The sequence below is a fragment of the Acinetobacter sp. PW68 genome, from assembly GCF_020982655.1.
GTDB lineage: Bacteria > Pseudomonadota > Gammaproteobacteria > Pseudomonadales > Moraxellaceae > Acinetobacter > Acinetobacter towneri_A.
Genome location: NZ_JAHZSX010000001.1, coordinates 1 through 57,671, shown reverse-complemented (window position 1 = coordinate 57,671; position 57,671 = coordinate 1). Strand labels below are relative to the sequence as shown.

General features: G+C 42.7%; 39 protein-coding genes, 2 tRNA genes and 3 rRNA genes (1 of these 44 running past the window's edge). 12 read left to right on the top strand and 32 right to left on the bottom strand.

What is annotated here, in order from left to right:
* The 3 genes from K1T76_RS00220 to K1T76_RS00210 form a co-directional block, all read left to right on the top strand.
* A protein-coding gene (locus tag K1T76_RS00220) for a polysaccharide biosynthesis tyrosine autokinase (protein ID WP_230243686.1) crosses the window boundary here: on the top strand, positions 1-1,983 show its 3' portion. It extends 204 nt beyond the left edge of the window; 1,983 of the gene's 2,187 nt are visible here — the last part of the coding sequence; its start codon lies beyond the left edge, outside the window; it ends in the stop codon at positions 1,981-1,983.
* Positions 1,984-2,169: 186 nt separating this feature from the next.
* On the top strand, positions 2,170-2,544 hold the full coding sequence (locus K1T76_RS00215; protein ID WP_230243685.1) for an endonuclease domain-containing protein: 375 nt from the start codon (positions 2,170-2,172) through the stop codon (positions 2,542-2,544).
* 174 nt (positions 2,545-2,718) lie between these two features.
* A complete protein-coding gene (locus tag K1T76_RS00210) occupies positions 2,719-4,161 on the top strand; it encodes a capsule assembly Wzi family protein (protein ID WP_230243684.1) in 1,443 nt (480 codons plus the stop codon).
* 91 nt (positions 4,162-4,252) lie between these two features.
* On the opposite strand, the gene K1T76_RS00205 is transcribed toward K1T76_RS00210, so the two are convergent.
* Both K1T76_RS00205 and dapB read right to left on the bottom strand, forming a co-directional pair.
* On the bottom strand, positions 4,253-4,897 hold the full coding sequence (locus K1T76_RS00205) for an START domain-containing protein (RefSeq protein ID WP_442780661.1): 645 nt from the start codon (positions 4,895-4,897) through the stop codon (positions 4,253-4,255).
* Between the two features lie 398 nt (positions 4,898-5,295).
* Positions 5,296-6,117, bottom strand: a complete 822-nt coding sequence (gene dapB / locus K1T76_RS00200) for a 4-hydroxy-tetrahydrodipicolinate reductase (RefSeq protein ID WP_180160957.1) — start codon at positions 6,115-6,117, stop codon at positions 5,296-5,298.
* Positions 6,118-6,400: 283 nt separating this feature from the next.
* Here dapB and K1T76_RS00195 point away from each other — a divergent pair, with 283 nt between their 5' ends.
* Positions 6,401-6,685, top strand: coding sequence for a hypothetical protein (locus K1T76_RS00195; RefSeq protein ID WP_019837348.1), 285 nt, complete (start codon positions 6,401-6,403; stop codon positions 6,683-6,685).
* A gap of 95 nt (positions 6,686-6,780) precedes the next feature.
* On the opposite strand, the gene dnaJ is transcribed toward K1T76_RS00195, so the two are convergent.
* The 4 genes from dnaJ to K1T76_RS00175 form a co-directional block, all read right to left on the bottom strand.
* Positions 6,781-7,893: a molecular chaperone DnaJ gene (gene dnaJ / locus K1T76_RS00190; protein WP_230243683.1), complete on the bottom strand. Its 1,113-nt coding sequence runs from the start codon at positions 7,891-7,893 to the stop codon at positions 6,781-6,783.
* A 128-nt stretch (positions 7,894-8,021) separates the two neighbouring features.
* Complete coding sequence (locus tag K1T76_RS00185; protein WP_230245595.1) at positions 8,022-8,399, bottom strand: hypothetical protein; 378 nt, start codon at positions 8,397-8,399, stop codon at positions 8,022-8,024.
* Between the two features lie 135 nt (positions 8,400-8,534).
* The gene (locus K1T76_RS00180) at positions 8,535-11,669 is read right to left on the bottom strand and encodes an efflux RND transporter permease subunit (protein ID WP_230243682.1); all 3,135 of its coding nucleotides are present in this window, start codon (positions 11,667-11,669) and stop codon (positions 8,535-8,537) included.
* Positions 11,670-11,672: 3 nt separating this feature from the next.
* Entirely contained in the window at positions 11,673-12,812 is a 1,140-nt protein-coding gene (locus tag K1T76_RS00175) for an efflux RND transporter periplasmic adaptor subunit (RefSeq protein ID WP_230243681.1), read from the bottom strand.
* Positions 12,813-12,959: 147 nt separating this feature from the next.
* Between K1T76_RS00175 and K1T76_RS00170 the strand changes: the two genes are divergently transcribed.
* The 3 genes from K1T76_RS00170 (at position 12,960) to K1T76_RS00160 (ending at position 18,418) form a co-directional block, all read left to right on the top strand.
* Complete coding sequence (locus K1T76_RS00170) at positions 12,960-13,574, top strand: TetR/AcrR family transcriptional regulator (protein ID WP_096902366.1); 615 nt, start codon at positions 12,960-12,962, stop codon at positions 13,572-13,574.
* Between the two features lie 210 nt (positions 13,575-13,784).
* A complete protein-coding gene (gene ppc / locus K1T76_RS00165) occupies positions 13,785-16,469 on the top strand; it encodes a phosphoenolpyruvate carboxylase (RefSeq protein WP_230243680.1) in 2,685 nt (894 codons plus the stop codon).
* A gap of 650 nt (positions 16,470-17,119) precedes the next feature.
* Positions 17,120-18,418, top strand: a complete 1,299-nt coding sequence (locus tag K1T76_RS00160; RefSeq protein ID WP_096902368.1) for a solute carrier family 23 protein — start codon at positions 17,120-17,122, stop codon at positions 18,416-18,418.
* A gap of 281 nt (positions 18,419-18,699) precedes the next feature.
* On the opposite strand, the gene K1T76_RS00155 is transcribed toward K1T76_RS00160, so the two are convergent.
* The 6 genes from K1T76_RS00155 to K1T76_RS00130 all read right to left on the bottom strand — a co-directional run bounded on the left by K1T76_RS00155 (position 18,700) and on the right by K1T76_RS00130 (position 26,272).
* Positions 18,700-18,879 carry a hypothetical protein gene (locus K1T76_RS00155; RefSeq protein WP_004970356.1) on the bottom strand — a complete coding sequence of 60 codons (180 nt, stop codon included), beginning with the start codon at positions 18,877-18,879 and terminating at the stop codon, positions 18,700-18,702.
* Between the two features lie 333 nt (positions 18,880-19,212).
* A complete protein-coding gene (locus K1T76_RS00150; protein ID WP_230243679.1) occupies positions 19,213-19,500 on the bottom strand; it encodes a chorismate mutase in 288 nt (95 codons plus the stop codon).
* Entirely contained in the window at positions 19,490-20,803 is a 1,314-nt protein-coding gene (locus tag K1T76_RS00145) for a hypothetical protein (protein WP_096902370.1), read from the bottom strand. Before K1T76_RS00145 ends, K1T76_RS00150 begins: the two co-directional genes overlap by 11 nt.
* 117 nt (positions 20,804-20,920) lie before the next feature.
* Positions 20,921-22,606, bottom strand: a complete 1,686-nt coding sequence (ilvD, locus tag K1T76_RS00140) for a dihydroxy-acid dehydratase (RefSeq protein WP_230243678.1) — start codon at positions 22,604-22,606, stop codon at positions 20,921-20,923.
* Positions 22,607-22,825: 219 nt separating this feature from the next.
* Positions 22,826-24,655: a dihydroxy-acid dehydratase gene (ilvD, locus tag K1T76_RS00135; protein ID WP_230243677.1), complete on the bottom strand. Its 1,830-nt coding sequence runs from the start codon at positions 24,653-24,655 to the stop codon at positions 22,826-22,828.
* 249 nt (positions 24,656-24,904) lie between these two features.
* Entirely contained in the window at positions 24,905-26,272 is a 1,368-nt protein-coding gene (locus K1T76_RS00130) for an RNA-guided endonuclease InsQ/TnpB family protein (RefSeq protein ID WP_230243676.1), read from the bottom strand.
* Between the two features lie 462 nt (positions 26,273-26,734).
* On the opposite strand from K1T76_RS00130, the gene fmt reads away from it, so the two are divergent.
* Positions 26,735-27,697, top strand: a complete 963-nt coding sequence (gene fmt / locus K1T76_RS00125) for a methionyl-tRNA formyltransferase (RefSeq protein WP_230243675.1) — start codon at positions 26,735-26,737, stop codon at positions 27,695-27,697.
* The gene (rsmB, locus tag K1T76_RS00120; RefSeq protein ID WP_230243674.1) at positions 27,694-29,001 is read left to right on the top strand and encodes a 16S rRNA (cytosine(967)-C(5))-methyltransferase RsmB; all 1,308 of its coding nucleotides are present in this window, start codon (positions 27,694-27,696) and stop codon (positions 28,999-29,001) included. Before fmt ends, rsmB begins: the two co-directional genes overlap by 4 nt.
* A gap of 128 nt (positions 29,002-29,129) precedes the next feature.
* On the opposite strand, the gene K1T76_RS00115 is transcribed toward rsmB, so the two are convergent.
* The 4 genes from K1T76_RS00115 to K1T76_RS00100 all read right to left on the bottom strand — a co-directional run bounded on the left by K1T76_RS00115 (position 29,130) and on the right by K1T76_RS00100 (position 33,933).
* The gene (locus K1T76_RS00115) at positions 29,130-29,240 is read right to left on the bottom strand and encodes a methionine/alanine import family NSS transporter small subunit (protein ID WP_004970370.1); all 111 of its coding nucleotides are present in this window, start codon (positions 29,238-29,240) and stop codon (positions 29,130-29,132) included.
* A 1-nt stretch (position 29,241) separates the two neighbouring features.
* On the bottom strand, positions 29,242-30,726 hold the full coding sequence (locus tag K1T76_RS00110; RefSeq protein ID WP_230243673.1) for a sodium-dependent transporter: 1,485 nt from the start codon (positions 30,724-30,726) through the stop codon (positions 29,242-29,244).
* Positions 30,727-31,274: 548 nt separating this feature from the next.
* A protein-coding gene (locus K1T76_RS00105; protein WP_230243672.1) for an IS4 family transposase occupies positions 31,275-32,383 on the bottom strand; the annotation gives its coding sequence in 2 pieces (ribosomal slippage) (positions 31,275-31,825 and positions 31,825-32,383; 1,110 coding nt in all).
* Between the two features lie 107 nt (positions 32,384-32,490).
* Positions 32,491-33,933, bottom strand: coding sequence for an aldehyde dehydrogenase family protein (locus K1T76_RS00100; protein ID WP_230243671.1), 1,443 nt, complete (start codon positions 33,931-33,933; stop codon positions 32,491-32,493).
* Positions 33,934-34,101: 168 nt separating this feature from the next.
* On the opposite strand from K1T76_RS00100, the gene K1T76_RS00095 reads away from it, so the two are divergent.
* Complete coding sequence (locus K1T76_RS00095) at positions 34,102-34,785, top strand: TIGR04219 family outer membrane beta-barrel protein (RefSeq protein WP_230243670.1); 684 nt, start codon at positions 34,102-34,104, stop codon at positions 34,783-34,785.
* 123 nt (positions 34,786-34,908) lie between these two features.
* On the opposite strand, the gene rrf is transcribed toward K1T76_RS00095, so the two are convergent.
* The 6 genes from rrf to tyrS form a co-directional block, all read right to left on the bottom strand.
* Positions 34,909-35,023: ribosomal RNA gene (rrf, locus tag K1T76_RS00090) — 5S ribosomal RNA — on the bottom strand.
* 228 nt (positions 35,024-35,251) lie between these two features.
* Positions 35,252-38,145: ribosomal RNA gene (locus K1T76_RS00085) — 23S ribosomal RNA — on the bottom strand.
* A 456-nt stretch (positions 38,146-38,601) separates the two neighbouring features.
* Positions 38,602-38,677 (bottom strand) — tRNA-Ala (locus K1T76_RS00080).
* A 70-nt stretch (positions 38,678-38,747) separates the two neighbouring features.
* A tRNA-Ile gene (locus K1T76_RS00075) sits at positions 38,748-38,824 on the bottom strand.
* 59 nt (positions 38,825-38,883) lie between these two features.
* Positions 38,884-40,422: ribosomal RNA gene (locus K1T76_RS00070) — 16S ribosomal RNA — on the bottom strand.
* Together the 16S, 23S and 5S rRNA genes with 2 tRNA genes alongside form the textbook arrangement of a ribosomal RNA operon.
* A 1,264-nt stretch (positions 40,423-41,686) precedes the next feature.
* Positions 41,687-42,919 (bottom strand): tyrosine--tRNA ligase, encoded by a 1,233-nt coding sequence (gene tyrS, locus K1T76_RS00065; protein ID WP_230243669.1) that lies wholly within the window; start codon positions 42,917-42,919, stop codon positions 41,687-41,689.
* A 63-nt stretch (positions 42,920-42,982) separates the two neighbouring features.
* On the opposite strand from tyrS, the gene K1T76_RS00060 reads away from it, so the two are divergent.
* A complete protein-coding gene (locus K1T76_RS00060; RefSeq protein ID WP_230243668.1) occupies positions 42,983-44,110 on the top strand; it encodes an anhydro-N-acetylmuramic acid kinase in 1,128 nt (375 codons plus the stop codon).
* Positions 44,111-44,244: 134 nt separating this feature from the next.
* Here the strand turns inward: K1T76_RS00060 and erpA are convergent, their stop codons facing one another.
* From erpA to K1T76_RS00045, 3 genes are all read right to left on the bottom strand, one after another.
* The gene (erpA, locus tag K1T76_RS00055) at positions 44,245-44,580 is read right to left on the bottom strand and encodes an iron-sulfur cluster insertion protein ErpA (RefSeq protein ID WP_004969742.1); all 336 of its coding nucleotides are present in this window, start codon (positions 44,578-44,580) and stop codon (positions 44,245-44,247) included.
* A gap of 133 nt (positions 44,581-44,713) precedes the next feature.
* Positions 44,714-45,721: a putative solute-binding protein gene (locus tag K1T76_RS00050; protein WP_230243667.1), complete on the bottom strand. Its 1,008-nt coding sequence runs from the start codon at positions 45,719-45,721 to the stop codon at positions 44,714-44,716.
* A 183-nt stretch (positions 45,722-45,904) separates the two neighbouring features.
* Positions 45,905-46,921 (bottom strand): putative solute-binding protein, encoded by a 1,017-nt coding sequence (locus tag K1T76_RS00045; RefSeq protein WP_230243666.1) that lies wholly within the window; start codon positions 46,919-46,921, stop codon positions 45,905-45,907.
* Positions 46,922-47,306: 385 nt separating this feature from the next.
* Here K1T76_RS00045 and K1T76_RS00040 point away from each other — a divergent pair, with 385 nt between their 5' ends.
* Positions 47,307-49,247: an ATP-binding cassette domain-containing protein gene (locus K1T76_RS00040; protein ID WP_230243665.1), complete on the top strand. Its 1,941-nt coding sequence runs from the start codon at positions 47,307-47,309 to the stop codon at positions 49,245-49,247.
* Positions 49,248-49,479: 232 nt separating this feature from the next.
* Here the strand turns inward: K1T76_RS00040 and K1T76_RS00035 are convergent, their stop codons facing one another.
* From K1T76_RS00035 to dnaA, 7 genes are all read right to left on the bottom strand, one after another.
* Positions 49,480-50,349 (bottom strand): hypothetical protein, encoded by an 870-nt coding sequence (locus K1T76_RS00035; RefSeq protein ID WP_230243664.1) that lies wholly within the window; start codon positions 50,347-50,349, stop codon positions 49,480-49,482.
* Between the two features lie 79 nt (positions 50,350-50,428).
* Complete coding sequence (locus tag K1T76_RS00030; protein ID WP_230243663.1) at positions 50,429-50,605, bottom strand: hypothetical protein; 177 nt, start codon at positions 50,603-50,605, stop codon at positions 50,429-50,431.
* 274 nt (positions 50,606-50,879) lie between these two features.
* On the bottom strand, positions 50,880-51,242 hold the full coding sequence (locus K1T76_RS00025; protein WP_230243662.1) for a hypothetical protein: 363 nt from the start codon (positions 51,240-51,242) through the stop codon (positions 50,880-50,882).
* Between the two features lie 161 nt (positions 51,243-51,403).
* Positions 51,404-53,872 carry a DNA topoisomerase (ATP-hydrolyzing) subunit B gene (gyrB, locus tag K1T76_RS00020; protein WP_019836215.1) on the bottom strand — a complete coding sequence of 823 codons (2,469 nt, stop codon included), beginning with the start codon at positions 53,870-53,872 and terminating at the stop codon, positions 51,404-51,406.
* Between the two features lie 45 nt (positions 53,873-53,917).
* Positions 53,918-55,000: a DNA replication/repair protein RecF gene (recF, locus tag K1T76_RS00015; RefSeq protein WP_019836214.1), complete on the bottom strand. Its 1,083-nt coding sequence runs from the start codon at positions 54,998-55,000 to the stop codon at positions 53,918-53,920.
* Between the two features lie 37 nt (positions 55,001-55,037).
* Positions 55,038-56,186, bottom strand: a complete 1,149-nt coding sequence (gene dnaN, locus K1T76_RS00010) for a DNA polymerase III subunit beta (protein ID WP_019836213.1) — start codon at positions 56,184-56,186, stop codon at positions 55,038-55,040.
* Between the two features lie 108 nt (positions 56,187-56,294).
* The coding region (gene dnaA, locus K1T76_RS00005; RefSeq protein WP_026438000.1) for a chromosomal replication initiator protein DnaA at positions 56,295-57,671 on the bottom strand (1,377 nt) is incomplete at its 5' end.

Below are 57,671 nucleotides of genomic sequence, written 5' to 3'. Positions count from 1 at the left end.
GGTGATCTGTCCAATATGATTGAGCAGAAATCACCTGCACAAGCTGAAATTGAAATTTTAAAATCACGTTTGGTGTTGGGTAACGTGATTGATCATCTAAATTTAAATATTCGCGTTTCGGGTACAGAAGACAGTTTCTGGAATCGTTTAATTGCCAAGCATGAATATGACAGTGAATATTCATCTCAGTCAGTGCTATTTAAAGACAATCAAAAAAGTTTTGATATTCGCCAGTTCGATATCCCGCAATATTTTCAAGATAAAAACTTAATTTTAAAATTTGCACAAGGCAAGTACAGTCTAACCGATGAAGAAACCGAACAGGTGGTTTTTTCTGCACCTTTAAACCAAGTCAGTCAATTACAGTCTGAATTTGGGGTGTGGAAAGTCGCTATTTTTAGTCAAGACAGCTTTAACGCTGCCTATAACATCCAAAAACAAAGCTTACCTGCTGCCATGAAAAGCTTAACCGCAGACTATTCTGTGGCAGAAAGAGGTAAATTGACAGGTGTATTGGGACTAAATTACCAAGGGTCAGACAAACAACACATTACCCAAGTACTAAATGCCATATTAGCGGCGTATAGCCAACAAAATATTGAGCGTCGTACTGCAGAAACGGCACAGACCTTAAAGTTTTTGGAAGACCAACTCCCAGAACTGAAACAACAATTAGATGTGGCAGAACGTGAATTTAACCGTTTCCGCCAGCAATTTAATACAGTCGATGTGACCAAAGAATCTGAGTTATATTTAACCCAGAGTATTACTTTGGAAACCCAAAAAGCGCAGTTAGAGCAACAAGTGGCTGAAGCTGCGGCCAAGTACACCAACGAACACCCTGTCATGCAGCAAATGAATGCGCAACTGGGGGCAATTAACAAACGCATTGCAGAGTTAGACGGCACGCTCAAACGCTTGCCAGAATTACAACGCCAATATTTACAACTGTTCCGTGAAGTAGAAGTCAAACAACAGCTGTATACAGGCTTGCTTAACTCTTACCAACAACTACGTATTGCTAAAGCAGGTGAAATTGGTAATGTGCGTATTGTCGATACTGCGGTAGAGCCGATTGAGCCAATTAAACCAAAGAAATTACAAATTTTAATTTTGTCCGTTTTCTTGGGTGGCTTCTTGGGTACTTTGCTGGCATTACTGCGTAACATGTTGCGTTCAGGTATTAAAGACTCGAATCAGATTGAAAATGAACTGGATTTACCTGTTTATGCCACTGTGCCACGTTCGCCTGTACAAGAAAGTCGTATTAAGATTCTAAAAAAGAAAAAGAATATTCCTATTCTTGCAGTTAAAAACAGTGATGATATTGCCATTGAAAGCCTGCGTAGCATGCGTACTGCTATTCACTTTGCTTTAAGCAGTGCCAAAAACAATATCATTATGATTTCTGGCCCTGCACCAGAGTTGGGTAAATCATTTATTTCAACCAACTTAGCTACCATTTTGGCGCAAAGTGATAAGCGCGTATTATTGATTGATGCCGATTTACGTCGTGGTTATATGCACAAATACTTTAATTACGACCCTAAGCCTGGCTTAACCGAATACCTGAATGGTCAACAAGAGTTAGGCAGTGTTGTGCGCAATACTGAAGTTGAAAATTTAAGCTTCATCAGCCGTGGTAAAAGTCCTGCCAATCCGTCAGAGTTGTTAAGTACGCAAAAATTTGCAGACATGCTCACGCACTTGTCGAGCCAGTTTGACCATATTCTGATTGATACCCCGCCAGTTCTTGCCGTCACCGATGGGATTATTATTTCACAATATGCGGGTGTGAATTTGGTAGTGGCACGTTATGCCAAGACGCAAATGAAAGAGCTGGAACTGACTGTCAACCGCTTTGAACAGGCTGGTGTCAAAGTGAATGGCTTTATTTTGAATGATATTCAACGTGAAGCAGGCGGTTATGGCTATGGTTATAACTATGCTTATGCCTATAAAGCCAATAAGAATGAGGATTGATTTATTCAATCTACCCTTTTTGCTAGGCTTCCCTCTTTGTCAAAGGTGAGCTATATGCTCGTGCTAGCCTCCCCCTTTGAAAAAGGGGGATAGAGGGGGATTAAAAAAATCTAAAAAGATGAGCTATGTATGTCACAAGAAAGCTAATTAAAAATAAACCACTTTTAAAAACAAAGAATAAAAACCATGCAACCCTATAACAAAAATTTAAAATATAACGCACGACAGTTAAGAAACAATATGACTGAAGCAGAACAAAAACTCTGGTTACGACTGCGTCAAAAACAAATCTTGGGCTTACAGTTTTATCGGCAAAAGCCTATTCTGAATTTTATTGTAGATTTTTACTGTCCTGCGGCAAGTTTAATTATTGAATGCGATGGCAGCCAACATTTGAACGAAAAAGGCTTACAGTATGATTTAGTACGTGATCAGGCTTTAACACAGTTAAATTTAACGGTGTTAAGATTTAACAATTTACAAATTTTGCATGAACTCGATGCAGTCATCCAAACCATTGAAAATGTGATTTTAAGTCAACACGCTGATAATCCCTCCTAACCTCCCTTTAAAAAGGGAGGAACATTCATTACAAAGTTCCACTTGTGCATCTCCCCCCCTTTTACAGAAGAATTTTCTGTTGAAATTTACAACAATACTCAACAATTCACATTGCAAAAATCCACTCAAAAACCTATCTTGTTTACAGTTTATAAACGCTGAGAATATATAAGCATGTTTGCACCCAAAGCGCTGCTGGCGACACTGGCATTAAGCTCATCCTTAACCTTTGCCCAAGGCATTGTCTTAAATGACCAAAACTTACGTACCGATTTAAATTGGCTAAATCAGCAAGGCGTCATTCAAATTAGTACGTCAACTTGGCCTATGAGTGGTGATGAAATTCAACGTGCACTTTCTCAAGCCAAAGTCAGCAACAACAATCAACAAAAAGTCATCGATGCAGTGGTGGCACATTTAAATGCCAATAACCAACTGTTCAAAGCCTCGCTTTTTGCAGAAACAGATCAAAAAAATATTCCACAAGCCTTTGGCGACCAACAAAAAACGCAATATCAAGCAGGCTTGGAACTCAATGCAGGCAGTCAACACTGGGATGCTAAAATTCGGGTCAATACAGAAAAAGACCCACAAATTGATAACGATCAAGATGTCAATGTTGAAGGTTCCTATATTGCAGCCAAGCTTTGGAATCAATGGCTCATTGCAGGGCAAATTCCAACCTACTGGGGGCCTGCACATGACGGCAGTTTAATTCGTGGCGATGCTAGCCGCCCTGTTTATGGCGTGACCATGCAACGTGCCGAACAACAGGCGTTTAACAATAAATGGCTGTCTTGGATTGGCCCATGGCAATACCAAGCTTTTGCAGGTCAATTGCATGATTATGATGCTGTACCCGATGCCAAATTGATAGGTTTACGTGTTACAGCACAACCACTACCTTATTTAGAACTTGGGGCATCACGCGCATTTCAATGGGGTGGTGAAAATCGTCCAGAAAGTTTGAACTCACTTTGGGATGCTTTTGTCGGTAATAAAGACAACGGCGGCACAGGCGAACCCGACCCATCTAACCAAATTGCAGGCTTTGATGCGCGTTTGAACCTACAAACCTTAGTACAAGTTCCAATGGATGTCTATGCACAATACGCAGGTGAAGACGAAGCAGGTGGCTTACCTGCTAAAAAAATGTATCTGGCTGGCTTAGACTATTCATCAAGCTACAAAAATATGCCGTTCCAATTCTATACCGAATGGGCAGATACCCGTACTAACGGTAAAGCACAAGGTATTACTTACAACCACGCCAATTATACTGATGGTTTCTATCAACATGGCTATCCTTTAGCACATGCTATTGGCGGTGATGGACAAATGATTTCAATCGGTGGTGATATCCGTTTTGATCGTATGAACCGCGTGAATGCACGTATGCTGTTTGCCAAATTGAATGAATCAAACCGCGCAACCAACCAAGCTTTCCCAGAAAAAGATCAGTTAAAAGCTTTGGATTTGACTTGGACACACTATTTACGCCCAGATATTCCACTTAAACTGAATGGCTGGATTAGCGATTCAGATGTCCATGGCAATGATGCTGGTGCATCGATTGGCATTGAATTTCCTTTAGAAAAAGGGCTGTTTTCGTATTAAGTCTACCCGCTAGACCGAAATACTTCGTGGATGAGGTCGACACCGATTTCATCCATTTTTTGAGATTAAAAATTCAGCGCAACTCAATCATTTAACGCAAAATTTCAGGCAACGCCTTATAACTACCGCTTTTGCTTAATTCAATTTTCATTTTTTGCAGCATTTGATACGGTTGCTGTTGCACAAACATATTCACAAAACTTAAAGGAATCGAGCCTTCAGGGTTAGCATAGCCATAGGTACTCACTTTGACTTTTTGATTGCCCAGTTTTTGAAAGGTCCAGTCGCCTTCGTAATCTTGAATACGCACATAATCAGGGTTCAAGGGATAGCCCCCCTCAATGGCTTTATTTTGAATACTAATCATACCTTGCGCATCTTTACTCATTTTACCTTTGACCACCAAATCACGATCTTTTAGTGGAAAAGGAAAATCCAGCACCATATACAGCAAGAACTCACCTTTTTGGTCATCGCGTGACAAGACTTTGACACTGCCCACATAAGGCACCCATTTCACAGCATGATCAACATCTAAAATTAAGGCGGCGGCTTTTTCTAAAGGTACATTAAAGGTGGTTTCTGCCTTGTATAAAAATACAGGACTAGACTGCTGTTGAAAGGTCCAGACTTTAATATTGTTTTTATGTATGCTCAGTTTGGCATGTTCAATATTTTGTGCAGAGGTCGCACAAATACAGGTGCTTAATCCAAACATCAGCAGAGATTTTTTCATTTTATTTTGCATCTTATTTGGGTCTGTTGACAATTCGTCTATGTTTGCGACAACGCATATTTTTTAGCTGATATAAGGCATGAGGCAGGAAATTTAGTTATTCTAAATGACTGACTCATAACGCAATAGCAGTAAAAAATATGCTTGTCCTGAAAGGCTGTGGCTAAAACTTTCTCAGTTTGCGTTATGAAACTTGGCAATAGTCTCGCTATTCCCTGCGTTTCATGCCTGATCTGCTCAGTTTTAGCCTACAGCGCAAGCCATTTATGAAATGTCAACAGACCCTAGTTTTAGATCGGGTCTGATGCGTCATCATCCATGACATCAGACCCTAGTTTTAGCGGCAGATTGAAAATTGTTCAAGTCATTTTTATCTATTTCGGATTCCTGCGCAGTTTTTAAGCCTGAATATCGTTAAATCCAAGAACATCTTTCATATCGTATTTACGCGCTTCGCGTCCCACCACCCACGCTGCAGCACGCACGGCACCTGCAGCAAAGTTCATACGGTTGGTGGCTTTGTGTGTAATTTCCACACGCTCGCCATCGGCAATAAACATCGCAGTATGTTCACCCACAATGTCACCACCACGAATGGTTTGGAAACCAATACTTTTACGTTCACGTGGCCCTGTGTGTCCTTCGCGGCAGTAAACAGCATCGTGTTTTAAATCACGACCTAAGGTTACTGCAATGGCCTCGCCCATCATCAATGCCGTGCCTGATGGTGCATCGACTTTATGACGATGATGCGCTTCAATCACTTCAATATCTACGCTATCACCAAAGACTTTGGCTGCCAATTCCAGCAGTTTAATTGAAACGTTTACCCCAACTGAATAGTTGGCAGCATACACTACTGGGGTCTGTTGAGCCGATTCTTCTAAGAGTGCTTTTTGTTCATCGTTCATGCCTGTGGTGCCAATCACAATCGCCACGCCTGCTTCACGACAAAGCTTTAAGTGCTGTGCTGTGGCGGCTGGTGCGGTAAAGTCGATTACGACATCACAGTCAGCTAATACTTGTTCTAGGCTGCCCACGACTTTCACACCGAGTGTACCCACACCTGCCAGCTCTCCTGCATCTGCCCCCAAGAGACTGCTTTCTGGGCGTTCGACTGCGGCTGCCAATTGGTAGCCTGCTTCTTGAACGGCTTGAATTAAGATGCGCCCCATACGGCCGCCTGCGCCTAATACACCAATGCGTGGAGTTGCTGACATAGCATATTCCTAAAATAGATTCTAAATTGTGCTTACTATAGCAAAACTCGCTGCCTAGACTAAGTTTGTCTGCCAAGTTTCTGGGTTTATTTTTATCCGAAAGTAACCCTTGCTGTACTGCTGATGGTCACTTTACACCCCTCAGGTAAACTTTTAACGAAGCGATGCTAAAAATTTATCTGAAAATGCTCATTTTTTATTTTTATTTCACAAATTTGCAAACTTGTATGCGCAGACTAGCCTGCACGAATGATAACAACTGCACAAATTAAAGGGGATTTACATGCATTCGAAGAACATGGTATTGGCATTATTGTTAGGCATGAGCACAGCATCCGTATTTGCAGAGCCTGTACTTCAAGAAGGGGATACGCTAGAAAGCCTGTCCAAAGTCCGTATTAGCGTGACACTACAAGAACCGCTTGCTGTTGAAGTTGATACACCTGAACTAGAAGAAGCTGCAACAGAACATGGGGTTGTTACAAGCGCTCAACCACAAACTGTCGTTAAAACAGCAACGGCTGAAATGGTGGATGTTTTAGAGATTGATGTGCCTGAAATCGAATAAGCGTGCAGCAGATACAACAAAGGCGATCCATAAGATCGCCTTTATTTTTTGAGTTTAGATCAGGTTGTGCTTCGACATACCTAATCTAAGTTTCCTTAATCAAACAAACGATCAAAGAAAGACTTCTTCTTTGGTGATGACTGACTGCCCTCACCTTCCATCGTCGTCTGTAACTCTTTTAACAGTTCACGCTGACGTGCCGTTAAATTCACAGGTGTTTCCACCACAATACGGCAGAGCAAATCGCCCTGCATACTGCTACGCACAGGTTTTACCCCTTTACCACGCAAACGGAATAATTTACCAGTCTGTGTTCCCTCAGGCACTTTCAGGCTCACGCGGCCATCTAGAGTCGGAATTTCAATTTCCTTACCTAAAGCAGCATCGGCAATGCTGACAGGTACATCCATATATAGGTCGGCACCATCACGCTGGAAGATTTCATGCTCGCGCACCACTACTTCTACGTATAAATCTCCTGATTGACCATCACGAATTGCTTCACCTTTACCCGTTAAACGAACGCGGTCGCCATTGTCCACCCCTGCAGGAATGGTCACTTCAAGAGTTTGTTGACGGTCTGACACCCCCGAACCATGACATTTTTTACATGGATTCTTGATGATTTTGCCCTGACCACGACAGGTACTACAGGTTTGCTGTACCGAGAAGAACCCTTGTTGCATGCGTAATTGACCCGCACCATGACAGGTTGGACAAGTTTCAACATCATTGGGATTTTCTGAGCCTTTACCGTCACAAGCATCACAAGGCGCAGGTGCTGTAAAGGTGATGGTTTTCTTGACGCCTTTTACAGCTTCTTCAAGCGTGAGTTCCATCACATAGCGTAAGTCTGAACCACGACGCGCACGTTGCTGACCACGCCCACCGCCACCGAATGCACCACCGAAAATATCACCGAACTGACTAAAGATGTCTTCGGCACTAAAACCACCGAAGCCACCGCCGCCGCCCATACCACCTTCAAAGGCATTGTGCCCCATACGATCATACATGCTGCGTTTTTCGGCATCCGATAAAACTTCATAAGCTTCCGCAGCTTCTTTAAATTTCTCTTCGGCTTCGGTGTTGTCTGGGTTGCGGTCAGGATGATATTTCATCGCCAACTTACGGTAGGCTTTTTTTATTTCATCATCACTAGCGGTTTTAGCGACACCCAAAACCTCATAATAATCACGTTTAGCCATGTCTGGCGATGCTCCTCACGGAATTCTAATTAAAACTGAACTGATGTGTGAAATTGGGGTAAAACTGAGTTTTACAAGGGGAGACTGCTAAAAATTTTAGCTGCCTGCTGAATACAGGCGAAAAGTCCTTAGAATACGGCTTTATTTTTCAAAAATTTGGATAGTCCTTTAATCCAAGCATTGATTAAAAACAAGAAGGCAATCACGGCAAAGACGACACCTGCCACGGTGCAAGCTTTGACCCATAAAAAGGCATCCCAGGGAAAGAAAGCCAATGGAATAAACCACAATGCAGCAAACATTGCCAATACTGTATAAATCACCACATTACGCATGACCCATAAAGCCTGCGCCTGTAACCAGACTTCAGTGCTATCGACCAGAATCACTTTACGGGCATACCAATATGCCAACGCGCCACTCACCACAGTAAATAAAGCAAAAAACATAAACACGTAAGAGATCGCAACCGAACGGCGAAACTTTAACAAGTTATCTTGCTTCATAATGTGATTAAACCCCATCTGTGCCATGCTTTATTTTTTAATCTGGCGCATGCTGTAACGTATGCAAAGGCTGAAAAATATAAGGTGCTACTATATTGAAATTTTCCAAGTTTCGCACCCGTTATTATGTCACTTTTACAGATTATGTGGATTTTTTTTCACTTTAAACCACTGGGCGTATAACGCAGGTAAAAAGAACAAAGTTAATAAGGTTGCGACAATTAATCCACCCATAATCGCCACAGCCATCGGGCCAAAGAAAATACTGCGAGAAAGTGGAATCATAGCCAAAACAGCCGCTAATGCTGTGAGGACAATTGGACGACAACGGCGTACCGTGGCGTTAATAATCGCATCCCACTGCGATTCTCCTGCCCGAATATCCTGCTCAATCTGATCAATTAAAATCAGGGAATTGCGCATGATCATGCCCGATAAGGCAATCGTGCCAAGCATCGCCACAAAACCAAAGGGTTTGTTAAACAGCAACAGGAACAATACCACACCAATAATGCCAAGCGGCGCAGTCAAAAATACAATGAACGCACGAGACATGCTACGCAACTGAATCATCAACAAAGTCATCACCACTGCAAGGAAAAATGGCATGCCTGCATTGACTGACTTTTGCCCACGTGCCGACTCTTCAACTGTACCGCCAACTTCAATTAAATAGCCATTTGGCAATTTTTCACGCAAGGCTGCCATCGGTTCAGATAATTCGGCCACCACCGTTGCAGGTTGCAGATTGCTTCGAATATCGCCACGTACGGTAATGGTCGGCAAGCGGTTACGATGCCAAATTAAACCTTCTTCAAAACGGTATTCAATTTGTGCGATTTGCGCCAACGGCACCGATGTTCCACGTGAAGTCGGTATGGCCAAGCTGCTTAAAGATGCGACATCTAGTCGCTCAGTTTGATCGCCACGTAAACGAATTTCAATCAGTTCACGTTTTTCACGATACTGGTTGATTGCGGCGCCACTGATAGAGCTATTGAGGAAGTTAGCCAAATCTAGACTCGACACTCCCATTTGACGGGCACGGTCTTGATCAATCTGCAATTGAATGACTTTGCTCGGCTCACCCCAATCTAAATGCACATTGGTGGTATTCGGGTTGGCACTGACTGTGGCAGCCACTTGCTGCGCCCACTGTCGTACTTGAGCAAGGTCTTCTCCTGAAACACGGAATTGCAATGGATAACCTACAGGTGGGCCATTTTCCAGCAAAGAAACGCGGGTACGCACTTCAGGCAACAATAAACGGATCTGCTCCGATAAATTACGGCGAATTTCATCTCGATCATCTAAAGATGAAGCCAGCACCACAAATTGGGCAAAACTGGCTTGCGGCAATTGCTGATCTAAGGGCAAATAGAAACGCGGTGAACCTGTGCCGACATAGGCCACATAATTGTCGATACCTTGTTGTTGTGCTAAAAACTTTTCAACTTTTTTAACGGCTGCTTCTGTGGCTGTTAAGGATGCACCCTCTTCAAGTTTTAAATCGACTAAAATTTCTGCCCGATTGGAAGGCGGAAAGAATTGCTGCGGTACCAATTTAAACATGGCAATGGATAGGACAAAAATGGCTACGGTCGCTGCAATGACGGTTTTACGATAGCGCACACAGGTATTGACCCAACCTCGAAACACTTGATAAAAGCGGGTTTGATACGGGTCATGCGCCTCACCAGCCTGATGTGCCACAGGCTGTGGCTCAGGTTGTTTACGCAAACGTGCCCAAAGACGTTGATACCACGGTGCGCGCTGCACATGTCGCTGAAAATCTGGCAATAATTTATCGCCCAAATACGGCACAAACAGCACTGCGGCAAACCATGACACCACCAAGGCAATGGTCACTACCTGAAAAATTGAACGGGTATATTCCCCTGTACTTGATGCTGCTGTGGCAATCGGTAAAAAGCCTGCTGCGGTAATCAATGTCCCAGTCAACATTGGGAAAGCAGTGGTTCGCCACGCATGCCCTGCGGCTTGCAAACGGCTGAAACCCTGTTCCATTTTAATTGCCATCATTTCAATGGCGATGATTGCATCATCCACCAATAAACCTAGGGCTAGAATTAAGGCACCCAGTGAAATTTTGTGCAGCCCGACATCAAACAAGTGCATGCCAGCAAAGGTCATGGCCAAGACCAGTGGAATAGAAAATGCCACCACCAAGCCTGTACGAAAACCCAGTGAAAAGAAGCTGACCAGCAATACAATAATCACTGCTTCGGCCAAGACTTTCATAAACTCATTCACACTGTGTTTGACCGCAACAGGTTGATCAGACACTTTTTGCAGCTGCATGCCTAAAGGCAAAGTTTTTTGCAAACGAGCAAATTCTGTTTCCAGATTTTTCCCCAAAGCCAAAATATCTCCGCCTTTACGCATCGACACCGCAATGCCAATGCCGTTTTCGCCCATAAAGCGCATACGTGGTTGGGCAGGTTCGCTAAACCCACGATAGACCTCGGCAACATCGCCCAGTTGAATGGTGGTGCCATTTACCAACAGTGGCATTTGTTTCAGCTCATCAACACTGTTCAATGCACCGCTGACACGTACCTGAATACGGTCTGAATTGGTTTCAAAAAAACCTGCGCTTGCCATGCTGTTTTGTTGTTGTAAGGCTTGCTGAATGGCGGTAACAGGAATGCCGAGTTGTGCGGCTTTGGTATTAGACAACTCAATCCAGATTTTTTGGTCTTGCAAACCGACCAAATTGACTTTGGCCACATCTTTGACCCGCTGCAATTGTAGTTGCAAACGGTCGGCATATTCTTTGAGGGTGGCGTAATCATAGTCTGCGCCTGTCAGCACATAAATATTACCAAAAGTGTCGCCAAATTCATCATTAAAAAATGGGCCTTGTACCCCTTGTGGCAATTCATGGCGAATGTCATTGACCTTTTTACGCACCTTATACCAGACATCTGGAATTTGGCTGGAACGCATGGAATCTTTGGCAATAAAAGTCACCATGGACTCGCCCGGACGCGAATAGGCCATGATGCGTTCATAATCGCCCGTGCTCATCAATTCTTTTTCAATACGGTCAGTGACTTGTAAGGATACCTCTTTGGCACTCGCTCCTGGCCAATAGGTTTGAATCACCATCACTTTAAAGGTAAATGGCGGATCTTCACTTTGTGCCAATTTGGAATAGGAAAAAATCCCGACAATACCCAACAGCAACATCAAGTAGACCACTAGACCTTTATTTTTCAGCGCCCATTCGGATAAGTTAAAATTCATATTTTAACGCTCCGTCTGTGTAGCAGCAGGAGCTGCCTGAGCGGTTGGATTGACTGCCTGTACAGCTTGATTGTCACGGTTAATCGGGCGGATTTTTTGTCGATCACGCAGTAAATGTACCCCACCCATCACCACATAATCTTGCGGCTGCAAGCCACTGAGTACAGGCACGCTGTCCCGTCCATAAGCGCCCAAGGTAACAGGAACTTGGCGCACGGTTGAATCCGTCTGCAAAACCAAAACAAAAGCTTGTTGCCCCGTTGCCGATACGCTTGATAAAGGTACATATAAACCCTGATTGGCTTGGCGAGTCAGAAATACCCGCGCACTTTGCCCCAATTGAATCTGTGCATTGCCTTCGCGTAAAGCCACTTTGACTTTAAAAGTACGCGACTGATCTGCCGCAGGGGAAATTTCACGAACCTTACCTGTAAAACGGCTATCAGGTTGTGACCATAAACTGACCGTTGCCTCTTGCCCGACCCGAATATCAGCAACTGCTTGTTCAGGCACGCCAATCACGACTTCACGTTCTCCATCAATCGCTAGTTGATAAGCGACCTGCCCTGCCGCTAAAACCTGCCCAACTTCAATATTGCGTTCAGTAATCACGCCATTTTTTGTGGCACGTAACTGGTTATAGTCGGTTTGATTACTGCTGACTGCATAATTGGACTGCGCCTGTTTCAACTGCGCCATGGCATATTGATACTGGTTTTTGACTGCATCATATTGCGAGCGGCTGACTGCATTCATGGGTAACAATTGCTGAAAACGCTGCAATTCATCACTGGCAACTTTTGCAGCAGATTGCGCACTTTCGAGTTGCGCACGTGCGGCATTGAGCTGTAATGCTGCATCTTGCACATCTAAGGTTGCTAAGACTTGCCCAACCTTAACCCGATCTCCCACATCGGCAAAACGCTGTGTAACTTGCCCTGCAACCCGAAATGCTAAAGCAGTTTGCTGACGTGCTTCTACCTTGCCTGCATAACTTTTTTGCTCAAGATGTAAACTGCTGGGCTGAGTCACCATCACCAAAGGGACTTCCTGTTCAACCTCGGTTTTTTGCTTGCTGCATCCCATTAGGGTGATACAGCACAGCAGCATCAGGCTACCAATGAGATTCTGAGTCGTTTTCATCTAGCGTGCTCTTATTTAAACGTTTTTATTAGGGCAGAATACGCAGTATATTAAATTGATTATTTTTTAATTAATATACCACTAGGTACATTAATTAAAACTGAAGCGTCATTTTCTAGTTGTACTGATGCAAATTAGGAGGAGCGTGTGCAGATTCATGTCGGAAGACCCAAAGATTTAGAAAAACGCCAACGTATTTTAATGTCGGCAAAACACTTGTTTTTAAAGTTGGGCTTTCATGGTTCGAGTATGAATCAGATTGCACGTGAAGCAGGCGTGACCAAATTAACGGTGTATAATCACTTTCAAGACAAAGCCACCTTATTTTCCTGTGCCATTGAAGAAACCTGTGAAAGTCTGCTTAAGGCACAACCTTTGGACTTGACTGCACATCGCAATTTTAAGCAGGCTTTATACCAAGCCTGTGAACTGTCCTTGAACTTGGCCAACATGCCTGAAGCGATTAAATTAGAACACTTGCTGATGGAGCTGGCCTCGGAGCAAAATCCGTTGGCATTGCAGTTTTACAATGCCTCACATGCCAAACTTCGCGCGATGTGGGAAAGCTTCTTTCGCAAAGCAGCAGAACTAAAATTTATTCAGGCAGATGAACCTAAAACACAAACTGAATTGATCGTTTCCTTACTACATGGTTTACGTCACCATGAAGTTTTACTCGGTGTACGTGCCGTGCCTGATGCTGCACAATCTCAAAAGATTATTGAAGATGCGATGGGTATTTTTATGCTACGTTATGGCTGAACAGGCCAATAAAGGTTGATCTAAATCGGAATTTTTTTACCAAATCGCATGCCACACTGCCCTGTATTTCTCTGCGAAATACTGCCGCTTGGCACTATAACTTCAGATGCGCAAAATCCATGCAACTTTTGTAGATAGCCCGCTTGGATTGTATCTAAATCGGGGTATAGTCTTAACAGAGTAAAAAACACAGAACATGGAGAACAACGAATGATTCAACAAATTGATGCTCCTCTACGCGATGACGTACGCTTACTTGGCAACTTATTGGGTGAGACCCTCAAGTTACACGCAGGACAAGATTTGTTTAATCAGGTCGAACAAATTCGTGCTTTATCTAAAGGCGCGCGCGATGGACAAGCCGAAGCTGAAAAACAACTCGAACAACTGTTTTTAAGTCTAGAAGATGACGAAATCTTACCGCTCACCCGTGCCTTTACCCACTTTTTGAACTTTGCCAACATCGCAGAGCAATACCATGTGGTGCGGAGTCGTCGCCAAAGCGAATTTGATGAACATGCTGTTTCTCCAAACCCTCTTGATCGCTTATTCCTCAAGTTCAAAGACAACCAGATTTCTGCAGAAACCCTCTATCAACAAGTCTGCGAACTGAAAATTGAATTGGTTTTAACTGCGCATCCGACTGAAGTCAGCCGTCGTACCCTGATTCAAAAATATGACGATATTAATGACTGCCTGTCTAAAATGGATCAGCAAAAACTGACCCCACGTGAACGTCAGGCTGTTTTGGCAGATTTAAAACAGCTCATCAGCTCAGCTTGGCAAACCGATGAAATTCGTCAGCATCGCCCAACTCCCGTCGATGAAGCCAAATGGGGCTTTACCACCATCGAACAAACCCTGTGGAATGCAGTGCCTAAATTCATACGTGAATTAGACAGCATTGTGCAGGAACACTGTGGGCAAAGCCTGCCGCTGAACGTTGCGCCTGTGCGTTTCGCCTCTTGGATGGGCGGTGACCGCGATGGCAACCCCAATGTCACCCATAAAGTGACTCAAGAAGTATTGTGGTTGTCGCGCTGGAAAGCAGCAGAACTGTATTTACGTGATATTGAAAACCTGCGTTGGGAACTTTCCATTCAGCAATGTAGCCCAGAATTGCTAGATGCTTTAGGACATTCCCATGCAGAGCCGTACCGTGAATATTTACGCGACACCCGTGAACGCCTAAAAGCCACCCGCGACTGGTTAGCAGCAAAATTACAAGGCAAAGATGCTGATGACAGTTTGGTGATTAAAAACAAAGACGAGTTGTTACAGCCTTTATTACTGTGTTATCGCTCGCTGACGGCTTGTCAATTGTCAGACATTGCGAACGGCAAATTGCTAGATTTAATACACCGTGTGAATTGTTTTGGTATTGAATTACTAAAACTGGATATTCGCCAAGAGTCAGGACGTCATCGCCAAGCCATTTCTGCTATTACCGAATATTTAGGTTTGGGCAATTTTGAAACTTGGACTGAACAAGCGCGTCAGAACTTCTTACTTCAAGAACTGCAAAGCAAACGTCCGTTATTGCCAAAATTCATGCAGGAACCTGCACAAAGCCTGATTCAACATCCCGATGTGCAAGAAGTGTTTGCTACCATGCGCACGTTGGCTGAGCAGCCGCAGGAAAGCTTGGGCGCTTATATTATTTCCATGGCGGAATATCCAAGTGATGTGTTGGCGGTGTTATTGCTGCAAAAAGAAGCAGGCATTCAGCATCCTTTACGTGTGGTGCCGCTGTTTGAAACCCTGAAAGACTTGGATGGGGCTGCGCAAACCATGAATACCCTGTTTGGGATGCATTGGTATAAACAGCATATTCAGGGTAAACATGAGGTCATGATTGGTTACTCAGACTCCGCCAAAGATGCAGGGTTCATGTCGGCCAACTGGGCACAGTACCGCGCTCAGGAAGAACTGACTGCGGTAGCGCAGCAACACGCTGTGCAGCTAACCTTATTCCATGGTCGTGGTGGTTCCATTAGCCGTGGTGGCGCACCGACTCAACAAGCGCTGTTCTCACAGCCACCAGGGTCTATTTCAGGTGCAATTCGCGTGACCGAACAAGGCGAAATGATTCGTTTTAAATTTGGACTTGAAGGGGTTGCATTGCAAAATCTGGAAGTCTATACCGCTGCTACCTTAGAAGCGACGCTGATGCCACCACCTGTGCCGAAGGCAGAATGGCGCGAGCTCATGCATAACATGACCGAACTTTCGGTACAGGTCTACCGTCAAACTGTGCGTGAAAATCCCCATTTTGTGAAATATTTACGCACCGTTACGCCAGAGCTAGAATTGCAGATGTTGCCGCTCGGCTCACGTCCTGCAAAACGTAAAGTCAGCGGCGGAATTGAATCCTTACGTGCCATTCCGTGGGTGTTTGCATGGACGCAAATCCGTCTGATGCTACCTGCTTGGTTAGGGACAGGCGCGGCAATTAACCAAACAATCGATCAGGGACAAAAAGCCACTTTAGATGAAATGCTCAGCGATTGGCCTTATTTCCAGACTTTAATTGATATGTTGGAAATGGTGTTGTCTAAAGCCGACAGCAATATTGCATTGTATTATGAGTCACACCTGACCGATGACGAAGACCTGAAAGAACTCGGTGAGCAACTGCGTCAACGCCTGCGGGATGCCGTAACAACGTTACTGACTCTCAAAGGGGAATCACAATTGCTCAGCAGCAATGATGTGCTAGATCAATCGATGCGGGTGCGTAAACCGTATTTATTGCCACTGCATTTGCTACAGGCAGAGTTGATGAAACGTCGTCGTTTATATTTGGCAGAACAGAATGCCGAACATACCCCTGTCGATCATGCCCTCATGGTAAGCATTGCAGGGATTGCAGCAGGCTTACGCAATACAGGTTAAGCCTCTACGAATAGTACAACAAGCAGAGTCATGTACTCTGCTTGTGGTTTATTCACTCACTTGGAAATGGCTTGGGCAGATTGCTGTTAAAAGGGTCACTAAAAAAATCATATAAACCATGAAAACTGGCATTTTTTATAATTTCTGTATTACCTTGTTTGAATTATGCTTATGATTAAATATCAGATAAAAAAAGATGAACATTGACTATTTTCTGGGTCAAATGACGGTACTCACAGATGTGTTTATCATTGGCTCCATGTTTTACAGGCTTATTGCTGTTTAAACGCATTATATCTTTGAGGGCACCCTTCCCTGCTGAGTGGTCTTTTACGGTGTTCTTTGCTGACCTTGCTCATTAATCATCCACTGTGCGCCCATTTTTTAGCTCTATACGTTGCGTGGCGAAAAACTAGCCTAAATTATGTGCAATTAAATTTATTCTTCGTCTACTTTCATCCCATTGATGCCGCAATACATTCTTTAAATTTATAAATAAAATTACTTATTTATATTAAATGTAATTTTTAACAAATAGTAAAATTTAATTCTAAAAATAAGCAGCTGGTCAGTTTCTTCGCAAAATTTTTAAAAAATTTATGCAATACAAGGGTATGATGTGCTCAATTTAGCTTTTGAGTGCTCACTTTATGTCCAATTGGTTTCCCAAATGGCGCCCTTATGAAGGCAGCATTGATGCGCGTCCTGTAGGGACCAATGAGTATCTACCGCCTGCACAAACCGTTGTATTGGGGATACAACACGCGTTTGCCATGTTTGGTGCTACGGTACTTGCACCTTTCTTAATGGGCTTTGACCCGAACCTTGCCATTTTAATGTCAGGGATTTGTACCATCCTATTCTTTTTCATGACAGGTGGGCGCGTTCCAAGTTATTTAGGTTCGAGCTTTGCCTTTATTGGGGTAGTGATTGCTGCCACAGGCTATGCAGGTGCAGCAGGTGGTTTAAATGCCAATATTGGGGTCGCGGCAGGCGGGATTATTGCCTGCGGTATTTTATATGCCCTGATTGGCTTTTTGGTGATGGCCACAGGCACCCGCTGGATTGAAAAATTGATGCCACCTGTGGTGACAGGTGCAGTGGTGATGATCATTGGTTTAAACCTTGCCCCAGTCACGGTCAAAGCCGTTGCTGGCAATCCATTTAATATGTGGATGGCATTGGTAACTGTGCTGTGTATGGGCATGATTGCTGTATTTACCAAAGGTTTATTGCAACGTCTTTTACTGCTAATTGGCTTACTCATGTCGTATCTGATCTATTTTATGGTCACCAATGTCATGGGTTGGGGTACGCCAATTAACTTCACACCAATTCAGCAAGCCGCGTGGTTTGGTGTTCCAGACTTTCACGCGCCTGTATTTGATGTGAATGCCATGCTAATTATCGCCCCAATTGCCTTCATTTTGGTGGCAGAGAACTTGGGACACATTAAAGCAGTCGGAGCAATGACAGGTGAAAACCTCGATCCACACATTGGTAAAGCCTTTGTCGCAGATGGTGTTGCCACAACACTCGCAGGTGGTGTCGGTGCACCAGGTATGACCACTTATGGTGAAAATATTGGAGTGATGGCTGTTACCCGCGTGTATTCCACGATTATTTTTGTGGTGGCGGGGGTCTTTGCAATTTTCCTTGGGCTTTCACCCAAATTTGGCGCGATTATTCACACCATTCCTACCGCTATTTTAACAGGTGCTTCAATTGTGGTTTTTGGTTTGATTACCATTGCTGGCGCGAAAATCTGGATTGAAAACAAGGTCGATTTTTCTAAAAATAAAAATCTGATGGTGGCTGCCGTGACCATTATTTTAGGAACGGGTGACTTTGCGCTGCAATTGGGCAGCTTTAATTTGGGTGGGATTGGTACAGCAACCTTTGCGGCCTTGTTCCTAAACTGGTTCTTTAGTTTGCGCGATCCATCCTAATCAGAACCTGCTGTCATCTGCTGAAACCTAAGCAGCTGCCGAAGCAATACAAAAAGACCGAACAACAATAATTGTTCGGTCTTTTTTTTACCTCAAACGGTCTGTCTAGAATAAACCGTTTTTAAGAGATCATGCTTTTGCTGTGGCTTATTTCTGTTTTTTAAGCTCTTGCTTAAGTTGCTTCAATTTGCCTTTATGTTTTGAAATCTTTTTCAAACGTGCTTTGATTTTTTGCTTCAAAGATTTAACTTGCTTAGCCATGGTATTACTCCTTAGTAAGGCTATTCGTTACCATTGTGTTGTTTCACAAAACTACGAATAAATTTTCTTAATTCACGAGCAGCACTAGTATCAAGTTCTTCACATAAACGAATAAATTCATCACGTTCAGTACTATTAATACGAATTAAAAGTTGTCCATCTTTCTTGCCTGTCTTTATTTTTTTGATTTGCTCGTTCATTGCTGATCTCTCCAAAATAAAGACTGCTTTGCAAAAGATGTATATACAATATATATACTTTTTAAAATAAAGCAAACTTACATCGTTAAAAAATGTAATAAATTCATATTCTTTTTTTTACCAAAACTTTATAAAAAGCTGTCAAAGTCAAGACAGGCAAGGCTTTTCGCTTAAAGCTGCCAGCAGAAAAAATAAGCAAATTATTTTTAAAAATTATGCTTTGAATACCAAGATGGCATACTGATACGCAGTTTTTCCGCAAAAACGCAAAGTTTGGGCTGCATTTGAAGCATCATCCAAACTTAGGGACAGACTAATTTAGAGATAGGCTAATTAAGGACGGAATTCTTTTAATTCACGTTGAATAAAATGCTGAATCATATCGTGATACAAACGCTCGACCATGTCAGGATCGACTGCATGTTGCACAGCTAATGCACGGACTTTTTCAATCACTTCTTTCACGCGCTGCGGCGATTGCACATCTTCCACAGTCTGTTTATGGCGCATGACCTGATCGACATAAAACTGACGCGATGCAATCAGTTCAATTAAAGCCACATCAATTTGGTCTATTTTGTCACGTGCTTGTTGTAATGATTTTACTTTTTCATTGTTCATGGGCTTGGGCTACACTTTCAGTTTCGGTTTCACTCTTATACTTTTCTTCTAACACATTACTGAAAATACTTTCAATCATCCACACCCGATATAAGCTATTAAACACGTAGCTTTGCCCATCTATACGCAATTCCAACACAGGAAAATCGGGCTGAGATTTCATTTCACACAGCATATCATTTTCTTTGAGCAACTCAGTCACATCCGCTGTGGTCAGTTGATCTAACTCGAGTTCACGCTGCATACGCTCAAAATGCGCTTTAAAGGATAAATCCTGTCCCCTCGTCCACACTGCCTGCAAAATGCGATACATGGCATCGACACGCTGTTCTTCAGGCACACTGTAATACAGTTGTGCCATTTGATAAGTCGCCTGTTCGGTCGGTCGGCAAAACGGCGTAAACGCAACATCGGTACGTTTAGATAAACGTGTTGCCAAACTCCAGTCAAAATAGTCACGCCCATGATAGGATAAGGGATACACATTCAAATGAATATTGTAATAGGCGGCCAATTCTTCTTTGATATACGCCAATAACAACCAAGAAATCGGGTCTTCCAGTGCGATGTATAAGTCCAATTCAGGGTCAAGCGCCTGAATTTCATTGAGTTCTTCGGCATCACTAATTAAATGTTCACACCATTCAATATGATTGATCAAGAAAATAGGATTATCGGTCAGTAATTTTTGTTGTTTTAAACGGCGGGTCAGACGCAATAAATCATCGACTGCATGATATTTACGTCCACCAAACTCAAAATAACTGGCCAATACAGGTGCATCATTAAAAACCCGTTCAGGAAAATCCTGAATTTGATGATGACGGCTGGCCATGGCATATAAGGTGCGTAATTTACCCGACTGCTTTTGCCATAGCATGTGGAACACATCTTCGAGTAAATACAAGAAATCCTGACCACGTAACGGCGTATGCCGCAAAATGGTTTCTGCCTGCATTAAAGCTTCTGCAGTCGGTGGTTCAGGGGTATCATGAAAACTAAAACGGTGTTGTTTGGCAAGAATTTTTGCATCTTGAATACAGTAATTTTGCCATTCTGCAGCCGACATTTGGTTCGGTGCATCGCCACTTTGCCGCGAAATCACTACGGTTAAAGGTTTTAACTCATCGGCCAGAATATCTTCTAATTGCGGTAACTGCTGTACCGCCAAATAGCTATATACATCATCTAGACGTAAATACACACTCAGTCCGTGTTCCGTGGACAACACCGATTGCCGAGATGGTTTTTGATAAAACCAACTCGATCGGATCGGATCGAACCAACGGCGTAACAGTGACATGAGATCAGCCTCTAAAAGAAAATCCTTGTGGTTTAGGGACAAGCCACATGCAAATCATGTGCGCTCGTCTTTCAATAGTACACAAGGATTTATATCAATTCATATAAAAATGAGCAATTAGACCTCTAAATTCAGATCAGTCACTGCACCTTTTTCTGCACCCGATGCCAATTTAGCAAATTTCGCCAATGCACCGTGGGTATAGTTTGGCTTTGGTTTGACCCATGCCGCTTTACGTGCTGCCATTTCCTCTTCTGACACATGCCAAGTCATTTCGCGGGTTTCAGCATTAATCGAAATTTTATCACCATTTTTCACCAGACCAATTGGCCCGCCTTCATATGCTTCTGGGGTCACATGCCCAATGACAAAACCATGACTACCGCCCGAAAAACGTCCATCGGTAATTAACGCTACTGAGTTACCCAAGCCCTTGCCAATAATTGCAGAAGTTGGTTTCAGCATTTCTGGCATACCTGGGCCACCTTTAGGGCCTTCACCGCGAATCACCACCACTTCACCTTCTTGCACTTCGCCATCTAAAATGCCACGCATCGCACCAATTTCACCTTCAAAGACGCGTGCAGGCCCTTCAAAATACAAGCCTTCTTTGCCTGTAATTTTTGCCACTGCACCCGTAGGCGATAAATTGCCTTTTAACACCACCAAGTGTGAATCTTTTTTGATTGGCGCATCAAACGGTAAAATAATTTGCTGACCTTCAGGATAATCGGCAACATCGGCCAAGTTTTCTGCCAAAGTTTTACCTGTAACCGTTAAACAAGAACCATCGAGCATGCCTGCATCTAACATACGTTTCATCAATGGTTGAATTCCGCCAATGGCAATCAGCTCCGACATTAAATACTTGCCCGATGGACGTACATCGGCCACCACTGGGGTTTCCTGACCAATACGCACGAAATCATCCAGTGTGAGTTCAACCCCTGCAGAATGTGCCATGGCAATCAAATGCAACACACCATTGGTCGACCCACCCAAAGCAATCAATACTTTAATGGCATTTTCAAAGGCAGATTTGGTCATAATGTCACGTGGTTTAATATCCAGACGTAACAAATTCATCACTGCTTCGCCTGCACGTTGGCAATCATCCAATTTTTCTTGAGAAACAGCTTCTTGTGCCGAAGATCCCGGCAAACTCATGCCCAATGCTTCAATGGCCGATGCCATAGAGTTCGCGGTGTACATGCCGCCACACGAGCCTGCACCCGGCAAAGCCACTTCTTCAATCTGCTTGACCTGAATTTCGTTAATTTCACCTTTGGCATGCTGACCCACGGCTTCAAACACCGAAATAATATCGGTATGTCCTGCACCCGGTTTAATCGTGCCGCCATAAACAAACAAGCCTGGTCGGTTTAAACGCGCCAGTCCCATAATGCAACCTGGCATGTTTTTATCACAGCCACCAATGGCAATCACACCATCATAGGCCTGACAGCCCACCACAGCTTCAATTGAATCGGCAATGATTTCACGTGAAACCAACGAATATTTCATGCCTTCGGTGCCGTTCGAAATACCGTCTGAAATGGTGATGGTATTAAAAATAATGCCTTTACCACCCGCCTGATTCACGCCTGTTTCTGCTTCACGCGCCAAGCCATCAATATGCATATTACATGGGGTGACATTGGCCCAAGTCGATGCAATGCCAATAAATGGACGAGTAAAATCTTCATCCTTAAAACCCACCGCACGCATCATGGAGCGTGCAGGTGCATTTTCAATGCCTTCATAGACTTCGGCTGAATGTTCGCGGATATTCTGTTTACTCATGGCTGATTCCTTAGCAAGATGGGTGAAATGACGTGCTCATCATGACGATTTATTTTATTTTTCATTGTATCGAAAGCGGGCAGGATGTAAACGAAAATGCCTGTCTAATTTCATTGCTCAAATTTGCTGCGATACTGACATTGCTCATTGGCAGGCTCATAAAAAAGCACCCCAATTTTGGAGTGCTTTTTTGTGGCAGCTTAAATTGCTAAGTACTGCTTAGATTTCACGTACCGCACCTTTTGCCGCACTGGTGGTGTGCATAGCATAGGCTTTCAACGCTTTAGAAATTTTACGTGGACGTTCTTCTGCAGGATGCCAGCCTTTAGCTTCTTGCGCTTCACGACGTGCCGCCATGGTTGCGTCATCTACCGCCAAGTGAATGCTGCGGTTTGGAATATCAATTTCGATACGGTCACCATCTTCAACCAAACCAATCGCACCACCTTCAGCCGCTTCTGGAGAAACGTGACCAATTGAAAGACCTGAAGAGCCGCCCGAGAAACGACCATCGGTCAGTAAGGCACATTCTTTACCTAAACCTTTCGATTTCAAATAGCTGGTTGGGTAGAGCATTTCTTGCATACCTGGGCCACCACGTGGGCCTTCGTAGCGAATCACCACCACATCACCCGCTGTAATTTTACCACCCAAAATCGCGTCTACTGCAGCATCCTGACTTTCAAAAACACGTGCTGTGCCGTTGAATTTCAAAATAGAATCATCTACCCCTGCAGTTTTGACAATACAACCATCCAAAGCGATGTTGCCGTAAAGTACCGCCAAACCACCATCTTTAGAGAAGGCGTGTTCTGCATTACGAATCACACCATTGTCACGGTCACCATCTAAACGTGAATAGTAACGGTCTTGTGAGAATGCAGTTTGGGTAGGTACGCCGCCTGGTGCAGAACGGAAGAACTGGTAAACGTCTTCATTTTCGGTACGAATAATGTCCCATTTATCTAAAGCATCTTTTAAGGTTGCTTCGTGAACCGTACCTACAGAAGTGTCCAATAAACCTGCACGATCCAGCTCACCTAAAATAGACATAATGCCGCCCGCGCGGTGTACATCTTCCATGTGAACGTCTTGTTTTGCAGGTGCAACTTTACACAAAACAGGTACTTTACGTGATAAACGGTCAATATCATCCATGGTGAAATCCACACCTGCTTCATTGGCAGCCGCCAACAAGTGCAATACGGTGTTGGTTGAACCACCCATGGCAATATCCAATGTCATGGCATTTTCATAAGATGCTTTGGTTGCAATTGAACGTGGCAATACGCTGTAATCGTCTTGTTCATAATGGCGTTTGGCCAATTCCACAATCAACTGACCTGCTTTATCAAACAGTTTTTTACGGTTGGCGTGAGTTGCTAGAATTGAGCCGTTGCCAGGTAGAGATAAACCTAAGGCTTCTGTTAAGCAGTTCATTGAGTTGGCAGTGAACATCCCTGAGCATGAACCACAAGTTGGACATGCTGAGCGCTCATATTCAGCGACTTCTTCATCGGTATAGTTGTCATCTGCCGCCACAATCATCGCATCAATCAAGTCAATCGCGTGTTCCTTGCCACGAATTTTGACTTTACCTGCTTCCATTGGGCCGCCAGATACAAACACCACTGGAATGTTTAGGCGCATGGCAGCCATCAGCATCCCTGGGGTAATTTTGTCACAGTTGGAGATACAGACCATAGCATCGGCACAGTGCGCGTTGACCATGTATTCTACCGAGTCGGCAATCAAGTCACGTGATGGCAATGAATACAACATGCCGTCATGGCCCATGGCAATCCCGTCATCTACGGCAATGGTGTTAAATTCTTTGGCAACACCACCTGCCGCCTGAATTTGTTCTGCCACCATTTGACCGAGGTCTTTTAAATGCACATGGCCAGGTACAAATTGGGTAAATGAGTTGACCACCGCAATAATCGGCTTACCGAAATCTTCATCTTTCATACCCGTTGCACGCCATAAGCCGCGTGCACCCGCCATATTTCTTCCGTGTGTCGATGTTTTTGAACGATAGTCAGGCATTATAAAGTTCCAACTTGGTTGTGCTGAAATGAATCTGAAATTCATTCTGGCGAAATAATACTGTTTGCAAGATCTGTATCACTGCAAAACATTTTAAGAATCTTTGTATTTTACTACAGCTTGAGGTAGTAAGGCTGCTGCTTTACCGACTTTATGATGGATAAAAAGTGACGAAAACCCACAGCGCCTTGTTGATCATACTGAAATGAACTACTCAGTGCTAAAGCAACCGAGTTTCCGTGATGCAGCCTAAGCTGCACACTTCTCTTTTGACGCTTCATCGGTACAGCGAGAAAAAGCTTTAACACTCTTTTTCGTCTTACGAACACCTCCACGCCCACTAGATGACAAGTGATTGTCATCCAACAGTGTTCCACTGTCTAAGATTAATTTTACTGCCCTCTGTTTAATCACCATTGCTGCATTATGATCTGCATTGTCAATGTGTCCACAATTCACGCATTTGAACCTGTCTTGGCTCTTGCGATTGTCGGGGTGAGTGTGACCGCATGAAGCGCACTCTTGACTGGTGTAAGCAGCAGGGATACTAAAAACTGCTTTTCCTAATCGTTCCGCTTTGTATTTCAGGAACGATGCGATCTGGTACCAACCTACATTGAGGATCGCCTTGTTTAAGCCAGCTTTCGCTTTGGCTTTATTTGGAATGAAACGACCTAACTCATCTTTTTTCGGTGCAGGCTTCTTAGTCATCTGCTTGGTATTTAATTTCTCAAATACAAAAACTTTACCAAATCCATTAACCAATGCATGGCTAGTTTTGTGGGCAAAATCCTTGCGGATATTAGCTTTCTTTGCATGATGCACCGCAATACGATGTTTGGTTCTTGCTCTGCGGTTAGAGTCTTTTTGTTGTTGTGATAGTTTCCGTTGCAGGCGTTTGATATAGCGATCCGCTTTAGATAGGTGATTCTTCTGCTCTTTGGAGAAATCAAATTCTCTATGCTCTGCATGAACAGGGATAACCACGCCACGATCAATACCAACCACAATGTCTTGTAGCTGTTCTGCTGTCATACCACGTAGATATTCTAGATGTTCTTCGGGCTTGATTACTTGAATATCCTGATCATCTTCATAGCAAAATGACACAAAGTATTGACCACGTTCTTTACGGATGTAGAGGGATTTAGGCTCGTTAAAATCAGCATGAATCCCAAACTTTAAAATTCCGATGTTATTGGTTTTCGTACCAATAAATAGATGCAGTTTGCCAAACTGGTCAGGCTCGAATCTGAACAATTCACGGGTGAAGTAAATTGAGCCTTTATCTGTTTTCTTTTTACGCTTCGGACGACCACAAATGCCACTTTTAAACCTATCAAGAGTTTCTTTCCAATTGCTTGCTGAATTTCTCAGGATTTGGCTAGGGCATTGTTTTAGCCATGCGCTGAGTTCTTCTGATTTAAAGTGTGAGTATTTTTGATCTTGCGTTTCATAATATTGATTGTAAGGAGTGAACTTACGTGCAAAGCCACGGAAGTATTTATCTTCATCGCACTTAGCATTCCAAATAAAACGAGCGCAACCCATCCACTGACTAAGGATCAGCTTTTGATGATTGGTTGGATACGCTCTTAATTGGATGCCTGTTAGCAATGAAAATGCTCCTAAAAATACAATTTAATTATAACATAAAAAAGTGAATCTATAATACAAACTAATGATATTTAACGACAATTTTAACTTACTATAGTCATATTAAGAAAAGAGCTGGCTCACCCTTAAAAGGGCGAGAATGCACTCTAGAATTTATTGTTCAATACAAAACTTTCATGAATAATTTTTAAATTTTGCATTATTATGGTCTGTTGACATTTCATAAATGGCTTGCGCTGTAGGCTAAAACTGAGCAGATTAGGCATGAAACGCAGGGAATAGCGAGACTATTGCCAAGTTTCGTAACGCAATCTGAGAAAGTTTTAGCCACATGAGCAAGAACAAAGCGCTGCTTTGTTTGTTGCGCAAGGGGACAAGGTGGATTTGTTACAACCCGTTCCGACCTTTGAGCCGCAATTTGTTATAATTGCCGCGTCATCTAAAACTATGGGTTGATTTCCATTGAAAATCGTTTTTGCAGGTACGCCTGAATTTGCTGCAAGCGCTTTGGCAGCACTCCTGAACACCGAACATGAGATTGTCGCGGTTTACACTCAGCCTGATCGTAAAGCAGGACGCGGACAAAAACTCACAGCATCTGCGGTGAAGCAATTGGCACTACAACACGATCTTCCTGTCTATCAACCTTTGCATTTTAAATCATCTACTGAAGAAGGTCTGGCGGCCCAACAAGAATTGGCTGCATTGAATGCCGATGTGATGGTGGTTGCAGCCTATGGTTTAATCTTGCCACAAGTGGTTTTAGATACGCCTAAATATGGCTGCTTAAATATTCACGGTTCTTTATTACCACGTTGGCGCGGTGCAGCGCCGATTCAGCGTGCCATTGCCACAGGTGATACCGAAACAGGCATCACCATTATGAAAATGGCAGCAGGTTTAGATACGGGCGATATGTTGTATAAAACCTTGTGCCCAATTACTGCAGCAGACACTTCTGCCACTTTACATGACAAACTGGCGCAGCAAGGTGCCGAAGCGATTGTTGAAGTATTGGCTTCCGAACAGAAATTACAAGACTATTTGGCTAGGCGTGAAGTGCAAGATGAAGCCTTAACGGTGTATGCACACAAACTGACCAAAGCCGAAGCGCAAATTAACTGGTCACAAACTGCAGCCGAAATTGACCGTAATATCCGTGCCTTTAACCCGTGGCCTGTGGCATTTATTCCTTTAGATGACACTCAAAACTTACGCGTATGGGGTTCAGCATTATCAGATGAATCTGCACAGGGCAAAGCTGCAGGCACAATTTTAAAATTGGACAAACAAGGCGTACACGTCGCTTGTGGCGATCAACAAGCAGTATGCTTAAACTCGTTGCAATGGCCAGGCGCTAAACCGCTGAATCCTGTGCAAATCATTCAAACTCAAAAACTTCAAACAGGACAAGTTCTCGCATGAGCCATACTGAATCAGGCAACTCACATTTGAACTTGCGTGCCCAAGTTATCCGTACGCTATTGGCTGTACAACAAGGGCAATCATTGGCGAGCATTTTACCTGCACATTTAAGCAAAGTCGCAGAACGTGACCGTGCCTTGTTTCATGAGCTGGTTTTGGGCACCTTGCGTCAATGGTATGCCCTAAAAAGCATTACCTTACCGTTGTTGGTGAAACCACTCAACAACGAAACTGTTGAAACCTGTTTATATGTTGGCTTATATCAAGTGCTTTGTACCCGTGTACCCAGCCATGCCGCAATTTCCGAAACCGTAACTGCAGCCAAACAATTGGGCTATGAAGCACTCAGCGGTGTGGTGAATGCGATTCTGCGTCGTGTTTCACGTGAAACATCCGAATTTCAAACGGCTTTGGCGCAAGCGCATGGTTTACCAAGTTGGTTGTATAAACGCCTGAAAAAAGATTGGCCTGAGCAATTAGAACAACTGACGAACACTTTAAAGCAAACTGCCCCCCTGACCTTAAGAGTCAATACACGCCAAATCAGCCGTGATGACTATTTAGAAATTTTGCAGGAACAAGAGATTGCTGCAGAAGCTTGCACCGTATCTGCAGTTGGTATTGTGATGCTGCAAAATGTGCACATTCCAGACTTGCCTGGTTTTGATGAAGGCGTATTTTCCATACAGGACGAACATGCCCAACTGTGTGCAACGCTCTTGCCAAATTTAGATGGCAAAGTCGTGGTCGATGCCTGCGCAGCCCCTGGTGGTAAAACAGCACATCTGCTCGAAAAATTTCAGCCTAAAAAATTGATTGCCTTAGATCAGGATGCCAAACGTCTGTTACGTGTCAGCGAAAACCTAGAACGCCTGCAACTGAATCAAGAAGCGCAAGTCGAAATTTTGGCTGCTGATGCAACCACATGGAATGCCAGTGAAGCGGTGGACTGTATTGTATTGGATGCGCCATGCTCTGCCATTGGGGTCTTGCGTCGTCATCCAGATATTCGTTTGCTGCGCCAATCTAGTGATATTCAGCAAACGGTGGCATTACAGCAACAGATTTTACAGCAGATGTGGCAGCAACTCAAAGTTGGCGGCACCTTGCTTTACATTACCTGCTCGGTTTTAAAAGCCGAAAATGAACAGCAAATGCAGCAATTCTTTGCCGAGCATCAAAATGCCAAAGAAGTCAAACTAGATGCAGATTGGGGTATTCCACAATTATATGGACGCCAATTATTGCCGCAAGAAGGACGCGGTGATGGTTTTTATTATTGTCGTATTGAAAAAACCGCCTAAGCTGTTTTTGTTTTAACGATTCTTCTCATTGAATAGCCTTTCCAATAAAATAACCCTTGAATCAATCAAGGGTTATTTTATTTAGTCGGTGCAATGCTTTACAGCATCGTACCCATTCAGCAAAATGCTTAGTCTTCAAGTTCATCTGGGTTTTTGATCAAGTGAATCATCGCCAAAACCAAACCACCCCAAAGTACCACTGTTGAAATAATCAACATCACCAAAGCAGATGTATTCATCTTATTTCTCCGCTGCGTCTTGATCTTTTAAACGACTAAACAATACCGCACCAATAATAAAGAGCGCCACGGTACCACCACCCACGGTAAGTAAAATGTGTAATGGATAACCCCCATAGCCTTCTGCAAAAATAGATTTAAGGGTTAAAGCTAAAGCGACTAGCAATGAAAGTGGAGTCACGATGGTTAATAGGAAATTCCAGCCCCAACCCAATTTAATACTTGAGTATTGGTTAACGTGTTGCTGCAATTCTTTGAGCAATGGACGACGGAACCAAGTCACCAAAATAATCGACAATAAACCACCACCAACAATACCAATGTTGTTGGCAAAGTAGTCAATGATGTCGACAAAAGTAATCGCACTATGGGTAGAGAATAAAATGGTTGAAACAATAGCTGAACCACCCGCAATGATGGTTACTGCACGCTTACGCGACCAACCCAGTTTGTCTTGGAACGCAGCAATCGGCACTTGCAGAATACTCACCATTGAGGTCACCCCTGCAACCGTCAATGAAGCGAAGAATAAGATGCCAAATAAATCGCCACCTGCACCCAAGCTAGAAATGATTTTTGGGAATGCAATAAAGGCTAAACCAATACCACCCGAAACCACATCATCTACCGATGAACCTGCGCTGTACGCCATAAAACCAAGCGCAGCAAAAATACCAATACCCGCTAAAATTTCAAAAGATGAGTTTGCGAGTGCAACCACCAAGCCTGAACCAGTCAAGTTAGTTTTACGTTTTAGGTATGATGAGTAGGTCAACATAATCCCGAACCCGACTGAAAGTGAGAAGAAGATATGACCAAAGGCAGCTAACCATACTTTATAGTTCGTCATCGCTTCCCAGTTAGGCGTAAAGAAGGCATTTAAGCCATCAACTGCACCCGGCAAACGTAAAGCTTGAACCACGAGAATAGAGAATAAAATCAGCAAAAGTGGTATAAAAATTTTATTTGACAGCTCAACCCCTTTTTTCACACCACCATATAAAATGAACATCACTACCGCCCACACGATGACTAAGCCAATAAATAAGGTGGGTACAAAACCAAAGGCTAAACCTTCACCATTTTGTAAGTAGCTTGTGAAAAAGAATTTTTCAGTGTCTGTTCCCCATTGCTGACCAATGGAATAGAACATATAACTGCCTGCCCAAGACAATACGCTGGCATAGTAAATACCAATCAGCAAAGTCACCATCACCTGCCACCAGCCCAATGCTTCACTGTTCATGAGCTTTTTATAAGCGGTTGGTGGTGCTTTACGGTATTTATGCCCAACTGCATAGTCCAAAAACAGCAATGGCAAACCTGCGGCAAAGATCGCAATTAAATAAGGGATTAAAAATGCACCGCCGCCATTTTCATAGGCAACATAAGGGAAACGCCAAATATTACCCAACCCGACCGCAGAACCAATAGCTGCGATAATAAAGCCTGATCGTGCGGACCAACTCTCACGAGAATCTGTCATAGAACACCTAAACTTCAGGTTATTTTTTGTTGCTTGTTTTTTAATTCTTACCTTTTATATAAATAATTTGCTTTTTCATTAGCTTAAATTTACTTTATATAACGGTACTTTAGCGCACACAAAAAATATCCTGCAAAAAATGAAAATCTGGGTGTTTGCTTTAGAGTCACACCTTTTGAGCATCAAATTCTAAAGGTCAAACAGCGAAATATTCGGAAAATCTTGCTTAAAGTCTTTGCCCAATATTGCGCTTTTGTATGGCTTAACAATACTCATTTTTGAACAATTTTTCTGTAAATTCTGCTTAGAAAGATACTTTTCGTATGCATTTTTTAATCAAGCGTTCAAATTCCACTCCATTTTGACTTGATTTTTTAGTTATATATCATATAACTATTTGGAATGAAATTGTGATGCTATTTGAGTTATTTTACTTTTCATCTATTTTAGCAGCGCTGTAGCTTATTAAACCACAGCACTGTAATCAATCATCTCAAAATTCAGAGTTAACTCATCCTTTCTCTTTATTTCTCTGTACACGACAAATTTCACAGAACCCTTATCCTATCAGGATTCTGCTTTCTTAAAATTGCCAAAATTTCCTTAAACTCTTCTTTTTTCCCAAAACCAATTAAACGCTGAATCGCCATTTGAACATAGTCTAAACCATAGCGAAATAAACTCATTGAGAGTCGTCCATGCTTCTTTATTTTTATCGCTTTTTTTTGATCATGTTGCCATTCACCCGTTAAGTAACACCAACAGAAGCTTATAGCTAACACCGCAATCAATTTTTTCACTCGTCTAGGGTCTGTCAAGCGCGTATTTTCAAGATTAAACCCGCGTCCTTTGAGACAACTGAATAAGGTTTCAATTTCCCAGCGTAATGCATAATCCTGAATAGCATTGGCATTAAACTGAGGAGAAACGACGAGTAAAAGCTCTCCATTTTCTAACTGTAGTGCACTTATATATAGTTTCACCCGACCAACCAAAATCCGTCGTTTACGACATTCAATTTGACCAACTTTAAGATGGCGAAATAAATCACTAATTTTATGATTCTTTCCTAAATGATTGGTGACAATGAAGTTTTTTTAACACGAATGCAGAAGTTGATGTCTTGTTCAATTAACCATGTAAACCACTGCTCACCGATAAACTCTCTGTCTGCGAAAAACTCTCTGTCTGCGAACACATTCACAATACGGTCTTTACCAAAAATGGCTATAAAGCGTTGAATCAAAGCAATACGCTCTTTCGTATCTGAATTTCCACGTTTATTAAGCAATGTCCAAAGGATAGGTATCGCTATTCCACGATAAACGATTGCGAGCATCAGGATATTAATATTTCGTTTTCCCCATTTCCAATTGGTTCTATCTAAAGTCAGTTGCACTTGGTCGAATGAAAACATATTGAAAATCAACTGAGAAATTTGACGATAATCAAAATACTGACCTGCAAAGAAGCGCTGCATACGTCGATAAAATGATTGTGGTAAGCACTTGATGGGCAAGGCTTTAGATGCAGAAGAAAGATTACATGTTTGCTTTAAAATAATCACAAGCATGATGAGCGCAAAGCACTTTAAATGTGACTTGTTCCATTTTAGAGATTTGTTTAAGATAAGATATAACTCATTGAGATGTGTCATAGTATTCGTCGTTAGAAAACAATTATTGTGACATTATTTCAATGAGTTATCTATTTTTGTCGTGTACAGAGTCTTTATTTATAACGATGCATCATTAGATCAGATACTTAACGCTTAATTACCAATAAACGCTCTTCCTGCATATCCCGAATAGCTGATTGAATTCCCTCACGCCCTAAACCCGAATCTTTGACGCCACCATAAGGCATATTGTCCACACGGAACGATGGAATATCATTAATAATCACCCCACCGACCTGTAACTGATCCCATGCGTAAAGCATTTTTTCCAAGCTTTGTGTATAAATACCGGCCTGTAAACCAAAACGACTTTGGTTGATACGTGCAATTCCTTGCTCAAAAGATGAATATTTTTCCAAAATGGCAACAGGGCCAAAAACTTCATCTTTATAAACTTCCAAGTTTGGATCGACCTGTTCCAATAAAGTCGGCTCAAACATCACACCTTTCAGCTCGCCACCGACCAATATTTTTGCGCCTTTTTTCACCGCTTTATCAATCCACTTTTTCAAGCGCTGTGCTTCAGCTTCCTTAATCATTGGCCCGACCAAAGTGCTGTCCAAATTAGGATCTGCTGCTTTAATTTTCTTGAGCTGACTCACAAGTTTCTTTTTCAGTTCAGCATACACGTCGGCATGCACAAAAATACGTTGCACACTAATACACACCTGCCCTGCATGATTATACGCCCCACCAATTAAGCGATGAATCAATGCATCATTCAGTTCAGTATCGGGTTCAATCATCACCGCTGCATTGCCGCCCAACTCTAGCGTTACTTTTTTACGTCCTGCACGGGCTTTCATATCCCATCCCACCACATCTGAACCGGTAAAACTGAGCAGTTTAAAGCGGTCATCGGTCACTAAAACATCGGCTTGCTCACGCTCACAAGGCAATACCGAAAACGCACCTTGAGGTAAATCTGTTTCAGCCAACACTTCTGCTATTTTCAATGCTGAAATAGGCGTGGCGCTAGCAGGTTTTAATACAAAAGGACAACCTGCAGCAATCGCGGGCGCAATTTTATGTGCGGTTAAATTCAATGGGAAATTAAAAGGACTAATTAAAGACACGGCACCAATGGGTACATGCTTAACCATCCCTTGATAATTCGCAGCAGCAGCCGTCACCGCCAACGGTAAAATACGTCCTTCATCTAGTTGCGACACCGCATCTGCCGCAATTTGAAAGGTATTGATCAAACGCTCGACTTCTGCCATCGCGGCCAGACGAGGCTTTCCACCTTCAGCAATTAAAATTTCGACCAATTCTTCACGCATATTTTGAAAACGCTGTACACAATGCAGCAGAATTTTTTGTTTCTGAAATGGCTGTAATTTTGCCATTTCGGCTTCTGCTTTGACGGCTGCACGAATAGCTTTTTCAATACTTTTTTCATCGGCAAGTGCGACACGTGCATATAATTTTTGAGAATACTTATGCTGAACGGCTAACCATTGTCCTGTTTCTACTGCTTTATTGGCAAGATAGAGCGGGTAATCGACAGGTGGATGGACATTTTGCATACTGAAATCCTCTTTTTTTGGCGCGAATTAGGCTATATTTTTACAAGAATTTTGATTCTAGAAAATGTATGATGCGCTAAGTTAGACAATATTTCACATGATTTTTTGTCACGAGAACATCACAACACCATTCATCCAAAATGATGATGACAAAATATTAGGGTTTATATGCTTACATTACAACGTTTTGCTTTAGCATGCAGTTTAATTGGTTGTTCAGCGGTGCATGCCGATATTATTGGGGTAAAAGCCAGTGTAGATTATTGGAAATATAGTGCAGACTGGAATCAGGCTCAGTTATCTCCTAACTTGGATGATGATTTTGCCTTACCTTTCAGTCTGGCAGTAGAACATCCTATGCCTTTTTTACCCAATGCCAAAATTAAGCATGTCAATTTGCAGGCCGAAAGCGAGCAAAGCGCTGCTGGTGTAAAAATCAATCAGCTAGATTTAGATTATTCAGACTTCATTTTGTATTATGAAATTTTAGATAACATTGTTGCAGCAGATGTTGGATTTGGCGCAAAAGTACTCGAAGGCGACTTAAGATCGAATTTGTTTTCAACACAAGACATCAGTGAAACGTTACCTATGCTTTATGCAGAAGCAGCAGTCAAATTACCATTTACGGGTTTAAGTGCCAAAGCCGAAGCCAACTATGCTAAAAATAGCGACAATGAAGTTCGTGATGCTCAGGCAGAAATTAAATATAACTTTATTGATGCGATTCTGGTGGATGTCGGGTTAAAAGCGGGTTATCGCATCTTAGACATTAAACTGAATCAAGATTCCAACCAAGAAACTCTATTAGAGTTTAAAGGTCCATATTTAGGCTTAGAAGCACATTTCTAAGTATTTGATATTTATATAACTTTAAAACCCTTAAATTATTTTTAAGGGTTTTTTCTTCTTCTTAATATATTCTTTTTACATAAAAAAACACCCCCAACGTTAGTTGGGGGTGTTTGAATAATGAGCTGGCGATGACTTACTCTCACATGGGTAATCCCACACTACCATCAGCGCGAAGAGGTTTCACTTCTGAGTTCGGGAAGGGATCAGGTGGTTCACTCTTGCTATAGTCGCCAGCACAACTGTTATGGACTTGTTCGGGTCTTAGTTACATTGCTTTTGCTTGATGCTTTTGCATGTAATGCCTTACTTGGTTCCAAATGAGTTATTAACAGGTTGGCTATTGGGTCTGAAGTTTATTGTTTAGCGTTCACTAAATCAAGTTTTTGTTTGATCGTTAGATCAATATGAAATCGATTGATCCTCACTTCTTTCGAAGTTCGTACAACAACTGCTTGGGTGTTGTATAGTCAAGCCTCACGAGCAATTAGTATTGGTCAGCTTCACATATCGCTATGCTTCCACATCCAACCTATCAACGTCGTAGTCTTCAACGGCTCTTTAGGAGGCATAAAGCCTCGGGGAAATCTTATCTTGAGGTAGGCTTCCCGCTTAGATGCTTTCAGCGGTTATCCCTTCCGAACATAGCTACCCGGCGATGCGACTGGCGTCACAACCGGTACACCAGAGGTTCGTCCACTCTGGTCCTCTCGTACTAGGAGCAGATCCTCTCAAATTTCCAGCGCCCACGGTAGATAGGGACCGAACTGTCTCACGACGTTCTAAACCCAGCTCGCGTACCTCTTTAAATGGCGAACAGCCATACCCTTGGGACCTGCTTCAGCCCCAGGATGAGATGAGCCGACATCGAGGTGCCAAACACCGCCGTCGATATGAACTCTTGGGCGGTATCAGCCTGTTATCCCCAGAGTACCTTTTATCCGTTGAGCGATGGCCCTTCCATACAGAACCACCGGATCACTAAGACCTACTTTCGTACCTGCTCGACTTGTGGGTCTCGCAGTTAAGCGCGCTTTTGCCTTTATACTCTACGCGTGATTTCCGACCACGCTGAGCGCACCTTCGTACTCCTCCGTTACTCTTTAGGAGGAGACCGCCCCAGTCAAACTACCCACCAGACATGGTCCTCGTCCCGGATAACGGGACAGAGTTAGAACCTCAACATTACCAGGGTGGTATTTCAAGGACGGCTCCACTCGGACTAGCGTCCAAGTTTCAAAGCCTCCCACCTATCCTACACAAGTAAGGTCAAAGTTCAATGTCAAGCTGCAGTAAAGGTTCACGGGGTCTTTCCGTCTAGCCGCGGGTACACCGCATCTTCACGGCGAATTCGATTTCACTGAGCCTCTGCTGGAGACAGCGCCGCCATCATTATGCCATTCGTGCAGGTCGGAACTTACCCGACAAGGAATTTCGCTACCTTAGGACCGTTATAGTTACGGCCGCCGTTTACTGGGGCTTCGATCAAGAGCTTCGCTTACGCTAACCCCATCAATTAACCTTCCAGCACCGGGCAGGCATCACACCCTATACGTCCACTTTCGTGTTTGCAGAGTGCTATGTTTTTAATAAACAGTTGCAGCGGCCTGGTTTCTGAGGCTGTCAACCGCTCAGGGAGCAAGTCCCATCACCGTCAACAGCGTACCTTCTCCCGAAGTTACGGTACCATTTTGCCTAGTTCCTTCAGCAGAGTTCTCTCAAGCGCTTTGGTCTACTCGACCTGACCACCTGTGTCGGTTTCGGGTACGATTCCAGTGTAACTGAAGCTTAGAGACTTTTCCTGGAAGCAGGGTATCAGCCACTTCACTGTACAAGTACAGCTTGCTATCAGATCTCAGCATAGAGCACCCCGGATTTGCCTAAGATGCATGCCTACTTCCTTTCACCTGGACTACCAACGCCAGGCTGACTTAACCTTCTCCGTCCTCTCATCGCATTACACTGAAGTATTGGAATATTAACCAATTTCCCATCGACTACGCCTCTCGGCCTCGCCTTAGGGGTCGACTCACCCAGCCCCGATTAACGTTGGACTGGAACCCTTGGTCTTTCAGCGAACGGGTTTTTCACCCGTTTTGTCGTTACTCACGTCAGCATTCGCACTTCTGATACCTCCAGCATACTTCTCAATACACCTTCTTCGGCTTACAGAACGCTCCCCTACCACGCATAATAAATTATGCATCCGCAGCTTCGGCACATAGTTTTAGCCCCGTTACATCTTCCGCGCAGGCCGACTCGACTAGTGAGCTATTACGCTTTCTTTAAAGGGTGGCTGCTTCTAAGCCAACCTCCTAGCTGTCTATGCCTTCCCACATCGTTTCCCACTTAACTATGATTTTGGGGCCTTAGCTGGCGGTCTGGATTGTTTTCCTCTTGACTACGGACGTTAGCACCCGCAGTCTGTCTCCCGGATAGTACTCATTGGTATTCGGAGTTTGCATCGGTTTGGTAAGTCGGGATGACCCCCTAGCCGAAACAGTGCTCTACCCCCAATGGTATTCGTCCGAGGCGCTACCTAAATAGCTTTCGGGGAGAACCAGCTATCACCGAGTTTGATTAGCCTTTCACCCCTATCCACAAGTCATCCCCTGGCTTTTCAACGACAGTGGGTTCGGTCCTCCAGTTAGTGTTACCCAACCTTCAACCTGCTCATGGATAGATCACCCGGTTTCGGGTCTATACCCAGCAACTATACGCCCTATTAAGACTCGATTTCTCTACGGCTCCCCTATTCGGTTAACCTCGCTACTGAATATAAGTCGCTGACCCATTATACAAAAGGTACGCAGTCACCGAACAAGTCGGCTCCCACTGCTTGTATGCATGCGGTTTCAGGATCTATTTCACTCCCCTCACAGGGGTTCTTTTCGCCTTTCCCTCACGGTACTGGTTCACTATCGGTCAGTCAGGAGTATTTAGCCTTGGAGGATGGTCCCCCCATATTCAGACAAGGTTTCACGTGCCTCGCCCTACTCGTCATCATTATGTGTGCCCTTTCGTGTACAGGACTATCACCCACTATGGTTGCACTTCCCAGAGCATTCCACTAAAACACACATAACTTAATGGGCTTTTCCCCTTTCGCTCGCCGCTACTGAGGGAATCTCAATTGATTTCTTTTCCTAAGGGTACTGAGATGTTTCACTTCCCCTCGTTCGCCTTGCAACACTATGTATTCATGTTGCAATACCTACCTTAAGGTAGGTGGGTTCCCCCATTCAGATATCTCCGGATCAAAGGATATTTGCCGCCTCCCCGGAGCTTTTCGCAGGCTATCACGTCTTTCTTCGCCTCTGACTGCCAAGGCATCCACCACATGCACTTAATTACTTGACTATACAACCCCAAACAGTCGACGTTACCTACAAGTTAGTAACTTCAACATTTCAGTTTAGAGCACTGTGCACTTAAGCACCGTACAGCTTCAATCTAAATTCATATACCAAAACGCTTGATTCAGTTAATTTGCTAGTGCTCATTTCAATTCGTAATTAAACCGTAACACCGAAGCATTACTGTCAATCTTGAATTAAATGAGTTGAACAATTTATTTCAGACTCAATTTTGCCAATCTGTTAATGATTTCCTACCGCCTCGTCAGCGAGTAGTTCACTGTGATAAATCACAGAATTTAATAAATCATTAAATCTTTACGATTTAACCTATTTACTAAATTCTGTAATCTTTAGCTTAAAGCTCCAGTATATGTGTGCCTGCGCACAGCATAGCTGTTTGCTTAAATTTCAAGGAAAAGCCTTAAAGCAGTGCTTTAAGTTTTCTGATCTTGAAATTTGGTGGAGACTAGGAGAGTCGAACTCCTGACCTCCTGCGTGCAAAGCAGGCGCTCTACCAACTAAGCTAAGTCCCCAGCTTATCATCTGTGATTCGATGTATCTTCAATTCCTGTAACTTGATTGATTCAATCTAGGTCAAAGTCATGGTGGGTCTGACAAGACTTGAACTTGTGACCCCACGCTTATCAAGCGTGTGCTCTAACCAACTGAGCTACAGACCCTCAGATACATCAATGAAGAACAACTTGTTGTGGATTCTTACCAATCGTCAATCTTTCGTTAAGGAGGTGATCCAGCCGCAGGTTCCCCTACGGCTACCTTGTTACGACTTCACCCCAGTCATCGGCCACACCGTGGTAAGCGTCCTCCTTGCGGTTAGACTACCTACTTCTGGTGCAACAAACTCCCATGGTGTGACGGGCGGTGTGTACAAGGCCCGGGAACGTATTCACCGCGGCATTCTGATCCGCGATTACTAGCGATTCCGACTTCACGCAGTCGAGTTGCAGACTGCGATCCGGACTACGATCGGCTTTTTGAGATTAGCATCACATCGCTGTGTAGCAACCCTTTGTACCGACCATTGTAGCACGTGTGTAGCCCTGGCCGTAAGGGCCATGATGACTTGACGTCGTCCCCGCCTTCCTCCAGTTTGTCACTGGCAGTATCCTTAAAGTTCCCATCCGAAATGCTGGCAAGTAAGGAAAAGGGTTGCGCTCGTTGCGGGACTTAACCCAACATCTCACGACACGAGCTGACGACAGCCATGCAGCACCTGTATGTAGATTCCCGAAGGCACCAATCCATCTCTGGAAAGTCTCTACTATGTCAAGGCCAGGTAAGGTTCTTCGCGTTGCATCGAATTAAACCACATGCTCCACCGCTTGTGCGGGCCCCCGTCAATTCATTTGAGTTTTAGTCTTGCGACCGTACTCCCCAGGCGGTCTACTTATCGCGTTAGCTGCGCCACTAAAGGATCAAATCCCCCAACGGCTAGTAGACATCGTTTACGGCATGGACTACCAGGGTATCTAATCCTGTTTGCTCCCCATGCTTTCGCACCTCAGTGTCAGTATTAGGCCAGATGGCTGCCTTCGCCATCGGTATTCCTCCAGATCTCTACGCATTTCACCGCTACACCTGGAATTCTACCATCCTCTCCCATACTCTAGCTAACCAGTATCGAATGCAATTCCCAAGTTAAGCTCGGGGATTTCACATTTGACTTAATTAACCACCTACGCGCGCTTTACGCCCAGTAAATCCGATTAACGCTCGCACCCTCTGTATTACCGCGGCTGCTGGCACAGAGTTAGCCGGTGCTTATTCTGCGAGTAACGTCCACTTATCCCAGGTATTAACCAGGTAAGCCTCCTCCTCGCTTAAAGTGCTTTACAACCAAAAGGCCTTCTTCACACACGCGGCATGGCTGGATCAGGGTTCCCCCCATTGTCCAATATTCCCCACTGCTGCCTCCCGTAGGAGTCTGGGCCGTGTCTCAGTCCCAGTGTGGCGGATCATCCTCTCAGACCCGCTACAGATCGTCGCCTTGGTAGGCCTTTACCCCACCAACTAGCTAATCCGACTTAGGCTCATCTATTAGCGCAAGGTCACAAGTGATCCCCTGCTTTCTCCCGTAGGACGTATGCGGTATTAGCATCCCTTTCGGAATGTTGTCCCCCACTAATAGGCAGATTCCTAAGCTTTACTCACCCGTCCGCCGCTAGCTCAGTTACCGAAGCAACCTCGCCCGCTCGACTTGCATGTGTTAAGCCTGCCGCCAGCGTTCAATCTGAGCCATGATCAAACTCTTCAGTTAAAATCATTTTGTCACTTTATTCGAAGTGACCAAATCTGGCTCATCAATTTTCTGACTTAAATTTCGCTCAAATAAACTTCGAGTAATTTAAACCAATCAATCAATGAAAATAATTTCGATCAATCAACCAGTAAAAATCCACACAAGTTGTTCTTCATAATCTCTTAATGATCTCAATTTCTACCTCGTCAGTAGAAATTTTAACGCAAAACTCTTCTAATAACCTAACCCTGTAAGCTAAGTTCGTAGGCTGTTTCGCGTCGGGATGAGTGCATTCTAGGGGATTTCAAAATCTTTGCAAGCCCTAAATTAGAATATTTTTCACGTATGTATTTTTTTTCTACAAAATTGCTTGGTTTTTTAATTTTTTAGCTATTTTTTCATCAAATTTTAATAAAAACTCACATCTACAAAATACAAAGAATGTTTTTATCCATATTTTTGTGGACTCAAATCAGTCAAATTTTTCATGCTGTAATCAACGATTGCCAATGTATACGATTCTTTTCGTCTTTCGACATCTAAAAAATTTTACATTTCAGTTAAAAATTCTTTTGCATGGTCCCAAATCACATTCGTACATACGGCGTATATTTATCATTGATTTTATACCCGTGTGGTGGTTTTACCGCTAATTAAAAGTTGGTGTTCAGCAAATGTGGATCGACCCATCTATATGCACCGCTTACAAGAGGTTTTACTTATAAATGTAGCCTTAAAATTCAAATCAGGTTTTAAAACTTCAATAGACTTCTTGTGTTAGTCAAGTTTTAAATAGCTGAAAGCTATATTTTATCAGGTTTTAGCCAATTCAAAAATTAGATAAACTATACTTTCGCAAGAGGCCTAATAATATTTTATAAAACAAAGAGAAGGAGCTTTACATTTTACCTTTAGATATAAACCACAACAAAACCAAAGGCAAAAAAAAGAAAGAGATCTCTCCCAAAATCTCTCCCTCGGAGTTGAATCTATATGCGATCCATATATCGTTATTATAGTTATACAAAAAAAAGAGTCCCTTGGGGAAGGGACTTGTAAATTGTGGAGCTATCGTTATAAGTACCCTCTAGATCTGTTTTGTACACTGTGTCTAGATGGGTGAATCTTATACATAACTGAGCAAAATTGCAAGATGTTTGGCAAAATTTAAGTGTTGTTTTTATAGGTTTTTTTTGAATTTACTTATTCATATAATAAATATACCAAACAGAAAATAAAAGCAGACCGAAGCCTGCTTGTATTTCAATCACTTAGAATAGTTCTAGTCTGTGAACGTAACTTTGGCAATTGCTTTTTTACCTGCCTGAATAATATGCGTTGCATTTTCTTTGATCGAAAAACTTGCATCGACTACATTCCAATCTACTTTCACTGCGCCACGCGCCACAGCATCTTTGGCTTGTGCAGCATTTTTAGTTAAACCCGCAGCACGTACAATAGAAGCAATAAATAATTCACCGCCAAATTCAGCACGCGAAATCGTGACTTCTGGCGTACCTTCAGGTAATTCACCTTCGGTAATGATATTACCCGCACCTTTATGGGCATTGGCTGCGGCTTCGCTACCATGGAAACGCTCCACCAATTCGAGTGCCAAAATCTTTTTGATTTCTTGAGGATTCCGACCTTCTGCCATTTCTTTGAGCAACACTTCAATTTCCTCCATCGACTTGAAGCTGAGTAATTCAAAATAGCGCTCAATCAGACTATCTGGCATCGACAAGACTTTTTGATACATCGCACCCGGTGCATCAAACACGCCAATATAGTTGCCTAAAGATTTAGACATTTTATTCACGCCATCTAAACCTTCAAGAATTGGCACAGTAATACAAACCTGAGCTTCCTGATCATAACGACCTTGCAAGGTACGTCCCATCAACAAGTTAAAAGTCTGGTCTGTACCGCCCAACTCTACATCGGCGCGTAATGCCACCGAGTCATAACCTTGTACCAGCGGATACAAAAATTCGTGAATCGCAATCGGTTGCTGATTGTTATAACGCTTGGTGAAGTCATCACGTTCTAACATACGCGCTACGGTTTGCTGCGATGCCAACTGAATTAAATCTGCTGCAGTTTTCGTTGCAAACCATTCTGAGTTAAACACCACTTTGGTTTTATTTGGATCAAGAATTTTAAAAACTTGTTCCTGATAAGTTTTGGCATTTTCTAAGACTTTTTCACGTGACAACGGCGGACGTGTTGCACTTTTACCCGTTGGGTCACCAATCATGGCGGTGTAATCGCCAATCAAGAAAAAGACTTCGTGACCTAAGTCTTGGAATACTTTTAATTTATTGATTAATACCGTATGCCCCAAGTGTAAATCAGGTGCAGTCGGGTCAAACCCCGCCTTAATTTTTAAAGGACGATTCTCTTTTAATTTCTTTAGAAGATCTTCTTCAGAAATAATTTCATGCGTGCCTCGTTGAATGAGAGCAAGTTGTTCTTCAGCCGGCAGGAAATTTGACATCACGAAATCCAAACACATCAGTTATTCAATTTGTGCGATATACTAACACTTTTTCAGCATATTGCAGGCTATAGAATAACCATGACAGCGATCTATATTGGGGTAATGACGGGCACAAGCATGGATGGTGTCGATCTTGTTGCTGCTTCTTTTGATCCACTGCAACTCCACGCTACCCTGACTTTGCCTTTTGATCCCGATTTACGCGACGAACTTATGGCACTGACTTTGCCCGGTGACAATGAAATTGACCGCATGGGCAAGGCAGATGTGGCTTTAGCCACCATGATTGGACATGGTATTAACAACCTGATTGAAAAAAATAAACTGGATAGATCTCAAATTAAAGCGATTGGTTCGCATGGTCAAACCATTCGTCATCGTCCTGAACATGCTTTTACTTTACAAATTGGCGATCCGAACATTATCACTGAAATTACTCAAATTCCTGTAATTTCAGATTTTCGTCGTCGTGACATGGCTGCAGGTGGACAAGGTGCGCCTTTGGTGCCCGCGTTCCATCAAAATTTATTCCAACATCCCAGTATCCATCGGGTAATTTTAAATTTAGGTGGTATTGCCAATGTCAGTTTGTTGCCCGCAGGACAGCCCGAAGCAGTGTCAGGTTTTGACACTGGACCTGCCAATATTTTAATGGATGCTTGGTGTGAGCGTTACACAGGACAACCTTATGATGAAAATGGCAATTGGGCGGCGTATGGCCATCCGATTCGCAGCTTGTTAGACCGTTTGCAAGCGCATGCTTTTTTCTCTAAAGAACCGCCTAAAAGTACAGGGCGCGAAGACTTTAACTTGGAATGGTTAGATGAACAGGTTGCCGATTGGCGTAATGATGTGGAATATAACGAGCTGGAAGATAATCCTGAAAATATTCAGGCGACTTTATTAAAGCTCACCACCCGCGCGATTAAAAAAGCCATTTATCGTTCGGGCATGGATACGGGCGAAGTCTATGTTTGTGGTGGTGGTGCCTATAATTCTTATTTGCTCGAACAATTGCGTTGGCGTTTGCGTAAACATCAATGGACAGTACAAAGCACAGCCGATTTAGGATTAAACCCGACATGGGTCGAAGCCACCGCCTTTGCTTGGTTAGCGATGCGTTTTTGTCAGCAATTAAGTGGCAATTTACCTGCGGTCACAGGGGCAAAAGGTGATCGTATTTTAGGTACCATGACTTTAGTTTAAGGATGCACTTTTAAACCAGATCAGTAGCAAAAAAAAAGCCTTTCCTATTCTATAATATAGGAAAGGCTTTGATCATTTTGAGCGCATCAATCTACTTTTTCAGATGCTGATACTCAAAAATATTTAAATTTCACTTAGATTGAGAATGAAGAACCACAACCGCAAGTCGTAGTTGCATTCGGGTTTTGTACCACAAAACGCGAACCTTCCAAGCCTTCAATATAGTCCACGACCGAGCCAACTAAATATTGATAGCTGAGCGAATCGACCAGCATTTTTACATCGCCATTCACAAATTCTGCATCATCTTCATTTTGGCTTTCTGCAAAGTTAAAGCCATAAGAAAAGCCTGAACAACCGCCACCCGTCACATATACACGTAGCATTAAGTCTTGATTACCTTCACTGTCACGCAATTGGCGAACTTTTTTAGCAGCGTTGTCGGTGAGCTCAAGTGCTTGGGCATTCATGATGGATTTTCCTCAGGTACAATTCAGATGTCTTTTCTACAAAAAGACCACTTATCAAGTATAGCATACTCAATATTGGGACAGTGATGCAGAATTAAAGTGAATTCTGAGTGTTTACCTCAAGATTCTCCAATTATTTGTAATTTTCGTCCTGCAAACCACATTCAAAATTGGTTGGCGCTTGTTTACAACGGAATTGCCATAATAATTTCATCATGCGTTTGTCATAAACACCACGTTTGGTTAAGTCAATCCGCGATTCACGCATCATTTTCTGATAACCCGGTTGATCTGCTGCAGGCACTTGCATCCAATATTTTGCAGGAATATCAGCTTTCATTTTACCCAGAATATCAAAGGCACGTGGTAACTGCCCTTTCACCCAATCACGTGATTTTTGACCAAATCCTGCAGGGAATTTATCAGGACGGATAATAATATTGCCCGTGACTTGTAAAATTGGATAATTCACAATCGCACCTTTAGTACCTAAACCTTTGTGGAGTTCCAAAGGGCGGAATACCGCAGCGGGCGCACCAATAATATCAACCTGACCATTGTTAAATTTACTGCCAAAATTGGTGACATCGGCACTTACTGCTTGCGCACCAATTTGCTGTACCATAATTTTTTGCGCTTGGTCATAATCTAAAACCGCAATTTTTTTTCCTGCAGCTTTCGCGACACTATTAATACTGCGGTCATTCACCATCAAAAAGGCATCACCCACGGGAATGACGCCTGCGACTTCATACTGGCCATTGCGCATATATTTGGCGAAAGCAGGACTTGCCAAACCTTGCATGACTTTGACTGCCAGTTTTAAATCTGGAATCGCGCCAATTGCATCCAATGAGCCTGTAAAATGGTTAAATTGACGACCACGCATGCCCGTCACACTAATACCATCACATTTTCCTGCTTTAAAATCTTCTGCAATCACGCCTTCGTTTTGACCTACGCGTAACTCAATCTCTGCACCCCAGTTTTTGGCCGCCAATTGATAGTCTTGCATTAAGTTATAGACATCACCATTTTTACCGACCAAGTCGAATACACAAACCACTTGTTTGGCCTGCACTGTACTGGCGGCTAAAGACAAGCCTGCACCAAATAATAAAGCATTCGTCCATTGTTTCATTTCCTAATTCCTTCTATTTTTTGTTTTTCTGCGCACAGTTGATCTAAACTTCAATTTTGCATCACTGTTCTTCTCATCACGCTTAGATTAACGAATTTTAATCTCTGGCTGATATGGCTCAATTGACAAATCTTTCAATATAAAAAAACCTAGAATTTTCTAGGTTTTTTATTAAAAATCAATCTATTCACCACCCAGTGAACATTCAAAATTGGTTTTTTCGACAGAACAACGAGCACGTTTTAACACACTCATCATAGCAGGGTCATAAATGCCGCGTTTGGTCATATCCATACGTCCATCACGCAGCATTTTTTGATATTTGGTTTTATCTTCTGCGCTCAGGTTCATTTTATATTTGGCTGGAATTTCACCTTCTAAACGATTAATCATACTCATCGCTTTAGGTAGGTTTTTTACAAACCAATCTCGTGATTTTTGTCCAAAGCCTGCAGGGAATTGTTCAGGACGAATTACAAAGTCTGCGGTCACTTGTAATACAGGGAAATTAAACATTGCCCCGTTATTAGCTAAACCTTTGTAGATTTCTAAAGGTTTGTACGCATAGGCAGGCGCGCCGACCATATCGACCTGACCATTGTTAAACTTTGCCACAAAGTTAGACACATCAGAAATGACGGCTTGCGCACCTACACGCTGCACCATAATTTTTTGTGCATCATCATAGCCCAATACCGCAAATTTTTTCCCTGCTGCTTTTTCAATCGAACTGATATTCTTGTCGCGCACAAAAATGAATGCCGAACCTAAAGGTGAAATACCCGCAACTTCATATTTCTTTCCACCTAAATTGGTGACCATTTTCGCAGCATTGCGTTTGTCTAAAGCAAAACTGATGGCACGTTGTGCAATCGCATTATTTGGTGCACCACCTAAAGCATCAATTGACCCTGCAAACTTATTGTATTGACGGGCACGCATGGCAGTCATAAATACCCCATCACATTTGCCTGCTTTAAAGTCATTGTCTGCAACAGCTTCATCTTGACGCGCAATTAAATTGACTTCTGCACCCCAGCCTTTTGCGGCTAGCGCCCATTCTTGTGCCATTTGAAAAGATTCACCTGACTTACCCAGTAAGTCAAAGACACATACATCTACTTTTGCTGCTTGCGCCTGAGCACTAAAACCGATCGCTGCGAATGCAGTCAATGTTGTGCTGACCCATATTTTTTTCATTGTTTCGATCCTTCTACAGATTTTTTTTTTTTTTGAGTGTCCGTACACGAAACAAATATTAAGCAAGTTCAAATTAAAAAAATAGAGCATTTACTCAAATTTCGTCTGTCAATTCTGCCAAAACTTATACTGCCTTATTTAAGCTATCACTTTGATTCCATAATTCACATATATTTTATAGATTTAGATTAAAATCAAATCGTTTACAACATGCACGTCTTTTGCGCTTGTTTACAAAGTTATAAAAAATTTTGTTGCTGCAACGTAGTTTTTAAGCATCACAAAAGAGATTTTTCGCAAATCACAAATAAAACTAGGCTTATTTTTGTTTTCTAGCGGGCTTACATTAGAATATGCCCAACTTTTGTTGTGACCAGTAAGCACCATGATTCAACTTGACCAAGTTTCTTTACGCCGCGGTGGACGTGTTTTATTTCAAAAAGCGTCTATGCAAATCCATCCAGGCTGGAAAGTCGGTCTTACAGGCGTCAATGGTGCAGGAAAATCCAGTTTATTTGCTGCGCTTTTGGGCAGCTTAACTCCAGATGAAGGTATGCTAAGCCGTCCACAAGGCTGGACTGTGGCGCACATGGCACAGGAAGTTAAAGCATTGGATTTGCCTGCGATTGATTTTGTGCTATCGGGTGATGAAGAATACTGGAACATTCAACAACAACTACAACATCCCGAACAATTAAATAATGACCAACTTGCGCATTTGCATGGTCGTTTTGATGAAATTCATGGTTATACCGCACCTGCCAAAGCCGCACAACTCATGGCAGGTTTAGGTTTTATGGAACATCAAAACAGCTTGGCGGTCAGTAGTTTTTCAGGTGGATGGCGGATGCGTTTAAATTTAGCACGCACCTTAATGAGTCGCTCAGAACTATTGTTACTGGACGAACCAACCAACCACTTAGACTTAGATGCAATTTTATGGTTAGAAGACTGGCTCAAAGCCTATACGGGAACTTTGGTGCTGATTTCCCATGACCGTGATTTTCTAGATGCCATTACCGATCATATTTTACATATTGAAAATAGCGAACTGACTTTATATACAGGCAATTATTCAACCTTTGAAACCACTCGCAGTGAACGCTTGGCACAACATCAACAAGCGTATGAAAAACAATTAGAAACCCGTGCACATTTACAAAAATATATTGATCGCTTTAAAGCCAAAGCCACCAAAGCACGGCAGGCACAAAGCCGTATCAAGCAATTGGAACGCATGCAATTGCTTGCCCCCGCACATGTAGATACCCCATTTACCTTCAGTTTCCGTGAACCGACCAAAATGAGTTCGCCGTTACTGACCTTGGAACACGTCAGCATTGGTTATGCAGACAAAGTGATTGCCAGCAAAATTAACCTACAAATTACTCCGACCAGCCGTATTGGTTTATTGGGGATGAACGGCGCAGGTAAGTCGACTTTAATTAAATCCTTAGTGGGTGAATTGGCATTATTGTCAGGTACTCGTAAAGCCTCAGAGTTACTCAATATTGGCTATTTTGCGCAGCATCAAATGGATGCTTTGGATGATACTGCCAGCCCGATGCTACAACTATCACGCATTGCCGATAAAAAAATCAGCGAAGCCACTTTACGCGCCTTTTTAGGCAGTTTTGGCTTTAGTGGTGAACGTATGGACACGCCTTGTGAAAGTTTTTCAGGAGGTGAGCGTGCGCGTTTGGCTTTGGCTTTAATTGTCTGGCAACGCCCTAACGTACTGATTCTGGACGAACCGACCAACCATTTAGACTTAGATATGCGACATGCCCTCACCATGGCTTTACAGGATTATGAAGGTGCAGTGGTATTGGTGTCACACGAACGTCAATTGATTGCCAGTGTCTGTGATGACTTACTCTTGGTTCACGCAGGACAATGCACAGAGTTTGAAGGCGATTTACAGGATTATGCCCAATGGTTACGCCAAGCCCGTTCAGACATGCTTAAACAAAGCTCATCTAACACAGCCCCATCCAATCCAAGTCCAGTGGTTGAAAGCAAAACCAACCTCGCCAAAGTAGATAAAGAAGCGCAACGTAAATTGGCAGCACACCGCCGTGAACAAACTCGCCCTATTCGTAAAAATATTGAAAAATACGAAGCGCAAATTGAAAAAATTCAACCGCGTCTGACTGAAATTGAAACCGGACTGGCAGATCCTGCCCTTTACGATGCCAACCGTAAAGATGATTTGCTCAAACTCATGAATGAACAAAATGATCTGAAAACCAAATTGGCACAGGCAGAAGAACACATGCTTGAATTGATGATGGAATTAGAAGAACTCGAAAGCAGTTTTGAATAAGCATATCGATGAGATTTAACCCTATGCGAAATAGGGTTAAATCTTATGATATTGGATAGAAGATACATTCTGTATGTGGCATACTCATAAACCACATTTCTAATAGTTTTTAATATTTAGTTTATCTTCACAATCACCATACCATAAAAACCCGAGTCATTAATTTCACATGCTGAAATCTTTACTCCCCCTGTACTTGTCAAAAGGCTTCAATAACTCGCTAAATTAGAGCTTATTGTAGATGCACAAGTTGCAGCAGCCGTAGCCATAGAGACTTGTTGCGCGGCACGACTGGAGTATCTGATCCCTCAATTAAACGAGTTTCAGTAGAATTTATTTCCGAAAAATTTAATGATTTTGCTATCTGATTCGCTGTATTAGTATTAGCACCTTTATTTACTTCGGCTAACTTAATCTTGAGGTTATTACTTCCCTTGATATAAGGGTATATATCAAGCATTGGAAATTTCTTACCTACGTTATGCTCAGCAATAGTGAATAGTTGAGGTTGAGCCAAGAATTTAGATGGAAAAGTAATCGTACTTTTACTATTCAAATTAATTGACTGATTAAACTTTGGATCAATTAGATAATATTTTAGTTCAGGGTTAAAAGGTAACGAAGTACTAGCTACTGGAAAATAGCGGAATACACCATTTCCTTTATTAGTTTTATCTAAAACAATATATAAATTTTGTCCTTGATATTCTGGATCAATTTTCACTGCTTCTTTAAACTTTAAATCACCTTCAATTGACTGTTTACCTGTAGTCGGTTCAAAGAAAACTTCTCTAATTTTTTCATTCTTTGGAATGAATACATCTGCTACTAGGTGCCCTCTAGTGGTACTACTATTTACAACAGGTACATCTTTATTAACCTCAGCTTTCCAACAAGCAGTTGCTGAACATAAAGTGAAATTAGAAATACTAATCTCTCCAGCATCATTATTACTAGAAACTGTGAGATTAACTCTCAAGCGAGACATACTATCTCTTTGAACACCTTTAAATCCTTCTAGGTTTTGGGGTGTAAACGGAGGTAAAGCTGCAAAGACTGATGTCGATGATACTAGTAAACTCAATGCGAATAGTTTTTTCATTTTTTATCACTTATTTAATTTTAGTCATTAAATATTAAAGTTTTTTTAATATTTCCTTTAATAAATGTAATTTACATTGTTATCTGCCAAATCTCATTCCATAACTCTTTTTAGGCTCATTTATTTCTTTAACTTGGATACTTGCATCCCTAATGCTTGTAGTTGCTTGTTGGTCAAGGTTGCGTTTTGTGTCTTGAAGTCCTGTAACTGATCGCTCAAGTTGTTTACATGCCGTCTTGCGTTTGTTTATTTTCATTTATCAATCCCGCAATACACTACAGTTGTATGACACTACCTATTCATAATAAAAATATGCCGACTTAGTCACCAAGCAAGAAAGTTTGAATTTAAAACTCAGCACAACTTTTAAATTCAAAAACTGAAATTTAAATTTAAAAGCTAAAAATCAGTTATCCACACCTTAAATCAACCATTATTTTAAATTCAAAACCCCAATTAAGGCCAAATCAGCACATTCCTTGATGATTGCTTTGGGTCATTGAATCTTAGTGATTCACAAAAATTCGCGGCTATTCAGCAGCCACTTTTACTTTACTGATACATAATTCTTGTATTTTCCAGCCCTGAATATAGCGCCAGATTTCTTGAATATACCCTTGATCATCCGCCAAACCAATTTGAATCCGACAATTAACCTGCTCACGATCGAACTCATATTCTTCTGATTCAACATTCGGTTTGATCGGTTTCCAGACACCATTATTTACTGCATGCTGAATATTGGCATAACGTGTTTCACGATTTTCCACACATGATTCTGCCGTATAAACAACTTTAAAATCCTCATCTTCATAGTGTGCTAACAGCTCCACATTGCCAGTAAAAAAGGCATTCACCCATGCATCACGTGCTTGTTCTAATTGATTATCCATCTTAATGATTCTCTTCTATTTTTGGCTTAATGTGGCTCAGCATGACAGAACAATAAGTCAGTTTTATAAAAGTTATTTGGATGAATCATGACAACAACAAAAGCCAAACACAAAAAAGCACTCCGTAGAGTGCTTTGGGTTATGCGGATGATTTGGACGAATTAAGCGTCAATATCTGCATTTAAGGCATTTTCTTCAATAAAGGCACGACGTGGTTCTACATCATCGCCCATTAAGCAAGAGAACATGCGGTCTGCTTCAATGGCATCATCAATGGTGACTTGCAACATATTGCGGTTTTCTGGGTCCATGGTGGTTTCCCAAAGCTGTTCCGCGTTCATCTCACCTAGACCTTTATAGCGCTGAATCATCATGCCGCGACGCGAGTCTTGTAAAATGTGTTGCCACACTTGATGGAAATTGTTGACAGTAATTTTACGTTCACCTTTTTCCAAGTATGCACCTTCTTCAAGCAGCGTAAACCAGCTTTTTGAATTCTTCAGCAAACGTGCATATTCAGCTGAACCTAGCAAACCTGTGTCTAGCAAATAAGTATGTGGCAAGTTGTGCACATATACCGTGATTCGTGGCCAATACGTTGCAGATTTTTGACCATCCGCATCTTCTTTTTCAAACTGTTCGATGCTTAATTCAGGACGCAAACTTGGCTGTAATCGTTCAATGCTTTGACGTAATTGCTCGCCCCATTGTTGCACATAGGCCTGATCTGCTGCTTGATCAATTTTAAAGGCATCTAGCTCCAATAAACCATCCAACAGACTTGCAGGATAACGCAGCGTTAAACGACTCAAACTCTTTTGTGATGTTTGATAATCAGCAATCACTTTGGCTAAAGCCTCGCCACGAATTGCAGGTGCATCAGCACTCACATGCAACTCCAGTTCATCAATCGCATTAGAAATTAAATAGGTTTCTAAAGCATCGTTATCTTTGATGTACTGTTCCTGCTTGCCTTTTTTCAGCTTATACAATGGTGGCTGTGCGATATAAATATGACCGCGCTCGACCAATTCTGGCATTTGACGGAAGAAGAAGGTCAAGAGCAAGGTACGAATATGTGAACCATCTACGTCAGCATCGGTCATGATGATGATTTTGTGATAACGCAGTTTGTCTGGGTTATATTCTTCACGACCAATACCACAGCCCAAAGCAGTAATTAAAGTACCTACTTCTGCCGATGAAATCATCTTGTCAAAACGGGCACGTTCCACGTTGAGGATTTTACCTTTCAGTGGCAAAATCGCCTGCATTTTACGGTTACGACCTTGTTTAGCCGAACCACCTGCCGAGTCACCCTCGACTAAATATAATTCAGATAATGCTGGGTCTTTTTCCTGACAGTCGGCCAATTTACCTGGCAAACCTGCAATATCTAGAGCACTCTTACGACGCGTCATTTCGCGGGCTTTACGCGCTGCATCACGGGCACGTGCTGCATCAATAATTTTACCCGCGATAGATTTTGCAGCTTGTGGATTTTCCAACAAATATTCGGAGAAAGATTTATTCATGGCCTGCTCAACAGCAGGTTTCACTTCACTCGACACCAATTTTTCTTTGGTTTGTGATGAGAATTTTGGATCTGGCACTTTGACCGACACAATCGCGGTTAAACCTTCACGTGCATCATCGCCTGACACCACAACTTTTTCTTTTTTCAGGATATTTTCGCTTTCCATGTAGTTGTTTAACCCACGGGTTAGCGCAGCACGGAAGCCTGCCAAGTGCGTTCCACCATCTTTTTGTGGAATGTTATTGGTAAAGCAACGTACGTTTTCCTGATAGGAATCATTCCACTGTAAAGCAACTTCTACGGTAATTCCGTTTTCAGCCTGTGTCGTGAAATGAAAAATCTCATTCAGATGGGTTTTGCCTGCATTGATATATTTCACAAATTCAGACAAACCGCCTTCATAGTCAAAAATGTGTTCTAAATTGACACGTTCATCACGCAGTACAATACGCACGCCCGCGTTTAAGAAAGACAATTCACGCAAGCGACGCGCCAAAATATCCACATTAAAAATGGTTTGGCTAAAAGTTTCAGCACTTGGCCAAAAACGCACAGTCGTGCCTGATTGATCAGTTTCGCCGACCACTGTCAGAGGATATTGCGGATCACCATGACGATATTCCTGTTGGTGAATTTGACCCGCGCGTTTAATCGTTAATTCAAGTTTACTCGATAAAGCGTTGACCACTGACACACCCACACCGTGCAAACCGCCCGACACTTTATAGCTGTTGTCATCGAACTTACCACCTGCGTGCAGAATCGTCAGAATAACCTGTGCCGCAGAAACACCTTCTTCTGGGTGAATATCAGTTGGAATACCACGACCATTGTCAGATACACTAACAGATTCATCTTCATGGATAGTCACCAAGATTTCATCACAATGACCCGCCAAAGCTTCATCAATAGCGTTATCGACTACTTCGAACACCATGTGATGCAAACCTGTACCATCATCTGTATCACCGATATACATGCCTGGGCGTTTACGAACAGCATCTAGGCCACGCAATACTTTGATACTAGAGGAATCATAAGCCTTTTCAATGGTTTGTTCTGTAGTAGAGGCAGATTGATCTTCTGAACTCATGGTTTCTCCCTAGTGAAAAATAGGTCTATCCAAAGATAAAAAAAATTATTGCTCAACAGCCTGCACCGTTCCGTGATCGACCTGAAATAAGCGATAAGGAATCGACAACGCTTGTAAGTGTTGTTGCACGGATTGATGATCTAAAGTGGTAATAAAAACTTGACTACCCAATTGGCTTAATCGTTCAATTAAACGTTGTTGTGCGCTTAAATCTAATTCTGCTGTCAGATCATCTAATAATACCACAGTTTCCTTATTAGACGCATGCAGCATTGCAATCTGTGACAGTTTTAATGCCATAATCAATAGCTTTTTCTGCCCACGTGACAGCACCACATCAGCATCGCCTATTGGGGTTTTTAAGCGTAAATCGGCACGGTGTGGCCCATATTCGGTATAGCGACGTTCCACATCTTTTTGATGATAATTGCACAAATCATTCAGCAAACCTGTTTCGGTATGAAAGCCCGCGCTGTATTCCAAACTAATGTGTAAATCAGGCAGTAAATACTGTAAATCTTGCGCAAAAAATTGCTGCCATTGTTCCACCGCTCCTAAGCGCTGCTGATGCAAAATCTCACCATAATCACTGAGCATTTTATTCCACGGTTCTAAGTCTGACAGACTTAAATGTCGCTGTGATTTAAGCAGACTATTACGCTGTTTTAAGGCACGTGAATAATATTGCCAAGCGTGATAAAACTCTGGTTCCACGTGGAACATCAACCAGTCCAGTAGTTGTCGTCGTGGTTTTGCACCATGATCAATAATATCGGTACTGAGTGGATCAATATGCTGTAAAGGCAAAATTTTAGCCAATTGCCCTTGGGTTGCAACAGGGTCACCATTGACCTTAATCAACTGCTCACCCGATGCCATTTTTTGCATACCAATTTTTTCAGTCAAAGACTGGGCAAATACAATCGCATCTTGGCTGCTGTTCTGAATGTAATTTTTAGGAATATGGGTGCGAAAAGAACGCCCTGTCGCCAATAAATGAATCGCTTCTAAAATCGAGGTTTTACCTGAACCATTTGGCCCATAAAAGACGTTAAACGGCTGCAACTCATGAAGTGCAACCGCTTTTAAGTTCCGAACACGCTCGATATGTAAACGCGTAATATGCATGATTCAGCTAGATTTAATCTTGAAATAAACTGCTCACTTAAACACGCATTGGCATCACAACATAGGTTTGATCTTGATGTGCTGGATCTTGTACCAATACCGATTGGTTGGCTTCGGTCATGGTCATCAATACATCATCGCCATCCAATGCCCCTAAGACGTCCAATAAATACTGTGCATTAAATGACATTTCCAACGGTGAATCGGCATATTGAATCGCTAAATCTTCAATTGCTTCATCTTGTTCCGGGTTATTGGCACGTAATTGTAAGGTGTCCGCACTAAAATTCAGGAATACGCCACGCAATTTTTCATTACTTAAAATCGCCACACGCTGTAAAGATTGTTTAAATACATCATGCGCGATCAGCACGTTTTTATCACCACCACGTGGAATCACACGGCGATAATCTGGGAACTTACCATCAATTAATTTAGTGGTAAAACGTACGGTAATTTCTGCTTGTTCTTTGTCACGGCTTGGGGTGCGAATGGTCACATTCAACAATTCACGCCCAATTAAAAGTGCCAGTTGTTCATCTTCAATGCTCAGCAAACGCTGTAATTCAGCCACAGCTTTACGCGGCACAATGGCTTGAATTAATTGTGTGGCGGTCGAAGAAGCCGCTGTTTCACACAAGGCCAAACGGTGACCGTCTGTGGTCACAGCGCGCAATTGATTTTCATCAATTTCTAGCAAAGTACCAGTTAAATAAAAGCGTACATCCTGCACTGCCATAGCAAACGCGGTTTTTTCAAACAAACGCTTCAACTCACGCTCAGTGACGGTCACTTGCGTGCCTTGAGCATTTTCTGTGGCCAATAATGGATAATCTTCTGCAGGCAAAGTGCCTAACACAAAGCGGCTATTGCCTGATTTTAAAATACAACGTTGATCTTCAGTGATTTGCAAATCAATCAAAGCTGCGCTTGGCAAAGATTTACAAATATCCATCAGTTTACGTGCAGGCACTGTGGTTTCCCCTGCCTGTAAACATGCCCCTTCAGTCAGATTCGTACTCGCAACCAACTCCACTTCCAAGTCAGAACCAGTAATGGTTAAGGCTTGCTCAGTCACCTGAACTTTGACATTGGATAAAATATTTAAGGTATGGCGACGTTCAACCGCTCCTACGACATGTGACAGAACATTCAGTAAGCTTTCTTTCGCGATTTTTAAACGCACGGTGCATTCCTCTAACAACTGAAGATTGGAGTATAAAATAGGTTTTTTAGCAGTGTACTATGCGGCAAAAGCCGCTGCATGGCAAGAACAGAATTTGAGCAAATTCGGTCAACTTTGCAACAATCGTTGTAGGTTTTTATAGTCTTCGTTAAAGATCGGATCTTCTTCACGCAGGCTTTGTACTTTTTCACAGGCATGCATCACGGTACTGTGATCACGCCCACCGAACGCCATACCAATTTCAGGGAAACTGTCACCTGTCAGCTCACGTGCCAAGCCCATTGCCAACTGACGTGGACGCGCATAAATACGGGTACGTTTTGGCCCCACCAATTCTTTGAGTGGAATGCGGAAATATTCACTCACTACCCGCTGAATATTTTCGGTACTGATGGTACGCGCGCGAATTGCCAAGACATCTTTTAGAGATTCACGCACCACATCTAGATCAATTGGGGTGCCTTTAAAACGGGAAATTGCCACCACTTTATTGAGTGCGCCTTCAAGTTCACGCACATTAGCCACCACTTGCTGGGCAATAAATAAAGCACAGTTACGTGGTAAATCCACGGCGCTGCTTTCGGCTTTTTTTAATAAAATTTCAATTCGGGTTTCAATATCTGGCGGTTCCACCCCGACTGATAAACCCCAAGAAAAACGTGACACCAAACGTGCATCCAATTCGGTTAATTCCTTAGGATAACGGTCTGAAGTCAATATGATTTGTTTAGATTCGTCCAATAAAGCGTTAAAGGTGTAGAAAAACTCGACCAAACTGGCTTCTTTACCCGCCAATAAGTGAATGTCATCCACCAATAACAAATCTAAAGAGCGGCAGTTTTTCTTAAATTCTTCGACTTTCCCCTGTTGCAAAGAGCTAACAAAATCCTGCACAAAACTTTCTGCTGTCATATACATGACCCGTGCATTCGGTTTGGCTTGCAACAACGCATTGCCCACTGCTTGCATCAAGTGAGTTTTACCCAAACCTGTTGGGCCATACAAAAATAAAGGGTTGTGCTGTGAAGCCCCCAATTGGGTCAATACCTTGCGACAGGTTTCCGCAGCCATTTGGTTAGAACGACCTTCCACAAATAAGGAAAAGGTAAATAACGGATTGAGTAGGCGTTTACGGCTTTTTGCAGAACTTTCTTCTTTTTCACGTTTAGGCTTGGCCAAAGGCGCAGGGCTAGATTCCAGCGCAGCAGTGGTGGTCGCAGGTTGTTCACTGGCCGATAAAATCGCACCTGGGCGCGAATCGACTAAAATTTCGACCTTACGCACGCGCCCCTCAGACAACTGCTCTGCCAAAATGGTAATCAATTCCAGATGATGTTCTTGAATGTAACGCGTCCAATAAGGATTAGGCGCATAAAGTTTTAGTGTATCTTCAACTTCTTCTGCCACCAATGGGCGAATCCACATTGTAAAGACATTTCCAGAGAGCTCTTGTCGCAAGCGATTTAAGCAGTCCGTCCAAAGCAT

What these genes read in the sequence shown, in the direction of transcription:
- K1T76_RS00215 (WP_230243685.1), top strand. Translation starts at nt 2,170, where the DNA reads ATGCAACCCTATAACAAAAATTTAAAATATAACGCACGACAGTTAAGA.
- K1T76_RS00210 (WP_230243684.1), top strand. Translation starts at nt 2,719, where the DNA reads ATGTTTGCACCCAAAGCGCTGCTGGCGACACTGGCATTAAGCTCATCC.
- K1T76_RS00205 (WP_442780661.1), bottom strand. Translation starts at nt 4,897, where the DNA reads ATGAAAAAATCTCTGCTGATGTTTGGATTAAGCACCTGTATTTGTGCG.
- dapB (WP_180160957.1), bottom strand. Translation starts at nt 6,117, where the DNA reads ATGTCAGCAACTCCACGCATTGGTGTATTAGGCGCAGGCGGCCGTATG.
- K1T76_RS00195 (WP_019837348.1), top strand. Translation starts at nt 6,401, where the DNA reads ATGCATTCGAAGAACATGGTATTGGCATTATTGTTAGGCATGAGCACA.
- dnaJ (WP_230243683.1), bottom strand. Translation starts at nt 7,893, where the DNA reads ATGGCTAAACGTGATTATTATGAGGTTTTGGGTGTCGCTAAAACCGCT.
- K1T76_RS00185 (WP_230245595.1), bottom strand. Translation starts at nt 8,399, where the DNA reads ATGAAGCAAGATAACTTGTTAAAGTTTCGCCGTTCGGTTGCGATCTCT.
- K1T76_RS00180 (WP_230243682.1), bottom strand. Translation starts at nt 11,669, where the DNA reads ATGAATTTTAACTTATCCGAATGGGCGCTGAAAAATAAAGGTCTAGTG.
- K1T76_RS00175 (WP_230243681.1), bottom strand. Translation starts at nt 12,812, where the DNA reads ATGAAAACGACTCAGAATCTCATTGGTAGCCTGATGCTGCTGTGCTGT.
- ppc (WP_230243680.1), top strand. Translation starts at nt 13,785, where the DNA reads ATGATTCAACAAATTGATGCTCCTCTACGCGATGACGTACGCTTACTT.
- K1T76_RS00160 (WP_096902368.1), top strand. Translation starts at nt 17,120, where the DNA reads ATGTCCAATTGGTTTCCCAAATGGCGCCCTTATGAAGGCAGCATTGAT.
- K1T76_RS00155 (WP_004970356.1), bottom strand. Translation starts at nt 18,879, where the DNA reads ATGAACGAGCAAATCAAAAAAATAAAGACAGGCAAGAAAGATGGACAA.
- K1T76_RS00150 (WP_230243679.1), bottom strand. Translation starts at nt 19,500, where the DNA reads ATGAACAATGAAAAAGTAAAATCATTACAACAAGCACGTGACAAAATA.
- K1T76_RS00145 (WP_096902370.1), bottom strand. Translation starts at nt 20,803, where the DNA reads ATGTCACTGTTACGCCGTTGGTTCGATCCGATCCGATCGAGTTGGTTT.
- ilvD (WP_230243678.1), bottom strand. Translation starts at nt 22,606, where the DNA reads ATGAGTAAACAGAATATCCGCGAACATTCAGCCGAAGTCTATGAAGGC.
- ilvD (WP_230243677.1), bottom strand. Translation starts at nt 24,655, where the DNA reads ATGCCTGACTATCGTTCAAAAACATCGACACACGGAAGAAATATGGCG.
- rsmB (WP_230243674.1), top strand. Translation starts at nt 27,694, where the DNA reads ATGAGCCATACTGAATCAGGCAACTCACATTTGAACTTGCGTGCCCAA.
- K1T76_RS00115 (WP_004970370.1), bottom strand. Translation starts at nt 29,240, where the DNA reads ATGAATACATCTGCTTTGGTGATGTTGATTATTTCAACAGTGGTACTT.
- K1T76_RS00110 (WP_230243673.1), bottom strand. Translation starts at nt 30,726, where the DNA reads ATGACAGATTCTCGTGAGAGTTGGTCCGCACGATCAGGCTTTATTATC.
- K1T76_RS00100 (WP_230243671.1), bottom strand. Translation starts at nt 33,933, where the DNA reads ATGCAAAATGTCCATCCACCTGTCGATTACCCGCTCTATCTTGCCAAT.
- K1T76_RS00095 (WP_230243670.1), top strand. Translation starts at nt 34,102, where the DNA reads ATGCTTACATTACAACGTTTTGCTTTAGCATGCAGTTTAATTGGTTGT.
- tyrS (WP_230243669.1), bottom strand. Translation starts at nt 42,919, where the DNA reads ATGTGTTTGGATTTCGTGATGTCAAATTTCCTGCCGGCTGAAGAACAA.
- K1T76_RS00060 (WP_230243668.1), top strand. Translation starts at nt 42,983, where the DNA reads ATGACAGCGATCTATATTGGGGTAATGACGGGCACAAGCATGGATGGT.
- erpA (WP_004969742.1), bottom strand. Translation starts at nt 44,580, where the DNA reads ATGAATGCCCAAGCACTTGAGCTCACCGACAACGCTGCTAAAAAAGTT.
- K1T76_RS00050 (WP_230243667.1), bottom strand. Translation starts at nt 45,721, where the DNA reads ATGAAACAATGGACGAATGCTTTATTATTTGGTGCAGGCTTGTCTTTA.
- K1T76_RS00045 (WP_230243666.1), bottom strand. Translation starts at nt 46,921, where the DNA reads ATGAAAAAAATATGGGTCAGCACAACATTGACTGCATTCGCAGCGATC.
- K1T76_RS00040 (WP_230243665.1), top strand. Translation starts at nt 47,307, where the DNA reads ATGATTCAACTTGACCAAGTTTCTTTACGCCGCGGTGGACGTGTTTTA.
- K1T76_RS00035 (WP_230243664.1), bottom strand. Translation starts at nt 50,349, where the DNA reads ATGAAAAAACTATTCGCATTGAGTTTACTAGTATCATCGACATCAGTC.
- K1T76_RS00030 (WP_230243663.1), bottom strand. Translation starts at nt 50,605, where the DNA reads ATGAAAATAAACAAACGCAAGACGGCATGTAAACAACTTGAGCGATCA.
- K1T76_RS00025 (WP_230243662.1), bottom strand. Translation starts at nt 51,242, where the DNA reads ATGGATAATCAATTAGAACAAGCACGTGATGCATGGGTGAATGCCTTT.
- gyrB (WP_019836215.1), bottom strand. Translation starts at nt 53,872, where the DNA reads ATGAGTTCAGAAGATCAATCTGCCTCTACTACAGAACAAACCATTGAA.
- recF (WP_019836214.1), bottom strand. Translation starts at nt 55,000, where the DNA reads ATGCATATTACGCGTTTACATATCGAGCGTGTTCGGAACTTAAAAGCG.